Here is a 57671-nt window from a genome sequence, read left to right as displayed (position 1 = left end):
CGATGAAGCGCGGATTGCGCCGCCGCGAGGGATCGCTGTCGACCCAGATGTTGCCGGCGTGCGCATCGGCGTGGAAGAAGTTGTCGCGGAACACCTGGGTGTAGAACACCCGCACGCCCTTGGCCGCGAGCGCGCTGCGGTCGATGCCGGCGGCATCCAATGCGGCGATGTCGTCGGAGGGAATGCCGTAGACGCGCTCCAGGGTCAGCGCGCGTTCGCTGGTATGCGACCAGATCACCTCGGGCACGTACATGTCGTCGCTGTCGGCCCAGAACCGGCGCAGCACGCTGGCGTTGGCGCCTTCGCGCTGCAGGTCCAGTTCGGCGGCCAGCGTGCTTTCGATTTCGGCGACGATCGCGCGCGGGCGGATCTTGTCGGCGCTGGGATGGGCGCGGTCGACCAGCGCGGCCAGGGCGTTCAACAGCGCGATATCGCCGGCGATCTTGCCCTCGATGTCCGGACGCAGCACCTTGACCACCACCTCGCGCGCCGGCTTGCCGTTTTCCGGCGCCAGCCGCGCGGCATGCACCTGCGCGATCGAGGCCGAGGCCAGCGGCTCGATATCGAACGATTCGAACGCGTCCTCGATGCTGCGCTCGAGCGTGCCCTCGACGATGCGGCGCGCGGTTTCGCCATCGAACGGCGCGACCCGGTCTTGCAGCAGGGCCAGCTCGATCGCGATGTCCGGCGGCACCAGGTCGCGGCGGGTCGACAGGATCTGCCCGAACTTGACGAAGATCGGCCCGAGTTCCTGCAGCACCAGGCGCAGGCGCGCGCCGCGCGACATCGCGGCGATCTCGGCCGAGGCGCGCGGCACGAACGGTCGCGCGAGCTTGAGCCAGCGCTCGACCGGAGTGCCGTCGAGCAGATCGTCGAGCCGGTAGCGCAGCAGCACGCGGCCGATGCGCCAGGCGCGGATGGCGGACCTCATGCGCCGTCCCCGCAATCGCTGCACCACTGCGAGGTCTTTGGTGGGAGGGGCTTCGGCCCCGACGCTCTTGATTCAGATCGCATCGAAACGTCACCACCGCTGGCCGAAAAGCGTCGGGCCTGAAGGCCCTCCCACAAAAGACCTCGGGCCATCGAAGGGGGAAGCCTCGATGATTGAAGCGCCGCGAGGCTCATGCGCCGCGCCTCGCGCGATCGCGCAGGCGCGCCACGTGCGCGGCGGCGCGTTCGACATCGTCGCGCAGCACATCGACATCGTCGTGGAAGGCATTGAGTTCGTCGCGCGGGACCACGTCGCGCGATTCCTCGGTGACGTACTCGGCGACATTGCTGGCCAGCGCGCCGGCGGCGTCGCGGGCATGGCGCAGGGTGCCGGCCACCGCGTGCGCGATCTGCACGCCGGCCACCTCGCCGAACACGGTGGTGAACGGTTGCTGCCAATCCGGATCGAAACGCTCGGCCAGGCGCTGCAGGCGGCGGGCCAGGTCCGCGTCGCCTTCGATGCGCAACTTGCCGACCGGCGCGGCCTGCTCGTTGCGCGCGGCGCCGAGCAGGTTGGGCAGTTGCGAGAAGATCGCGCCGAGGGTGCTGCGCACCGACAGATCGGGTTCGTCGCTGTCGCGCACCGGCCCGACTTCGAGCCGCTCGCCGGCCACCAGGATGCGCAGCGCCAGCGGCGGCGAGGCCAGGTGCAGGGCGACGCTGCGGCCGTCGAGCGTGCGCAGGCTGTCGCGGGTGTCGGGATCGAGCGCCAGCGCGCGGTTGAGCGCGGCTTCCAGCGCGCGTCCGGCCAGTGGCTTGAGCGAAGACAGGAACGAGGGATCTGGGGCGGTCATGGCGCCATTGTAGCCCTGTGCTCCGCTGCATCCATGCATCGATCCGGGCGGCAGCGCCGGCGCCCGATGCACGCCGGCCCGCGCAATGCGCGGGCCGGCGGCGGAACGGTCGAGCGTTGTCGGTGTCTGACCGGGGTCAGGCGACCTTGCGGCCGCGGAACAGCGAGATGATCGCCAGGATCACGAACACGACGAACAAGATCCAGGCGATGTTGCTGGCGGCGCCGGCGATGCCGGTGAAGCCCAGGACCGCGGCGATGATCGCGATGACGAAGAAGACGGCGGCATAGTGAAGCATGGGGGAACCTCCTGGCATGAGAGAAAGCCACCATCGGGACAGGTTCCCGATGGCACGGTTCGATCCTGTGCCAGCGAAGGTTGTCAGCCGGTGACGATGGGCGCTTGCGTGCAGGCGGCCTTCAGCCGGGTGAGTCCTTCGTGAAAACTGACCTTCGGCACGTAACCGAAGTCGCGCGTCGCCGGCGCCATGTCGTACCAGTGCGTGGTCGACAATTGCTCGGCGAGAAACCGCGTCATCGGCGGCTCGCCCTTGAGCGGCAGCACATGCCACAACGCCTCGCACACCGCGCCGATCGCGTAGGCGGCGCCGAACGGCAAGGTCTTGTCGACCTGCGGCGCGCCGACCGCGCCGAGCAGGCCGTTGAGGGTTTCGCGCAAGGTCTTGGGCTCGCCGTTGCTGATGAAGTAGGCGCGGCCGGCGCAGGCAGCGCCCGGAGCGAGATGATCGAACGCATCGAAGTGCGCCTGCGCGGCGTTGTCGATGTAGGTCGTGTCGATGCGGTTGTTGCCGTCGCCGACGAAGCGCAGGCGGCCGGCGTTGGCGCGCTGGACCAGGCGCGGCAGCAGTTGATTGTCGCCCACGCCCCAGATCAGGCGCGGACGCAGCGCGACGGTGGCGAGTTGCGCGTCGTTGGCGGCGAGCACGGCTTTTTCGGCGATGGTCTTGGTGGTCGCGTACGCGGCCTTGAAGCCTTCGCCGTAGGGCACGGTGTCGGCGGTGCCGCCTTCGACCGGATGGGTCGCGCGGTGGGTCACGCTGGGCGTGGAGGTGTAGACGAGTTTGCCGATCCGGTGTTCGCGGCAGGCCGCGAGGACGTTGTCGGTGCCGACCACGTTGGCCTGGTGGTAGCTGTCGTAGCTGCCCCAGGCGCCGGCCTTGGCGGCGTTGTGGAAGATCGCCTCGCAGCCTTGCGCGGCGGCGATCACCGCGGCGCGATCGGCGAGGTCGCCTTGCACCTGGGTCACGCCGAGCGCATCGAGCGCGGGGTAATGGCCGCGGTTGAAGCTGACGACGTCATGGCCGCGCGCGACCAGGCCGCGGCACAGCGCCTGGCCGAGAAATCCGCCGCCGCCGGTGACCAAAATCTTCATAGCATCAGTCCCGAAGTCATAGAGATAAAAGTGATCACGCGAAGTCGCCCAAAACCAGATCGATGCAAAACCACCAGGCTCCCATTGTAGGAGCGGCGCAAGCCGCGACCGCGACATCGCAGTTGCGACGTATGTGCGGTTTCGCGGTCGCGGCTCGCGCCGCTCCTACAAGGGCTTACCGGCTTTCGGTGGCCTGGGCCTGCAACGTGAGTTTTTCGCGGCCGATCTTCGCGTTATGGCGAATATCGACCGGGAACCCCGGATGGAAACGGAACCGCTCGATGCCGGCGGTATGCGCATGCGCCGCGCCGATCGCGCGCAATTCCTCGACGATGCGCTCGCGCTCGGTGTTGCCGATGCGCGGCTTGTGCAGTTCCACCCACAGCAGCGGCACCTGCGCGCCTTTCGTGCCGGTGCCGACCAGCGCGGTGCGGCGCACCTTGGGATGGGTGTTGAACACCGGTTCGACCTGCTCGGTGTACAGCGGGCCGTTCGCGGTCTCGACCCGGTGGCTCTTGCGTCCGCAGAACCACAGCCGGCCCTGTTCGTCGAGATACCCCACATCGCCCATGCGATGGACGATGCGCTCGGCGCCGTCGATGCTTTCGCGAATCTTCGCCAGCTTGGTCATCGCGTCGCGATTGAAATAACTGTCGGTGGCGGTCGGCCCGGCGACGGTGATTTCGCCGACCACGCCGGCCTCGACGATCAAATCGTCCGACCAGCGCTCGATCGGCGCATCGTCGATGCGGATGATGCGCACGTCGTTGCGCGCCACCGCGCGGCCGACGCAGGTGCCGGCGCCGGCCTCGGTGGCGGCGCGGGTGGATTGCAGTTCGCGGCCTTCGATCACCGCCACCGGCAGGCATTCGGTGGCGCCGTACGGGGTCCAGAACTGGGCGTCGTCGGGCAGCAGTTCGCGCAGGCGCGCGACCGTGTCCGGCGGCACCGGCGCGCCGGCCGAGGTGACCCGCTTGATCGTCGGCATCGGCTGGCCGTGCCGCGCGAGCACCGCCATCAGCGCCGGCGAGCCGAACAGCTGATCGCAACCGAAGCGGCTGATCGAATCGAGCAGCTTGACCGGATCGGCCTGCGCCGGCCGGGTCGGGTCCATGTCGGGAATGATCGAGGTCAGGCCCAGCGCCGGGTCGAACAGGGCGAACGGCGGGAACGTCGGCAGGTCGACGCCGCCGGGCACGATGCCGAAGGCCTCGCCCATCATCTCGATCTGGGCGACGAAGTGGCGATGGCGGAACACCACGCCCTTGGGCACGCCGGTCGAGCCGCTGGTGAACACGATCGCGGCGACTTCGTCGGGCCGGGTGTCGGCCAGTTGCGAACCCACGCCGGCGCCGGCGCGCTCGACCCGTTCGAGCGTGTCGTCGGCCAGGAACGCGCGCTGGCCGGTGGTGATGCGGATGCGCGCCGACTTCGCCCAGCCCAGCACCACCCGGGCGACGTGCGCCAGCGGAATGCCGATGAAGGCTTCCGGCGCGGCCTCGTCCAGGCATTGGCGCAGCGCGCGCTTGTCGATGCCCGGGTCGATCAGCACCGGCACCGCACCGGCCTTGAACAGGGCGAACATCAGCAGGAAGAACTCCGGCGACGGCCGCACCATGATCGCCGCGCGGGTGCCGCGCACGATCCCGCGCTTCGCCAGGCCGGCGGCGATCGCGTCGCTGCGGCGGTCGAGTTCGCCGTAGGTCAGCTCGACGTCGTAACGGGCCAGGCCGTCGGCGCGACGCGTGCCGGGGCAGCGCATCGCCACGCGCTGCGGCGATTGCGCGGCCAGCCGCGGCAAGGCCGAGGCGATGTTGCAGATCGCGATCTCAGGCGCTGCGGGTTCGGTCGAAACGGATACGTCGGCGTCCATGCGGGCCTCAGCTCAGCGGGTGGCGATCGAGGAAGGCGCGGATCTCCGGCACGAGCAGCTCGGCCTTGTCTTCCAGCACGTAATGCCCGGCGTCCTTGAACGCATGCACCTGCGCCTGCGGCAGCGCGTCGGTGAAGCCCTTGAGGAAATGATGGTCGAACACGAAATCGGCCAGGCCCCAGCCGATGAACGCCGGTCGGTCGGCGTATTCGGGCAGCTTGCGGCCCATCGCCTGCACCAGCGACCAGGCCTTGTCGCCCTCGCCCAGCGGAATGTCCTGGACGAAGCGCGAGGTGGCGATGCGGTTGGCCCAGCTGTCGTACGGCGCGACATAGGCGCGGCGCACCTCGGCCGGCATCGGCTTGACCACGCCCAGGCGCGAGGCGCCGCCGGCGAAGGCGTTGAAGCCGCGGATCAGGCCGGTGCCGATCGACGAATCGCGGCCCAGGCGCAGGCGCTTGGGCAGCGGCTTGGCCGCCGGCAGCGGGAACGCGCCGGTGTTGGTGATCACCAGCCGCTTGATCTGATCGGAATGGGTGAGCCCCCAGCCAAAGCCGATGCCGCCGCCCCAGTCGTGGACGGCCAGGGTCATCGGGCCGCTGATGCCCAGGTGGCGCAACAAGGTTTCCACGTCGTCGACGCGCGATTGCAGGGTGTACTCGTAGCCGGCGTCGTCGGGCTTGTCGGACAGGCCCATGCCGACGTGGTCGGGGACGATGCAGCGGTAGCGATCGCTGAGCCCGGCGACCAGCTTGCGCCAGTAAAAGCTCCACGACGGGTTACCGTGCAGCATCACCACGACTTCGCCGTCGCGCGGGCCCTCGTCGAGATAGCTCATGCCGATGCCCGGGCGGACCTCGAAACGCTGCGGCTGGAAGGGATAGTCGGGGAAGCGGGAGCTGGACGTCATCGGCGACTCGGTAAGCGGCGCGCGCGGGGGGCGGGCCTGGCGGACAGGGCGACATTATCGGTTGTTTGGGGACCGGGAATCGGGAATTGGGAATCGAGAATCGGCCGTGGTGATCCGCGATTCGAACACTGCCGCCGGCGGATGTGGCCGTGCGACTTCGGGTGTAGGGGCTAAAACCACCTCCCAAGGAAACTGCGCACCCTCCCAATCGCCGCGCCCCCGCCCTTCCGATTCCCCATTCCCGATTCCCAGCCCCACTCAATACAAAACCTATCGTTTGAACATGCGACCCCTGTGCGATTGCCACTGTTTGCTTGACGCACACTCCGGGGCCATGAGTGATCTCGATCCGCCGCGGTGGCCGTATGCGTAGCAAGCTGTTCGTGCCCGGGGTACGGCCGGAGCTGTTCGACAAGGCCCTGGCCGGCGACGCCGACGCGCTGTCGCTGGACCTGGAAGACGCCGTGGCCGAGGAGCGCAAGGCCGCCGCGCGCATCGCGGTCGCCGCCTTCGTCGGCTCCGAGGCGGTCGCCGCATCGCGCAAAGTCATCATCGTGCGGGTCAACGATCCGGACTCGGCGCATTTCGCCGCCGACCTGGCCGCGGTCGCGCGCGACGGCGTGGCCCTGATCAACCTGCCCAAGATCGAATCGGCCGATGCGCTGCGCGAGGCCATCGCCGCGATCGAGCGCGCCGAAGCGCTCAACGGCGCGAGCCGGCCGATCCGGCTGCTGGTCAATATCGAAACCCCGCGCGCGCTGCTGCATGCGGCCGACATCGCCGCCGCGCATCCGCGCGTGGCCGGGTTGCAGCTCGGCCTGGCCGATCTGTTCGAAGGCGCGGGCATCGAGCGCTACGACTTGGCCAACGTCCACTCGGCGATGTTCGCCGTGCGCATGGCCGCGGCCGCCGCCGACGTGTTCGCGCTCGACAGCGCCTACGCCGACCTGCACGACGAAGCCGGTTACGTGGCCGAGGCGCGGGCCGCGCGCCGGCTCGGTTTTCTCGGCAAGACCTGCCTGCATCCGCGTCAGGTCGCGCTGGCCAACAGCGCCTTCGCCGCGACCCCGGCCGAGCTGGACGCGGCGCGGCGCATCGTCGACGCCGCGCAGGCCGCGCCCGACGGCGGCCGCGGCGTGTTCGTGGTCGACGGGCGCATGATCGACCTGCCGTTCCTCAAGCGGGCGCAGGCGCTGCTGGCCTCGGCGCGGCGGACGTGAGCGGCGCATTGGCGCGCGGCATCGAGGCTGACATGGCAATACCGCGGGCCGGACGTTCCGGTTCGCGTCGATGATGGGGCGTAATTCGATGTCGCAATTTTCCTCGGCGTTCGCGCTTGTTTGTCGCGGCGTGCGCGCCAAAGCGGTGGCGCTGGGCTTGTGCGCGGGCCTGGCCCTGGCCGCGCCGCTGCAGGCCGAACCGTTGACGCCGCTGCTCGCCGGCACCTTGCCGGCGCTGGACACGTCCGCGCCGCTGGTCGGCATGGCGACCGTCGACGGGCGCACGGTTGCGTTGACCCGCGATCAGGCCTGGCGCCTGGACGCCGAGCGCAAGCACTGGCTGCCGTTGCAATGGACCGGCGCGGCGCGGGCCGGCGCGGTGATCGGAGACGGAACCCGCGCCTACCTGTTGCCCGCCGATGCGCAGGCGAACGCCGCTACTTCTGAATCGGCTCCTTCCGAAGCGGTGCCTTCCGAAGCCGCCGCTTCCAAAACCGAACCGTCCAGCGCACCCGCAACCGCGCCGGTCATCGCCCGCCTGACTCCCAGCGACGCCCGCCTCGACCTGAAACCGCTGCCGCCATTGCCGATCGCGCTGTCGTCGTTGCGCGCGACCCTGTCGGGCGACAGCCTGTTTGTTGCCGGCCTCGCCGCCGACGGCAGCGCGCACCTGCTGCAGCGGCCGCTCGCCGACGAAGCCGCGGCCTGGACCTCGCTGCCGGGCTGGCCCGGCGCCGCCGCGCCGCGCTCGCTGGTCGCGCAGACCCGCGCGTTGTTCGTGATCGTCGCCGATCCGCACGGCGGCGCCGACCGCATGCTGCGCCGGTCGCCGGAAAACCAGTGGAGCGAAGTCAGCCGCGTCCCCGGTCAGGTCCTGCCCGGCGCCGGCCGCGCGACCGGCCAGGCCCACGTGCTGTACCCGATCATCGACCCGGCCAACGCCCAGGCCGCGGCGAAACTGATGATCTACCAGACCATCACCGGCTCCTGGGCGACCTTGCCCGGCGCGCAGGTCGCCGCCGGCGCAACCGCCACCGCGAGCTGGCCCGATGGTCTGATGTGGGCGCGCGCGTCCGCCGACGGCCAGCGCGTCGAATTCGCCACCGCCCAGGTGCAGGCGCGCAAGCTCGGCCTGCACTGGCTGGACTGGGTGGTGATCGTGGTCTACCTGGGCGGCATGATCGGCATCGGCCTGTTCTTCTACCTACGCGAGAAGCGCGGCTCGACCAGCAGCTTCTTCGTCGGCGGCCGCAGCATCCCGTTCTGGGCCGCGGGCGTGAGCCTGTACGCGGCCAACACCAGCTCGATCAGCTTCATCGCCATTCCGGCCAAGGCGTTCGAAACCAACTGGCAGTACCTGGCCAACAACGTCATCGGCGTGCTCGGGCTGATGTTCGTGGCGGTGTGGATCGTGCCGCTGCTGCGCCGGCTCGACCTGATGTCGGTGTTCTCGTACCTGGAAACGCGCTTCCATCCGGCGATCCGCATGCTCGCCAGCGCGCTTTGCATCGTGGTCCAGATCGGCAGCCGCATGAGCGTGATCTTGTTCCTGCCCGCGCTCGGCATCGCCACCATCACCGGCATCAGCGTGTTCTGGAGCGTGATCCTGATGGGCGGCTTCACCATCGTCTACACCGCGATGGGCGGGATGAAGGCGGTGATCTGGACCGACTTCGTCCAGGTCATCGTCAAGATGGGCGGCGCGCTGTTCGCGATCGGCTTCATGATCTGGCACCTGCCCGGCGGCTTCGACCAGTACTGGTCCACCGCGATGTCGCTCGACAAGATGCACACCTTCGACTTCAGCTTCGACATGACCAAGGCCACGGTCTGGGGCTTCTTGTTCCTGGTGGTGTTCGAAGTGGTGCTGACCTTCCCCAAGGACCAGGTGCTGATGCAGCGCACCTTGTCGACCAAGTCCGACAAGGAAGCCGGGCGTTCGATCTGGGCCTTCGCCGCGATCACCATCCCCGGCGGGATCATCTTCTACACCATCGGCACCTCGCTGTTCGTCTACTACAAGAACAACCCGGAGCGGATGAACCCGCTGCTGCCGATCGATGCGACCTTCCCGATGTTCATCGCCGCCGAACTCCCCGTAGGCGTGACCGGGCTGATCATCGCCGGCATCTTCGCCGCGGCGATGGCCACGTTGTCGGGGATCATGAATTCGGTGGCGACGCTGATTTCGGTGGACTTCTACGACAAGCTGGCGAAGAACCGCACGCCAAAGCAGAGCGTGTTCTTCGCCGAGGTCATGACCGTGGTGGTCGGCCTGATCGGCATCGGCACCGCGCTGCTGCTGTCGAAGTTCGACATCCACTCGTTGTTCGACCTGTCGATCGAACTGGCCGGCCTGCTCGGCGGCGGCTTCGCCGGCGCCTACACGCTGGGCATGTTCACCCGCCGCGCCAACTGGCAGGGCGTGGCGATCGGCATCGCCGCGAGCATCGCGCTGACCCTGGGCATCTGGACCTTGCAGATGGTCCATCCGTACTACTACCTGGCGATCTCGATCCTGCTGTGCATCGTGATCGGCTATGTCGCCAGCCTGTTCTTCCCGGCGCCGCGGCAGTCGTTGAACGGGTTGACGATTTTTCGCGATCGGGCGGTGGAGACGGGAATCGGGAATCGGGAGTAGGGAATCGGAAGATCAAAAGCCGGCGCGGCTGGCACTGCGTGGAGCCGGGAATGGGGAATCGGGAGTAGGGAATCGGAAGATCAAAGGCCGGCGCGGCTGGCACTGCGTGGAGACGGGAATCGGGAATCGGGAGTAGGGAATCGGAAGATCAAAAGCCAGCGCGGCTGGTATTGCGTGGAGCCGGGAATAGTGAATCGGGAATAGGGAATCGGAAGATCAAAGGCCAGCGCGGCTGGCACTGCGGCCAGGGTTGATGTATTGAGTTGAACCAACGTAGCTGGCGAGTCATCAACCGCCAGCGTAAGTGCTTTACCGATTCCCGACTCTCGATTCCCGATTCCCGTTCCCCCACTGGTGCCCCGTGGAAACCCAGTTCCTCAATACCTTCGTGACCGTGGTCGATCAGGGCTCGATGGCCGCCGCCGCGCGCGTGCTCAACATCACCCCGGCCGCGGTCGCGCAGCAGATCCGCACGCTCGAACGCGAGATCGGCGCGCCGCTGATCGCGCGCGTGGGCCGCACCGTCAGCGTCACCGAGGAAGGCGCGCGGATCCTGCCGCGCACACGCGAACTGCTGCGCAACGTCGCCGACCTGCGCAGCGTCGCCAACGACAGCGAAATCTCCGGCGAGCTGCGCCTAGGCGCCTGCCCGACCGCGCTGGCCGGGATGCTGCCGGACGTGCTCGCGCGCATGGTCGAATCGTTTCCGGGCATCAACGTGTTCATCCAGCCCGGCTATTCGGCCGATCTGTACCATTCAGTCGAAAAGGGCGACATCGATGCCGCGGTGGTGCTGCAGGCGCCGTTCCCGCTGCCCAAGACCTGCGAGTGGCAGCTGCTGCGCGAAGAGCCGCTGATCGTGCTCGCGCCGCGCAGCATGGCCGGGCGCGATCCGCGCGAACTGCTGTCGACCCAGCCGCTGATCCGCTACGACCGCCACCACTGGGGCGGCCGCCAGGCCGACGAATACCTGCGCGCGGCCAACATCGTGCCGCGCGAGCGCTTCGAACTGAATGCGCTCAACGCGATCGCGGTGATGGTCGATCGCGGCCTGGGCGTGTCGCTGGTGCCCGACTGGGCGCCGCCGTGGCCCGAAGGCCTGCAACTGGCGCGCATCCCGCTGACCGATTCGACCGCCAAACGCTGCATCGGCATCGTCTGGTCGCGCTCCAGCGTGCGCGTGCGCCTGGTCACCGCGTTCCTGCGCGAAAGCCGCAAGGCGATGACCTCGCAAGCACGTTGAGACCTGGGTTGAGCATCGCTGGTGACGCCATGCCACCTTGCCGATTGACTCACGCGCAAGCATCGGCGCAGCGTGGTCACACCGAGGGATGACGTTGCGCACATGCAACTAGAACCTTGGTCGTACTCGCGCATTTTCGGGTTCCAACACGCCGATACGGCGGTTAGGCTGCTCGCGAACACGACGGTCGATGCGCTCGCACCGCCTTGTTTCGCCCGCTGTCGATCAATCCTCGGACCTCCCCAAAGACCGCCGTCGGCAGGACGCCCGCGGCGGTCTTGCCGTTTTTACCGCGACGTCGTGCATCGCGCGGACCGATGCTGCAATGCGACAAAACTTTTGCTATCGACCCGCAGCGCTTAAGACAACAAAACCTAGTCTGTGAACATACTCCGCGTCGGTTCCAACTGTGACAGCGAGCGCATAGGCTCGCCTCGAACCTGCAAAGACATCGGCGCGACAGGGAGAGGTCGCGAGCAGCGACAGCGCCGCCGTTCTTTGCACGCCACCACGGGCACGCGTCCCCCTCACGCGCAGGCTCGATCACCGGCACTCAACGAGACCGACATGCTCAAGCCACTTACCGCCGCGATCAGCAGCGTCCTGCTGCTCTCCACCTTCGCGGGCACCAGCTACGCGCAAGACACCGACCCCGCCGCCACGCCCGCCAGCGACAAAGCCGCCGTCGACCTCGACAACGTCGTCGTCACCGGCACCCGCAGCCCCAAGGCGGTCGACAAGATTCCCGGCGCGATCACCCTGGTGTCCAAGGCCGAACTCGCCCGCAGCCTGGTGCTGACCGAGGACGCCACCGCGGTGCTCGCGCGCACCGTGCCCGGCTACGCCGAGTCCTCGCAGGCGATGAGCAACACCGGCGAAAACCTGCGCGGCCGCGTCGCCCTGCGCCTGTTCGACGGCGTGCCGCAGGGCTCGCCGCTGCGCGAAGGCACCCGCAACGGCACCTTCACCGACATGGGCGTCGTCGGCCGGATCGAAGTCATCAACGGCCCGTCGGCCTCCGAAGGCATCGGCGCGGCCGGCGGCATCATCAACTACCTGTCCGCGGCGCCGACCAAGGAAGGCAACGAGTTCACCATCACCTCGCGCTACACCACCCAGTTCAAGGACGACAGCGCCGGCTGGAAGCTCGGCGCGACCTTCGCGCGCAAGGCCGGCAACTTCGACATGATCACCGCCGCCTCGTTCCTCGACCGCGGCATCACCTACGACGGCAACGGCCGCCGCATCGGCATGAACACCAGCGGCTCGTTGTCCGATACCGAAGCGCGCAACCTGTTCATCAAGGCCGGCTACAACTTCGGCGAAGACGGCGTGCAGCGCATCGAAGGCTCGGTCAGCCACTTCAGCATCGAAGGCAAGGCCAACTACGTGCAGGTGCTGGGCTGCCGCCCGGACGAAGCCGCGCTGTGCGGCGAAACCCGCACCAACACCTCCGAGCGCGGCTCGATCTTCGGCTCCAAGGCCGCGATCAACGACTTCAAGCAATACCAGCTCAGCTACATCCATTCGGATTTCTTCGGCGGCACCCTGACCGTCAACGCCTACAAGGCCGATCAGGAAATGCGCTACCTGCCGGAAAACACGATCGACAAGCAGGACCCGTTGATCGCGCCGATGGACACGATCTACGACCAGTCCGAAATCGTCACCAACAAGAAGGGCCTGCGCACCTCGTGGGCGCGGCCGTCGCTGTTCTCGGTCAGCGGCCTGGAACTGCGGGTCGGCCTGGACCTGGTCAAGGATACCGCGCAGCAACGCCTGGCGCTGACCAACCGGCTGTGGGTGCCGCCGATGGAATACAGCAGCAAGGCGCCGTGGGCGCAGCTGTCGTGGGACATCGGCCCGGTCACGCTGTCGGGCGGCCTGCGCCGCGAAGACGGCGAACTGCACGTCGACAGCTACACCACCACCTGGTACCGCGATCGCCGCCACGTCGACGGCGGCACGCTCGAATACCAGGAAACCTTGAAGAACCTCGGCGCGGTGTGGCGCATCAACGACGCCTGGTCGGTGTTCGGTTCCTACGGCGAAGGCTTCACCCTGGCCAACGTCGGCATCCCGCTGCGCAACATCCAGTGCTCCAACGATCCGGGCGACACCCAGCCCGACGGCTGCCCGAACGATCCGCGCATCGGCGTGGGCGATCTGCTCGACCTCAACGCGATCGTGGTCAAGAACACCGAGTTCGGCTTCAACTGGCGCGGCGAGCGCGGCGCGCTGAGCGCTTCGCATTACGACTCCAAGTCCGACTACGGCCAATCGCTGGCGATCGACCCGGCCACCAACGACTTCGTCCTGCTGCGCGCGCCGGTGCGGATCAAGGGCTACGAATTGTCGGGCGACTGGCGCTTCAACGAGGACTGGCGGTTCAGCGCGGTGTACTCGCACACCGCCGGCAAGACCTCGTTCTGGGCCGCCGACGCGGCCGGACGCTATCCCGCCGGCGCCACCAACAAGCCGATGGGCGTGCTCGACATCAACCCCGACAAGTTCGCCTGGACCCTGACCTGGAACTTTCTGCCGCACGCCGACATGAGCCTGGGCGCGACCACGCTGTTCTCGCGCAACCTGTCGGGCAGCGACGTGCGCGCCTTCGACGGCCAGCGTTTCAGCTTCAAGGAAAGCACCCACGGCTACACCTTGTTCGACCTGGGCATGAACTTCGAAACCGAGCGTTACGGCAAGTTCTCGCTCGGCATCGAGAACCTGTTCGACAAGCAATACATCCTGAGCTGGTCGCAGCCGCCGGGCGGCTTCCAGAACTACTGGGCCGGACGCGGCCGCACCGTGTCGCTCACCCATACCTTCAAGTTCTGACCACCCGCCCAGGCCGTACCCGACACCGCCGCCGAGCCCGATCGCTCGCGGCGGTCGCTTTCGCTACGCAGGACCGCATGCCTTGCCCGTTTCCGCCGCCCTTCGCTGTTGCCTGCTGATCCTGGGTGCGGGCTGCGCGGGGTTGGCGTGCGCTCAAAGCCTTGCGAACGAAGCCCATGCGGTTCAAGCCCATGCGGTCCAGGCCAGCGTCCAGCCCGACTTCAGCGCGCTGCACCGCTTCATGCGCGACGCGACCGATGCCGAAGGCTACCTCGGCGCCGTGGTACTGATCGCGCACGAAGGCCGCATCGTCGACTTCCACGCTTACGGCCACCGCGACCTGGCCCGTCGCGAACCGATGCGCAAGGACGCGATCTTCCGCCTCTATTCGATGAGCAAGACCATCGCCTCGGCCGCGGTGATGCTGCTGGTCGAACAGGGTCGCATCGGCCTGGACGATCCGGTCTCGCGCTATCTGCCCGAACTCGGCCATCGCCAGGTGTTGATCGGCGGCAGCGCCGACGCGCCGCGACTGCGCCCGGCCAACAGCGAGATCACCATTCGCCAACTGCTGACCCACACCGCCGGGTTCGCCGCGGGCCTGAAAGGCGATGAAGCCGCGACCGAGCTCATGGAACGCAACGACCCGCACGCGGCGAGCGACCTGCGCGGGTTCGTCGAGCGATTGAGCCACGCGCCGCTCGCGGCCGATCCCGGCACCCGTTTCGGTTACGACGGCGCCGCGATCGAAGTGCTCGGCCGGGTGGTCGAAGTGGTCGCGCGGCAACCGTTCGATGCGTTCCTGCGCGAACGCATCTTCGTTCCGCTAGGTATGCGCGACACGGGCTTCAGCGTGCCGGCGTCGCAACGTGGTCGCGTGGTCGACATCACCACGATGGGCGACGACGGGCGGCTGCGGATCGCCGACGGCCCGAGCGCGCGCGAACCGGGCGCGGCGTTGAATGCGTATGCCAGCGGCGCGGGCGGGTTGTATTCGACCGCTTGCGACTATGCGCGGTTTGCGCAGGTGTTGTTGGATGGCGGGGCGATTGCGGCAAAGGATTCGGGTTTTGCTTTGGCTTCGAGCACGGGTACGGGTACGGGTACGGGTACGGCTTCGAATTGTCCGCATGAAGCAACGAACCTTTCGGACCGACATCCTTTCAATTCGTCATTCCCGCGAAGGCGGGAATCCAGAGACTTTCGTGCAGCCACGTTAAAGTCTCTGGATTCCCGCCTTCGCGGGAATGACGGTAGGAAAGAGCGCGGCGAACCCGAGACGACCGTCGAACCCACTCGACGCCTCCTCCGAGCCGAAACCGTCGCCCTGATGCTGCGCAACCAACTCAACATGCTCGATCCGCCCGTGCATCAATTCAACCCGGGTGAAGGCTTCGGCTTCGGCGGCTCGGTCGTCATCGATCCGGTCAAGCGCGGCCAGCCCGGGTCGGTCGGCCGCTTCGGCTGGCCCGGCGCGGCGTCGACCACCTATGCGATCGATCCGGCGCGTCGATGGGTCGCGATCGCGTTGTTGCAGCACCTGCCGCGCGGCGATGTACCGCGCGATCTGCCGAGGATCAGCAAGGACTTCTATCGCCTGGTGGACGAAGCGATGGCGGACGCAAACAAAAGCAACACTCGCGACACTACGAACCCGGACACACCGAAATGAGCGTAACCCACAACCTTCCCGTCTTGATCGCCGGCTCGGCGAACCTCGACTTCGTCGTCCGCGCCAGCCACGTCCCCGCTCCCGGCGAAACCGTGCTCGGCCGCGAACTGTCCACGTTTCCCGGCGGCAAGGGCGCCAATCAGGCGATCGCCTGCGCGCGCGCCGGCGGCGCGGCCACGCGCATGCTGCTCGCGCTCGGCGACGACGCCCATGCCGCGCCGATCGAAGCCTCGCTGCGCGACGCCGGGGTCGAGCTGCAGCTGATCCGCTGTCCCGACCACGCCACCGGCACCGCCTTCATCTGCGTATCCGACGACGGCGAGAACGCGATCACCGTCGCGCCCGGCGCCAACGCCGCCTTGCGCGCCGACGACCTGCCCGCGCTCGACGGCGTCGGTCATCTGTTGCTGCAACTCGAAACCCCGCTGCCCGCGATCGAAGCCTGGGCGCGACGCGCGCGCGACGTGGGCGTCACGGTCGTGCTCAACGGCGCGCCCGCGCGCGCCTTGCCCGCTTCGCTGCTGGACTGCGTCGACCTGTTGATCGTCAACGAAGGCGAGCTCGCCGCGCTCAGCGGCATCGCCGGCGACATCGACGCCGCGCTGGCGCGCATTCCCACCGCGCAGGTCGTGGTCACGCTCGGCGCGCTCGGCTGCCGCGCGCGCGTCGACGGCCGCGTTCTGACCCAGGCCGCGTTCCCGATTCAGGCGCTCGACACCACCGCCGCCGGCGACACGTTCTGCGGCACACTGGTCGCGGCGCTCGCTCAGGGCGATGACTTCGCCGCGGCGTTGCGCCGCGCCAGCGCCGCCTCGGCCCTAGCCTGCACGCGCGCAGGCGCGCAGGCCAGCGTGCCGACGCGCTTTGAGGTCGAACGATTGCTCGCCACAACGCCCTGATCGCCGGCCCTCCATTCCCCGCCTCGCTCCCCACCGACGCCCCCATGACCCAGCCTTACCGACCCGCCGCCGACGATGACGCTTCGCACGAAGACGAACGTCGCGCCGTGCGCACCGAATACAAGTTCTCCCACGTCACCACCCAGCGCTATCTGCCGCTGCCGGGCAAGGCGCCCGGCTGGCCGTTCGCCGAGATCGGTCACTGGAAGGTCGATGTCGACGCGACCCTGGACGACTGGATCGCCGAGTTGGTCGACTGGCGCCGCGAACACCTGATCCGCATCGGCTACGACGACGCGCATTACCGCCGCCCGGAACTGCAATGGGCGCAGCGCAATTTCGTCCACGCGCAGATGATGGCCGAGGACCGCTACTTCTACGATCCGGTCGCCGGCCGCTACACCGTCGATCGTTACCTCGACGATCTCGAACGCCGCTACGGCGGCATCGACAGCGTGCTGATCTGGCATGTGTACCCGAACATCGGCGTCGACGACCGCAACCAGTTCGACCTGGCCGGCGATCTGCCCGGCGGGCTCGACGGCCTGCGCGGCGCGATCGAGGATTTCCATCGCCGCGGCGTGCGCGTGTTCCTGCCGACCATGCCCTGGGATCACGGCACCCGCGACAGCGGAGTCAAGGACTGGGACGCGGTGGCCGAACTGGTCAAGGCGGTCGGCGCCGACGGCGTCAACGGCGACACCTACAACGGCGTGCCGCGCGCATTCTTCGACGCCTGCGACGCGCTCGGCCATCCGGTGGTGCTGCAACCCGAATCCACCATCAGCGCCGAGGAAGCCTTGATCTGGAACGTGCAGAGCTGGGGCAAGAAAGCGCCGAACGAGCTGATCCCGCCGGTGGCCAAGTTCAAGTGGCTCGAACCGCGCCACATGATCAACTACGAGAACCGTTGGGGCCGCGATCGCAACCACGACCTGCAATACATCTTCTTCAACGGCGTGGGCTACAACGCCTGGGAGAACATCTGGGGCTTGTGGAACCAGCTCACCGACCGCGACGCCGAAACCCTGCGCCGCATCGCCACGATCGAACGCGAGTTCGCCGCGTGCATGACCAGCGCGCACTGGCGGCCGTACGTGCATACCCGCCAGGCCGGCGTATTCGCCAGCCGCTTCCCGCACGCGGGCACCACCGTGTGGCACCTGGTCAATCGCAACGAATACGAGATCGACGGCGAACAGATCGCGGTCGCGCACGAGCCGGGCACGCGCTATTTCGACGCCTGGAACGGGGTCACGCTGGAGCCGCGCATCGACGGCGAGCAGGCGGTGTTCGAATTCGTTCTCGAAGGCCGCGGCTTCGGCGCGCTGCTGGCGTTGGCGCCGGGGGTCGAACACGCCGGCCTGGACACCTTCCTCGACGGCATGCGCCAGTTGTCGGACATCCCGCTGCATCGCTATTCGAAGCAGTGGCATTCCCTGCAGCAGCGTCTGCTGCCGATCGCGCCAGTGACCCCGGTCGCGACCGCGCCGGACGGCATGGTCGAGATTCCGGCCGGCGAATTCGACTTCGTCGTAGGCGGCATCGAGATCGAAGGCCAGACCTGGGAAGGCGTCGACGTGCAGTACCCGTGGGAGGACAGCGCGCGGCGCAATCACCGCAAGCGCATGTCGATGCAACGCTTCTTCATCGACCGCACGCCGGTCACCAACGCGCAGTACCTGCGCTTCGTCCAGGCCAGCGGTTACGCGCCGCGCGATGCGCACAACTATCTGCGCGATTGGCTCGACGGTGCGCCGCGGCCGGGTTGGGAGAATCGTCCGGTCACGTGGGTTTCCATCGAGGACGCCCGCGCTTACGCGCACTGGGCCGGCAAGCGCCTGCCGCGCGAGTGGGAGTGGCAGTACGCCGCGCAAGGCGGCGACGGCCGCCGTTATCCGTGGGGCAACGACTGGCGCGAAGACGCCGTGCCCGCGCCGAATCGCGGCCGCCGCCTGCACGCACCCGACGAAGTCGATGCGCATCCGGCCGGCGCCAGCGCGTTCGGCGTGCTCGACCTGGTCGGCAACGTCTGGCAATGGACCGACGAATACCACGACGAACACACCCGCGGCGCGGTGCTGCGCGGCGGTAGTTCGTACCAGCCGCAGACCTCGCACTGGTATTTTCCGCAGGCCTACCGGCTCGACCAGCACGGCAAGTACCTGTTGATGGCGCCGAGCAAGGATCGCTCGGGCTGCATCGGTTTTCGCTGCGTGGTCGATGCGAGCGCATGAACCGCGACCCTGAGCCTTCAGCCCACGCCATGAGCCACAACGACTACAGCGCCAAGACCGCGCGCGTCGAGGTCCGTCTCGACGGCCTGCTCGGCGACGCGCTCGAGGCCAATCGCCGCGGCCGCCTGTCGCATTTCATCGTCGACGAAACCAGCCCGGCGATCGCGATCTTCGCCCCAAGCCATCGCCAGCAGAATATCGAAGGCGACTGGTACGGCGAACATGCCGGCAAGTGGCTGGTCGCCGCGGCCAAGGCCGCCGCGCGCAGCGGCGATGAGGCGTTGCTGGCGCGCGTGCGCCGCGTCGCCGACTTCCTGGTCGCGCATCAGGAAGCCGACGGCTACATGGGCACCTACGCGCCCGAGCACCGCTTCATGCGCAAGCAGGCGCCCAAGCCCGGCACCTGGGACGGCGCGCCGAGCGTGCGCACCTGGGACATCTGGACCCATGCGTACCTGATCCTGGGATTGCTGGAAATCCACAGGCATTTTCCCGAGCCGCGGTATCTCGACGCGGCGCGCGCGATCGGTGCGCTGTGCCTGGAGACCTTGACCCGCGGCGGTATCGACATCACCGAGTTGGGCAATCACCACGGCATGTCGGCCACGGTGTTGCTGGACCCGGCGGTCGAGTTGTACTTCGCCACCGGCGAGCGCGCGTTTCTCGATCTGGCGCTGACCGTGCTCGGCCAGGCCGACGCCCATCCCGACCTCGCCCTGCTCACGCGTGCGCTGGCCGGCGTGGATGCGGCGCAGATCGCCACCGGCAAGGCGTATCAACTCGCGTGGAATCTGGTCGGCCTGGCGAAGCTGCATCGCGCCACCGGCCGCGTCGAGTATCTGAGCGCGGTCGAGTCGCTGTGGCGCAGCATTCGCGATCATCACCTCAGCCTCGGCGGCGGCCCCTGGGGCGGCGTCGCCCATCGTTCGCGCGAAGTGTTCAACCCGGCCGGCGTGTTCAGTCCGCAGGGCTATGTCGAAACCTGCTCGACCCTGGCCTGGATCCAGCTCAATCGCGAACTGCTGAGCATCACCGGCCAGGCGTGTTACGCGCAGGAGATCGAGCGCTCGGCCTATAACGATCTGCTCGGCGCGCAGGCGCCCAACGGCGAGGACTGGTGCTACTACGTGTTTCCCAACGGGCGACGCGTGCATACGACCTACTGGCGCTGCTGCAAATCGAGCGGCGCGATGGCGATCGAGGAACTGCCGGCCATCGCCTACACCCGCAGCGGCGACGATGCGCTGGCGATCAATCTCTACGGACCGGGCGCGGCGCGGGTCGAATTGGCGCGGGCGGGCACGGTGCGGATCGAGCAGAACACGGCTTATCCGTTCGATGGCCGCATCGGTCTGCATGTGAGCCCCGAGCGCGCGGCGCGATTCGCGCTGAAGCTGCGAATTCCTTCATGGGCGAACGACGCGTCGGTATCGATCAATGGCGAATCCGTGTCGACCGCAATCGCAGTTGGCGATTACCTCGTGCTCGATCGCGAGTGGAGCGACGGCGACCGTATCTCCATCGACTTCCCGATGACTCCGCACCTGCACACCGCAGTCAATCGCAACGTGCAGGAGTCGCGCGCGCCCGACGGCAGCCCGGTCGCGCAGGAGGTGTTGCACAACGAGTATCTGGCGCTGACCTGCGGCCCGCTGGTGTATGCGACCGGCCTCATCGACGGCTTCAAGACCGAGGAAACGCTCAGGCCGCCCACCGCGCCCGCATCGGATTGGCTGCACTGGCACGCCGCCGATGCGCAGCATGCGACGCCGCGGATCGAGCTGGACCCGGGCTATCGCGAGCCGCTGGTGTTTCAGCCGTATTACTGCGCCGGCGGCCGCGTCGACGGCGCGTGGCGGCTGACCTGGCTGTCGTTGCCGCCGGTGTCGCCGGTGTCTCCGCAGTGAACGATGCGTGCACGGCGTGCGAGAACGCCCAAGTAATAATTTGTGCTCGCAGAACATACCTAACTTGCCTTTTTATCGGCTCGCCCCCGGCGCACAGTGGGTCGAGCATCACGCATCGTCCGGACAGCACGGCATGACCCCCACTTCCTCCGATCCGATCGCGGAACCCGTCGCGGCGTCCGGCCCTCTGGCCGGCGTGCGGGTCCTCGATCTGAGCGCTTACATCGCCGGGCCCTACGGTTGCAGCCTGCTCGCCGACCAAGGCGCGGACGTGATCAAGATCGAGCCGCCCGACGGCGACAATCTGCGCCAATACCCTTCGACCCTGGCCAGCGAAAGCCGCGCCTTTCTCGGGGTCAATCGCAGCAAGCGCGGCATCGTGCTCGACCTCAAGCGCGCCGACGACCACGCGGTGCTGCTGCGCCTGGTGCGCGAGGCCGACGTGCTGGTGCATAACTTCCGGCCGAGCGTGCCCAAGCGCCTGGGCATCGATTTCGAACAACTGCAACTCATCAACCCGCGGCTGATCTATTGCGCGGTCACCGGCTACGGCGAAACCGGGCCGATGAAGGACAAGGCCGGTTACGACCAAGTGCTGCAGACCATGACCGGCATGTGCAACCTGCAAGGTCGCCGCGGCGGGCCGCCGGAAATCATCTACGGCTCGGTGGTCGACTACTACGCCGCCGCATTGCTCGCGGCCGGCGTGTCTTCGGCGCTGTTCGAACGCGAGCGCAGCGGCCTGGGCCAGTTCGTCGGCGTGTCGCTGCTGCGCAGCGCGCTGACCATGCAGTCGGCGCGGATGATCTGGGCCGACGGCGAAGGCCTCGACATCGGCCGCGACATGCGTTCGGGCGGCGTCACCGGCATCCATCCGACCCGCGACGGCCATATCTACATCTCGGCCAACACCGCGCGCTTCTGGAAAGCGCTGTGCGAGAAGACCGGCCTGCGCGAACTGGCCGACGACCCGCGCTACGACAGCGTGCGCAAGCGCGCGCAGGCGGTGGCCGAGATCGTGCCGCGCCTGCAGCAGGCGCTCGCCGCGCGCAGCGCGATGGAGTGGGAAGCGATCTTCGGCGACGAGGTGCCGTGCGCGGCCGCGCGCCGGATCGAGGACATGTTCGATCATCCGCAGGTGCTGGCCGAAGGCATCGTCGATGCGATCGACCACCCGCAGGTCGGCCGCTACCGCGGCGTCGCCCAGTCGATCAAGTTCGGCCGCACCCCGGGGCCGGCCGCGTTCGCGGCGCCGATGCTGGGGCAGGATACACAGGCGGTGAAGGCGGAGTTGGGGGAGACTGGGGTGGTGGGGCGCAAGCGGCGGGGGTGAGGGTTTCGGGCGCTGTTGAGCCGTTGCGCTGAGCTTGAGTGGGTTTGATTCATATCGCTGGCAGTCTTAGTGCCCTTTCAGGAACGTCATTCCCGCGAACGCGGGAATCCAGTGTCTTTGGCGAGTCCGTACGAAAGTCGCTGGATTCCCGCGTTCGCGGGAATGACGGCGATGAGAGTGGCGAGGAATCCGTGGGAGCGCCGATGTGCGTTCAACCCTGACGCAATCCGATCCGATCGCGACGCAACCCAGCCTCAATACCGCGCTGCATCCGCTCCCGGCACAAACTTCTCCCACAACTCCTCGAACTGCCCCGCGAAACACCGCACCAGATTCGCATCGTCGGTCACCACCAGGTTCTCCTCATTGCTGGTGGTCGCGCTGCGGGTCCAGTTGAAGCTGCCGTTGGCCAACACCCGGCCGTCGAACAGCGCGAACTTGTGATGCATGTGGAACGGGCTGTCGTCGATCCGCAACGGCACGCCGAGTTCGCGCAATCGAAGCACATCGCTGCCCTCGTCGAATTTCTTGTCGTTGTCGCTGATCACTCGCACCGTGATGCCGCGCTTGTGGCAGGCCAAAATCTCCTCGGTCAGGCGATCGTCGGAGATCGTGTACACGCAGATATCGACGCTGCGCTTGGCCCCGCGGCACAGCTCGCGCAACTTGCGCAGACACGCATCGCCGGGGGCGAAATAGGCGCTGGACACCACCGCCGGCGCGGCGGCGACGATGTCCAGGGTCTTGACCACCTGCTCGAGCCAACGCAAGGCATCGAGCGTGCGCGGCGGCTGCGCCAGCATCAACTCGCGGGTCATGTCGAAGGCGCGATTGCGCAGGTAACGCACACGGTCGGCGCCGACGTTGCCGCCGAGCTCGCGCAGTTCGAACTTTTCCCCGTTGTCGAGGGTGTAGTCGGCGATGCTCTCGCGCAGGGTCTGGTCGAGTTTGGTGAAATCCATATCGGGACGATCCTCAGCGCTGCACGCGCCCGTTGAGCCGGTCGGCGAAATCGTTGAGCGCGCGTTGCAGTTCGCGCTGCTGCTCGGTCATCTCCGCACGGGTCGGCGCGTCATGCACGTCGCGTTCGCCGAGTTGCCTGAAGATCTCCACCAGCGCTTCGTTGATCCGGGTCTGGCGCTCGCCGCTGTCGTGCAGACGACCAACCAGCGGATCGAGCGCGTGCTGCAAGGACGGCCCCAATTGCTCCAGCAACGCGTCGTAATCGGGCGCGGGCGCAGTCGGCGCGAGCGGCGGCGGCGCGGCCTGGGCCGCGGCGACGCGTTCGAGCAGACCGAGGATTTCGACCCACGGCGCGGGATTCTCCGGCGCGACCGGCGCCGGCGCCGCGGCCGCCTTGCTCGCGGACGAATCCAGCGAGCGCACGCTTTCGACCAGATCGTTGAGCTGCGCCACGACCCGGCCGCCGACATCGGCCTCGCCCGCGCCCATGGCCTTGTTGCGCTGGAAATCGCGCTTGATCTGGGCCCAGCGCGCGGCCTGTTCCGGCGTCAGCACGCCGCGCAGTTCGGCGAGCTTGAGCAGGTTCTCCTCGGCGCCGGAGGTCAGCAACTGCGCTTCGCCCTGGTAGTGGTCGCCGATCAACTGCTGCAACTCGGCCTGGTTCATTACCGGCGAAATCTTCTCGGCCAGTTTGTTCATGTTGCGATAGCTGCCTTGCAGCTTGAACGGCGGCTCGGTGCGATAGGTCTCGGCCTGCGCGGCGCTGGCGATGTACTGCTGATTGACCTTGTAGACCACTTCGCGCACCTGGATCAGGCGCTCCAGGGTGGCGACGATCTCGTTGATCTCCGCGCCGCTGTAGGCGTGGCTGAGTTCGTTGGCCGAGAACGGCTTGCCCTCGGCCTTGGCGACGAAGCGGTACAGGTCGGCCATTTCGCGCGTGGCCAGCGGCGCCAGCACCGGGTTCGAGGTCAGGCTGTTTTCGATATAGCTCAGCACGAACGAGGCTTCCATGCCGCCGAGCACATCGCCGAGGTTGTAGATGTCGGCGCGGTTGGCGAGCATGTCGGGAATCTTGAACACCTCGCCGGATTCGGTGTACGGGTTGCCGGCCATCACCACGCAGAACTTCTTGCCGCGCATGTCGTAAGTGCGGGTGCGCCCCTTCCACACGCCTTCGATGCGGCGGGTGCCGTCGCACAGCGAGATGAATTTCTGCAGGAACTCGGGATGGGTGTGCTGGATGTCGTCGACGTACAGCATCACGTTGTTGCCCATCTCCAGGGCGAGATTGAGCTTTTCCAGCTCCTGGCGCGAAGTCGCGTCGGGCGCCTGCTCCGGATCGAGCGAACGCACCTCGTGACCCAACGCGGGGCCGTTGATCTTCATGAAGATCAGGCCCAGCCGGTGCGCCACGTATTCCATCAACGTGGTTTTGCCGTAACCCGGCGGCGAGATCATCATCAGCAGGCCCATCAGGTCGCTGCGCTTGCTCTCGCCGACCGTGCCCATCTGCTTGGCGAGGTTGTCGCCGATCACCGACAGGTACACGTCGTTGATCAGCTTGTTGCGCACGAACGAACTCAGCGGGCGCGGCTTGAATTCGTCCAGCCGCAGCGCATGGCGTTCGCGCCCGACGATCTCCTGGCGCAGCGCCTGATAGCGCTGGAAGCCGGGCACGAAGCTTTCGCGATGGTGACGCAGGCGCGCCGACCAGTCGTCGATCGCCAGGCTCATGCGGCCGTCCTTCACCCGCGGATGCTCGCCGAGCAGGCCTTGCACCGATGCGCTCAGGTCGGTCTCGGTGATCTTTTTCGGGAAGCGCTGATCGAGCAGCAGCAAGGTCGCCGCCTCGGCGGCATAACCGGCCAGCGGCGCGAGTTCCGGCGCGCGCGCCAGCGCTTCGATCCAGTTCATCGCCAGCGCCCAACGCGCCGCGATGCGATCGCCGAGCCCGTCCAGCGCCGCGGCGAAACCGTCCCACATCCGCGCCGCGCTGAGCTTCTCGCGCAGCGCCTGCAGCAGTTGCTGCGCGTATTTGCTGAACACGAATTGCGGACGCTCGTCGGACAGCTCCTGCACCAGGTATTCGGCCGCGCGCGGGGTCAGCGCCGGATCGATCGCCAGCGTGTGCTGCTGCGCGTAGGCGCTCATCGCCTCGGCGATCTCGCCGCGCAACGCATCCAGGCCCGAGGCGCTGCCGAACAGGCGCTGGATATCGGCGGACGTGCGCGCGCGTTCCGGCCATTGCTTGTGCGGCTCGTGCTGGGCGACCTGCGACCAGTACAAGGCCGCCCACGCACGCGCCGCCGGTTCGAACGCCAACCGGCCCGCGCTCGCGCGCAGCGGCAGCAGCGCCTGCAGGATCAAGGTCGCGTCGTGGTCGTGGATGCCCTTCTCGTAGCCTTCGCGATAACGCGGCGCGGCGAAGTCGCGGACCGTGCGGCCCAGCGCCTCGGGTTGCGCGAGCTGCTGATGCAGTAGGTCCAGGCTCAGACCCTCGCGATTGCCGGCCGCCGCTTCGATCACCAATCCGGCCAGGTACTCGCCGCGGTACAACTGCGGCGATTCGGAATCCATCGACACGCCCCAATAGGCGCGCGCGGCGTCCAGATCGGGGTTGTTCAAAGGCTCGAAGAAATCGGTACCGGTCAGATGCAGGTTCAACACGTCGCCGCGCGGCAGCAGGGTCAGGTCGAGTTCCTGGGTGTTGACGCTGAAACGATGGCGCGGCCCGAGCTTGATGACGTTGCCGCCTTCCTCGAACAGCTCGCTGCGATCGCGCAGCGCGCGCACGGCCTGATCGCGCGCGCCCTTCATGCGCGCCTCGACGTCGTCGGCCTTGACGCTGTCCTTGAGCGCACGCAGGCGCTCGGCCAGCTCACGTAGCTTGAGGATCAGCGCATCGCCAGCAAAGAAGGCATTGAGCTCGTCCGCGCTGGCGAAACGCGCGGTACGCCGGCCCAGGCCGTCGAGGATGCGCGTGGCCGCGTCCATCACCGCCTGCGCCTTGCGCTGGCGGTCGTCCATCAAGGTCTGCTTGTGCGCCTCGAAGGTTTCCAGCAACTCCTCGCGCTTGGTCAGGATGTCGCCGAGGAAGGCCTCGTGTTCGCCGAACTGGCTTTCCAGTTCCTCCAGCTGCACCATCAGCCGCGACAGTTGTTCGTCGGCTTTTTCCGGGTCCTGGGCCAGCGACAGCGCGCTGGCGATGCTCTGCCCGAACAGGCTGAACTGGGCGCCGAACTGCGCCACCGATTCGGCCGAACCCAAACCCTTGCGACGCTGGTCGGCGCGCGCCTTGGCTTGGTTGAGCCTGGAATAGATTTCCGAGATCGCCTCGACGATGCGGGTGCGCTGAGTCGCGTCGTCGACCTTGAGCGTGGCCATCAGCGCCGACAGCATGTCCAGGTCGCCGGACATCGCACGCATCTGTTCCAGCGGCTCGACCAGTTGCGCGACCGTGGTCGCCTGCTGCGCCTGCGCATCGAGCGCGGCCAGGCGTTCGGCCAGCGGCGCCAGCGCCTTGTCGCCGGCCAGGAACTCGCCGGTAGCCGCACCGATGCGCTCATGCTCGGCGACCAGCGCCTGCTCCATCGCATCGATCGCGGCCACATCGATATAGCGGTATTCGCGGATCGTCAGCAGATGCCCGCGCTGCGCGGTCAGGCCGTTGAGCGCATCGACGAAGTCCTGGACCTTCTCCCAGTTCTCCGGCTGCAAGCTGTCGAGCAAGGCTTTCTGCTTGCTCTGCGCCTCGCGCATCGCGCGGTCGGACTGGTTGCGGATGCCTTCGACTTTCTCGTATTCGTCCAGCACCGACTCGGCGGTCGCGGCGATCTCGCGCAACAGCGGCGCGGTCTCGCCGCAGTTCGGATCCGACAGCCAGTGGTGCGCGTCGAACAGGCGCCGGGTGTTCTGCGCGAGCAGGCCGTAGCGCTTGGCCGAGACCTCGGTGGCCTCGATCTCGCGCGACAGGCTCATCAGCTCGGACACGCCGCGGACCAGCTCGGCGTTGCCGATCTTGCCCATGAAGCTGTTGCCGGCCGGCTGCTTGGCCGCGTATTCATCGCTGAAGTACGGCGTCTGCCAGACCTGCATCGGATGCACGCGGGTCGGCTCGTCGCTTTCGGTGGCGAAGATCACCATGCGCCCGTCGTCCAGGCGCGCATAGCCGTGACCGAAGATCGGCGTCTGCAGGCGCCGTTCGATCATGTTGTAGGTGAACATCGCGGTGCGGCCCTGTTCGGGCTCGTAGAACAGGTACAGCACGTCCTCGCCGTTGGGCGAACGGATGCTGCGCTTGTAGCGCATGCCGTCCATCGACTGGTCGAAGCTCTTGTGCTCGCCGTTTTGCAGGTAATACCCGCCCGGGAAGATGATGCCGTGGTCCTCGGGCAACTGGATGCAGGCCAGGCCGATCGCATCCTGGCGCAGCACCTTGCGGGTCAGCGTGTTGAACACGAGGTAGCGCCACTGCTCCTCGCGGTACGGCAGGATCTTGAGCAGGATCAGGCTGCCGACCTTGGCGAAATCCACCTGCGCGTCGTCCAGCGACTGGGTCTTGTCCTCGACCGGTTCGCGGTAGATGCCCTTGCCGTCCTCGGTGTTGTTCTCGACCTTGATGGTGAGATCGCCGTTGACGGTCTCGACGAACACGCTGTCGAGAATGTTCAGATGCGGATGGCGGCCGTTGACCACCATCTCGCGGGTCGCGCGGGTCCATTCGAAATCGAACGGCGCCGGCAGCGCGATGTCGCGCTCGCCGCGGTTGTCGATGTAGCGCACCTCGCCGTTGGGCGAGACCGACCAGCGGAACACGCGCAGGTCGGTGATGCGCTCGCCGATCTGGAACGCGGCCAGCAACTTGCCGTCGCGCACGATCAGCTGGATCAGGCGGGTGTGCTTGTAGTACGCGTACAGCTCGCGGAAATCCTGGGCGAAACTGTCGATGCCGAGGAAGCTGCCCTTCAGCTCGACCGGGGTGACGTCGTAGCCTTCCGGCCCTTGCACCAGCTTGTACAGCGAGAATACGTCGGCGACCGTGGTCTCTTTCTTCAGCCCCATGAACACGTTGTAGCCGAACACCAAATGCTCGCCGACCTGCACGATGTCGCGCGCGACGCAGTTGTTCTCGGTGCGGATGCGGAACCGCCCGATCACCTCCATCTGGCTGCTGCCGAACTCGCTCAGGCGCTGCTGGTTCAAACCCTGCGCGATCCCGCGCAGACGCAGCCCCTGTTCGCTCAGCCGCTTGCTCAGCACCTCGTACGCGCCGCCCTGGGCGACGGCCTGATCGACCGCCGCGTGAGCGGCCGCCTTCGCGCTGTCGTTGGAAATGTCGCCCGCGGCGGTGCTGCGCGCGGAAGCGGTCGGCTTGGTATCGGCCATCAGTGGTTCGTCCTACCGGTCCTGCCCGCGGCGCGAAACGCTTGCGCCGCGGACGTCAATCCGATGCGCCGCCGCGAGCGGCGGCGCATTCCCTGGGTCAGGCGCGCGCTCAGGAATCCAGCGCGGTCTCGCCGGCGGGCGTGCCGTCGGACTTGGCTTCGAGCTTGGCGATGCTCTTGTCGTCGCCCTTGTTGAGCAGGCGCTGCAGCACGTCCTGCACGATCGGGCTCTTGCCGGCCACGCCTTCGATCGCCTTGCCGACCGACAGCGCCTTGGCGAAGGAATCGAAGAACGCGCCTTCGCCGCCGACGATGTCGATGTTGGCCTTGCTGAGCGCGGCGGCCAGCACGTCGGCCTGTTCCTTCGCCACTTCCTTGTTGGCGTCGATGCCGGCGATGGCCTGTTCGAAGTTCTTCTCCAGCTGCATGCGGAATTCTTCGTGCGCACGCGACTGGTCACTGAGCGAATCGAGCGCGCCGAACTTCTGCGACAGGCCCTCGGCTTCGGACTTGAGCTTCTGCAGCAGCACGTCGGCTTCGGACATGCCCAGGTCGCGATTGGCCTTGGCCTTGGCCGAACCCAGCTGCTCTTCGCCGCGCGCCTGCGCGAACAGGTTCTCTTCCAGCACCTTGGCGTCGGACAGGCCGAGCTTTTGCTTGGCGTCGGCCTGCGCTTCCATCACCCGCGCCTGCGCCATGCCCTTTTCCTGCTCGCCCTTGGCTTCCGCGCCCATGGTCTCGGCGACCACGCGGGCCTTGGCCATGCCTTCCTTCTCGATCGCCGCGGCGGTGATCTCGCGCACCCGCGCATCGGCCAGGCCCGGCGCCGCGCGCTCGGCCTCGATGCCTTCGGCCATCTTCTTCTTGGCTTCCGACTGCTTGCCGGCCGATTCCAGTTCGGCCTGCGCCAAGGTGGTGATCTCCACCGCCTTGTGCTTGGACGAGGTCTCGTCGGCCTCGGCCTGCTTGACCTGGCGCACCATCTCTTCCTCGGCCTTGGCCTGCGCGTGCAGCACCATGACCTGCTTGGCGCGGTCGGCCTCGGACACCTGGCGCACTTCCTTGATCCGCTCTTCTTCCTGCGCCACGGTCTTCTCGACCGCGATCCGGTCGCGGATCACGTTGGCGATTTCCTTGCGCTGTTCTTCCAGCGCCTTTTCCTTCTCGATCCGGTTCAACTCGACCTCGCGTTCGCGCGCGACGATTTCCAGATCCTTGGCGCGGGTGACCTTTTCGACCTCGATCACCACCGCGCGCTGGCGGTTCTGCTGCGCCACTTCGACTTCGCGCTGACGGTTCTCCTCGCGGATGTCGAGCTGCTCCTGCACCGATATGCGCGCGTTCTCCGACTTGAGCCGCTCTTCTTCCTGGACCTTGGCGGTCTCGGCCTGCTCGCGCGCCTGGATGGTCTGGATCTCGCGCTTCTGCCGCGCCTCGGCGTCGGCCTGCTGGCGTTCGAGCGCGAGCATGGCTTCGCGGGTCTCGACGTTCTTCTTGGTGATCGCCAGCTGCTCGTTGCGCTCGAGCTCGTTGGTGATCACGTTCTGCGCCGCGGTCAGCTCGGTGATCTTGCGGATGCCTTCGGCGTCGAGGATGTTGGTCGGGTCCAGCGAGGACTTGGGCGTCTGCTCCAGGTAGTCGATCGCGACGTCCTCGAGGATGTAGCCGTTGAGGTCGTTGCCGATCACCTCGATGATGCGGTCGCGGAATTCCTGGCGGTTCTCGAACAGCTTGACGAAGTCGATCTGCTTGCCGACGGTCTTGAGCGCTTCGGAGAACTTGGCGTTGAACAGCTCATTGACCGCGGTGCGGTCGGAGGCGCGGTCCACGCCGATCGCCTTGGCGACCTTGAGCACGTCCTGCTGGGTCTCGTTGACCCGCAGGTAGAACGCGACGGTGATGTCGGCGCGCATGTTGTCCTTGCAGATCAATCCGTCCTTGGCCCGCCGGTCGATCTTCCACTGATCATGAGATCATGTCAATGTGAAATGCACCTTAGCACCACACATGTTGACGCATGTGGCGGGACGACCCGATGACGTGCCCGCGGGATAGAACGCCTTGAACAGGACGAACACGATCAGGACGCCCAACCCGACCAGGGTGAGGATCGTAAAAGCACTCGAAGGGCAACTACGTTGCTCGAAGGCGGACGCGTCGCCCTCCCTATAACGTTGCGGATACGGCTCAGCCCGCCGTCGAACTTCGCTCGGTACCGGTTCGTCGCGAAATTCGTCGCGTCGCCGCGTTGTACCCGGTCGCGGCGGCGCGGTGATCGGCCGGCGCGCCGGTCGCGCGTGCGGCGACCGTCGCGGTTGCGGCATCAGCTCGGCGCCGCCGTCTTCCAGCGCGGCGCACTGGTTGACCGACCGAATGCGGACGATGGCGCGACGCACGACGCTGGCGACGGTGCGCAATGGCCCTTCGGGCAGCAGCCGCAGCAACAGCAGGTCGGCGAAGAAACTCAGCGCCCAGCCGCTGGCGATCAGGGTGCTGAGCACCACCGTCACCGGAATGCCGCCCAGGCCCAGGCGCATCAGCGGATCGAACACGCTTTGATTGATGATCGCGCGCCAGCATGGGCCGTGGCCGAGCGCATGGCCGTCGCCGGCGCATGGCCGTGCCCGTGGCCGTGCCGTGGCCGCCGACGTGGCCGTGCGATGGCCCTTCGCCGACGCGAACAGCCATCGGCCGCGTCCATGCCGACCAGCCGCCGACGCCGACCACCACCGTCACCATCCGCCCAGCCCAGGCGCATCGCGTCCGCAAACACGATCTGCAGAAATTCGATCATCGCACCCCTCCCTTCCCCGCTCGCCGCCGTCCGGGCGGCACTGCCATCGCGCCGGTCAGTCCGGCAATTTTTGTCGCAATCGCGTCAGCACCGCATCGGTGCCGACCAGCCCCGCGTCGCGCAGTTTTCGTTCCACGCCGCACGGTGTCGCCGTCGCGCCAGTTGCTCGCGCTCCCTTGCTCGCCGCCGTCCCGCACTGCATCGCGCCGGTCTCGGTTTTTGTCGCAATCGCGTCAGCACCGCATCGGTGCCGGCGACGTCGGCCATGATCCCGGCGTCGCGCAGTTTTCGTTCCAGCGCATCGCCGCGATCGGTGCGCGCCAGTTGCTCGGCCGCCTCCACCCGCGCGCCGCGCTCGGCCTGTTTTTGCTTGATCCGCGCCAGCGAGTCGATCGCGGTCGGCATCTTGTTGTGCGGCCCGACGTAGCGCTGCGCGACCGCGGCCTGCGCGCGCTGCACGCTTTCGGTCGCCTTGACCGTGTCGAGTTGTTGTTTCAAGCGGCGGATGTTGCCCTCGGCCATCGCCACGGTCTTGCGCAGTTCGGCCACGCTGGCGGCCAGCGCTTGGACATGGCGTTGATCGTCGCTTCGGTTGGATTCGAGCTGCACGATCTTGTCGGCGACTTCGCGCGCCAGCGCTTCCTCGCCCGAGGCCAGGGCCTTGATCGCGTAGGTTTCGTACTCGGCGATCTTCTCGCCCGATTCGCTCAGCGCGCGCTCGGCCAGGGTGTGGCGCGCGAGCAGGTGCGCCAGCGATTCGCGCGACTGCCGCAGTTCGATGTCGCAGTCGCGGATTTCCTGATCGAGGATGCGCAGCGCGCGACTGTCGAGCCAGTCTTCGCCGAGCTCGTGCGCGCCGCCGCGCAGCGAGCCGAGCAACTTGCTCCAGATATTGCCACCGTCGGACTTGGGCATGTCAGGCCGCCTCCAGCAGCAGTTGCTCGTAGGCCTCGGTGGCCTTGATCACGTTGTCGGCCAGGGTTTCGATCTCGTACAGCACGTTCGACAGCGAGGACGCCGCGCTGAGCGATCCGAACATCATGTACACCGACTCGCCGTCGGCCAGGGTCTCGATGCCGATGGTCGACAACGGGAAGATCACCTTGTGGGTGCGCAGCACTTCTTCGTTGAACGCGGCCGGGTCGCGCACGTGCGAGACCGGCCACAGCAGCGCCTCGACCACGATCTGTTCGCCGACCACGGCCAGGAACAACGGCAGGTCGCCGTATTCGCCCATCACCAGATGCAGGCTGGCCTGCGCGCCGTCGATCAGCTCGATATGCGATTCGCCGTAGACGAATTCGTCGGCCTGCGCCAATGCGTCGAACAGCCCTTCGGCCGTCCATACCTTTGCGTCGCTCATCGCCCTCTCCACGCGTCCACGCCCCGGCGCCGCACCACGCGGCTGCCGCATCCGCTTTTCCACCACCAGTAGTTCGTCCGCGAACTCGGGCAGCACCCACAGCTCTTTCTTCACCAGGCCCTTGTCGCGAAGACGTTCGCGATGGCGGCGCTGGTAGTAGGCGGAGGATCGGCGTTCCATGGCGGTCACGTTAGTTCATCACATGTGACATTGGCAAGACGTGACATGTAAGAGCCGACGGACGGTGATGCCGGCCACGGAATGCGGTGGGCGGGGTAATAAATTCAAGGGCTTGGGGAAGCGAGGGATTGGAGGCTGGCGCGGTCGTCGTGAATTCGCGGTCGCGGCTTGCGCGGCTCCTACATGGGCTAGCTGTAGGAGCGGCGCAAGCCGCGACCGCGCCACTACGACCACGGGGAAAGCCAACGGCAGCCGCGAACGACCGCCGCCGGGCGATCAGGCCGGAATGTCGTGCTGCTTGCGCGCTTCGTCGATGCGCCGCTTCACTTCGGCATCGAGTTCGCCGAGTTCGGCCTGCTTGAAGATGTTGCCGAGCACGCGCTTTTCGTCTTCGTCGACCAGTTTGTCGCGCAAGGCAAGGTCGAGCAGTTTCTGCAGTTCGGCGACGTCGAGCGTGCCGTCGTTGGTGAACACCGGGATCGAGGCCAGGGCGATCTCGAGGTGGCTCTTGGGCTGGGCCATGTCGGCAACTCCGTTGCGGGTGAGGAATCGGTCCTTGGCGCGGCGGCGATGGCGACGCGCGCGCAGTAGACCTCGACTATAGCAAGCGTGAGCGCATGCACGTATCGCGCGGGCCGTGGGGCGCGAGCCGCGACGACCGGGCAAGGGAATAATTCGCCAAACAAGGTCTTTCGAGGTCTTTTGTGGGAGGGGCTGAAGCCCATACGCTGTTCGCTCCGATCACTCAACTGTTCCACCACGAAAGTGCCGCAGCACTTATCGAAAAGCGTCGGGGCTGAAGCCACTCCCACAAAAGAGGCTGAAGCCGCGTGGTCGCTCGGTCGTTCGTTCGGCCATTCAGTTGTTCAGCACCATAAAAACAAACAGGCCCGATGCATTCGCACCGGGCCTGTCGTTGTTTCGATGACCGATCGTCGCAGCGCCATCGCGCCGCGCGGATTACCCGGGAGTTACCAGACCACTTCGGCCATCGAGCAGTTCAGACCCGAGCCGATCCCCAGCAGGGCGACGCGGCTGCCCTTCTTCAGGCGGCCCATCTCGCGCAGCTTGCTCAGCACGATCGGCACCGAGGCCGGACCGATGTTGCCGTGCTCGCCGAAGATGGTCATGACCTTCTTCGGATCGATGCCGAAGGCCTTGAGGAAGGCCTGGGTGTGGGCGCGGCTGACCTGATGGATCACGAACTCGTCGAGCTCCTCGACCGCCCAGCCCAGCGCGGCCTTGGCCGCGGCAAAGGTCTTGTGGCCGAGCTTGAGCCCTTCGATCATCAGCATGCGGCCGTCGGCCACCATTCGGTCGTGGTGCAGATCGCCCACGCACAGGTGATTCCACTCGGTCGCCGAACGGGTCACGCCGCCGCGGTACTTCGGCGCGCCGGGCACCAGTTCCGAACGCGCCAGCACCATCGCCGCCGCGCCGCAGCCCAGGGTCAGCGTCGCCATCTCGTCGCGCAGTTGCGCTTCGGTGACTTCGGCGTGGCTCAGGCGTTCGAGGGTCTTCTCGTAGGCGAGGTTGGCGGTTTCGCCGTCGACGATCAGGGCGTAGTCGATCTCGCCGCGCTCGATCATGCGGCCGGCGATGTCCATGCCGTTGATGAAGGCCAGGCAGGCGTTGGCGACGTCGAAGTTCTGGCAGTTCTCGCCCAGGCGCAGATTGCCCGAGACGATGCTGGCCGTGGACGGCTCCAGGTAATCGCGGCTGACCGAGGTGTTGACCAGCAGACCGATGCGGTCGGCGTCGATGCCGGCGTCGGCCAGCGCCTTGACGCCGGCCAGGGTGGCGGCGTCGGAAGGCTTCATGTCGCCGTCCCAAAGACGGCGCTCGCGCACACCGGCGACGTCCTGCAGTACATCCACTTTGATGCCGAGGCGATCGAGCGTCGGCTTGAGCCGGGCGTTGATCTCATCGGACGTCAGCTTTCGCGGCGCATCGACATGAGCGAGGCCGGCGATGGCGACATGTTGGAACAGCATGGGCGTTAAACCCTTGGGGCAGAAAAGTGCGACAGCGTAGCGTCTTCCCGCCCCCCGCGCATTAGCTCCGGTCACACCGCGACCGGGGTACCGGCCGGCATTACCGGCCTAAAACCCTTGCCAAACAATCGATTACAGGCGTTACCGGCACGCAAAAAACCCGTACGCGGCCGTTTGGAAACCCGCTCAGCCACCCACCGGGTAGGTCTGGGCGGCGCCGGAAGCCGGTTTTTGCGCAGCCGGGGCCGCGCCGGGGCCGCAGCGGTAGGCGGCGAAACGCTGCGAACCCTGCGACGGATCGGCCAGCGGCTGGATGGTGTCGGCCTGCAGGCCGGGGGCCTCGTTGCGGGCCAGGGTTTCCAGTTCCTCGCGCACGCGCAGCGCGTTGCGCTCGTAGAAGGCGACGTTGTGCTTGACCGACACCACGACTTCGCCGCGCTTCTCGCAACCCGGCGCCGCGCCCGCGGACAACACCCGCACCGCCTGCGCGCCGGGCGCCATGTTGACCCAGGTGCAGGCCGACGCGCTCACAGCCAGAACGATCGCGGACAGGGACAGCAGTGCCGGTGTGCGCATGGGGACCTCGGGTAGGGATTGGACCGAGCGCATTGTCGCTGGAATCGGCTGAGTGCGGTAGGAATGGTGGGATTCGGGATTCGGGATTCGGGATTCGGGATTCGGGATTCGGGATTCGGGAATTGGGAATTGGGAATTGGGAATTGGGAATTGGTGAAAGCGTAACGTTCCACCGTTGCCGGATACGCAGGTCATCCGAAGCACCGTGCTTCCACGCCCAACGCACCTCCCTACCGTCATTCCCGCGAAGGCGGGAATCCAGTGACTTCAAGCGTTCTCGCACGAAAGTCACTGGATTCCCGCCTTCGCGGGAATGACGTTGTGGAGAGATAGCGCTAAAGGCTTTGGATATTCGGCTGCGCCAAAGCAAAGCGGAGCCCGCCTTCGGGGATGACGACCTGGAGTGTTCTGCAGTTGACGATGCATGCGCAGCAAGCCGATAAACGCAACGGGCCGCATCGTCGATGCGGCCCGCTGCAATCACCTCATCACTTCACGACCGCGGCCGACCCAGCCCGCGATCGCACGGCCACGATCACCGCACCGGCTTGCCATCGTTGTCGATCACCTGCACCTGACCGATCTTCAAGTCGCGGATCGGCTGCTCGATCTTGGACAGGTCGCCGACCACCACCCAGGTCAACGCCTGCGGGTCGAGCGCCTTGGCCGCGGCCTGGGTCAGCGCCGGCGTCATCGCGTCGTTGCGCGCCTTGTACTGCAGGATGTAGTCGGCCGGTCGGCCGTAACGCTGGTCGGAGCTGACCTGCAGCATCACCGCGCTGTTGGTCTCATAAGCGCCGGGCAGGCTCAGGGTATTGGCGGCGCGGACCTTGGCGACTTCCGCCGCGGTCACCGGCGTCGCGCCGCTGGCGAAGGCGCCGATCTCGCGCTTGAGTTCGCCCAGCGATTCGACCGTCTTGTCCGACTGCACCGCGGCCTGGGCGATCCACGGGCGCTGGCCCTTGGCGTTGCCGGCGCCGCTGTAGGAGCCGTAGGCCCAGTGCTTGTCCTCGCGCAGGTTCATGTTGAGGCGCGAGCTGAATTCGCCGCCCAGCACGCCGTTGGCGAAATCGAAATCGATCGTGCCCGCGTCGCCGGTCGGCGCGATCAGTTCGCCGACATAGATGTTGGACTGGATCGCGCCGGGCTGGTCGACCAGGAACACCCGCGGCGCCTTCGGCCGCGCGACCTGGGCCAGATCCGGCAACGCCGGGGCGCCGGCCTTGGCCTTCCAGTCGCCGAAGCGGCGTTCGAGCAGCGGCACGATCTGCTTGAGCGTGGTGTCGCCGGCCACGATCACGCGCACCCGGTCGGGCTGCAACCAGTCGTCGTGGAACGCGACCAGATCCTCGCGCGTGAGCGAGGCGATCGAGGCCTCCGTACCGGTGCCGGTGAACGGAATCGCGTAGGGATGGTCGGCGCCGTAGAGCAGCGGCGGCAGCACCCGCAGCGCGGCGGTCTGCGGACGCGCCTTCTCCTGCTTGATCCCGGCCAGCCACTGCGCGCGCACACGCTCGATTTCCGAGGCGTCGAAGCGCGGACGCAGGACCACGTCGGCAAGCAGGTCCAGCGAGGGATCGAGCTTGTCGGTCAACGCCGACAGCGACACGCTGGCGGTGTCGAGGCTGGCGTTGCTGCCCAGCTCGGCGCCGAGCGCTTCCTTGCGTCCGGACAATTGCAGCGCGCCGTACTCGCCGGCGCCTTCGTCGAGCATGGCCATGGCGAAGTTGGCGGTGCCCAGTTTGCGGCCCTGGTCGGCGCTGAAACCGCCGGGGAATTCCATCGACAGCTGCACCACCGGGGTTTCGTGGCGTTCGACCAGCACCACCTGCATGCCGTTGCTCAGGCGCGCGGTCTGCGGGGTGGGGAAATGCAGTGCGGGGAAACTCGTGGTAGTGGGCACGCCGGTGCTGCGGTCGAGGTCGGAGGCGACTGTCTTGAAGCGCGGGTCGGCGGCCGGAATCGCGGCCGGCTTGGTCGCCGGCGCGGCGCGCACGGTTTCCGGGAGCGACGAGGCCGGCTTGTCGCCGGGCTGCACCAGCAGCGTATGCGAGCCCACTCCGAGCCACTTGCGCCCGGCCGCCTGCACGCTGGCGATGCTGGCCTTATCGAGTTCCTTGAGCTCATCGCGGTAGCAATCGGGCTTGCCGAGCAGCACCGCGCAACGCGCGAGCACGTCGGACTTGCCGCCGAAACCGCCGATGCGCTCGATGCCGCGGACGAATTCGGCGCGGGTCGAGGTCTTGGCCTGTTCGAGTTCTTCCGCGCTCGGACCGTCGGCGATCAACCGCTTGACCTCCTCGTCGATCGCCGCGCGCACCTTGGCCGGGTCCACGCCCTGCTTGACCGTGGCCATGATCACCAGGGTGCCGCTGATCTCGGCGTCGTTGATCGACACGCTCGCGCCGTCGGCGAGGCGATCCTTGTGCACCAGCCGCGCGTCCAGGCGCGAGGCCGCGCTGCCGCCGAGCACTTGGGCGAACAATTGCAGATCGATGCCGTCGGCCGCGCCGAACTGGGCGACCGGCCAGGCGCGGTAGATGCGCGCCTGCGGCACGCGGTCGGGCACGACTTCCTCGGTGTCGCGCTCGCGCTTGGGAATGCGCGTGGCCATGTCGGCCAGGGTCGCGCTGGCCGGGATGTCGCCGAAGTAACGCAGCGCCTTTTGCTTGGCGGTGGCCAGGTCGATGTCGCCGGCCAGCACCAGCACCGCGTTGTTGGGGCCGTACCAGCTGCGGAACCAGGTCTTCACGTCGTCCAGCGAAGCGGCGTCGAGGTCGGCCATCGAACCGATGGTCTGCCAGCTGTAGGGATGATCGGCCGGGTACAGCGCTTCGTACAGCTTGGCGCTGATGCGGCGGCCGTAGGGCTGGTTTTCGCCCTGGCGCTTTTCGTTCTGGACCACGCCGCGCTGTTCGTCGAGGGTCTTCTGGTCGATCGCGCCGAGCAGGTGGCCCATGCGGTCGGATTCCATCCACAGCGCCATGTCGAGCGCGGTGGTCGGCACGTTCTGGAAATAATTGGTGCGATCGACGTTGGTAGTGCCGTTCTGATCGGTGACGCCGACCAGTTCGAACGGGGTGAAGAATTCGCCCTTGTAGTTTTCCGAGCCCTGGAACATCAGGTGTTCGAACAGATGCGCGAAGCCGGTGCGCCCGGGCTGCTCGTTCTTGCTGCCGACGTGGTACCAGACATTGACCGCGACGATCGGCGCCTTGCGGTCGGTGTGGACGATCACCCGCAGGCCGTTGGGCAGGGTGAACTCCTGGTACGGGATCGAGACCTCGGCCTTGGGCGCGGCCAGCGCGGGCGCGGCGACGCCGCCGGCCAGGGCGAGGCCCAGCGCCAGGGCGAGCGCGCCGGTGCGCGGACGAAGGGACAGCAAGCGGGACGAGGGCATGGAAACTCCTTGGAAAGGCAAACGTCCGCGGGCGGACCAAGGCTCCCATCCTAGGCGGGCGGGGTGCGGCCGGCATAGGCCGCCGGTCACAGGGGGTGGGGCCGCGCTTTTGCGTTCGCCGGCGCACTCCGCTCGCCGACGACCGGGCCGCATAATGCGCGCATGTTCGACGTCATCCTCTACCAACCCGAAATTCCGCCCAACACCGGCAACGTCATCCGCCTGTGCGCGAACACCGGCGCGCGCCTGCACCTGATCGCGCCGCTGGGCTTCACCCTGGAAGACAAGCAACTGCGCCGGGCCGGCCTGGACTACCACGAGTACGCCAGCCTGCGCGTCCACGACAGCCTCGACGCCGCGCTGGCGACGATCGCGCAGGCCCAGTCCGCCACGCCGCGATTGTTCGCCCTGAGCACGCGCGGCCGGACCCGCCACGACAGCCCGCAGTACCGCGCCGGCGACGCCTTCGTGTTCGGCCCGGAAACCCGCGGCCTGCCGCAGGACGTGCTCGACGCAGTGCCGGAGCCGCAGCGCCTGCGCGTGCCGATGCGGCCGGACAATCGCAGCCTGAATCTGTCGAACTCGGTCGCGGTGGTGGTGTTCGAGGCGTGGCGGCAACACGGGTTCGTGGGCGGGGAGTGAGCGGTCCGAACCGGTAGTACGACGTTCGAAGCGCCCGCGCACCAGCGCAAAAAAAGCCCTCTCCGCCCGGATTGCGGAGAGGGCAATTGCAGCACGAGGGGAAATCAGGATTCAGCGACGACCGGCGCGCGCTCGCGACGTACCCGCGTCGACTGATGCAGGCCGAACGCGCTAACCAGGCCGACCGCGCAGAACGCCGCCCACGGCAACCACGGCCATTGCTTCGCGGCCGCCAGATCGACCATCCAGCCGCCGGCGATGTTGCCGATGCCGCCGCCGACCGCGAGGCTGAGCGAACTCACGCCAAGAAAGGTGCCCAGCGCGCGCGGATCGGCGAGACCGGCGATCAAGGTCTGTTGGGTGGGCCGGGTCATCAGCGCGCCGATCGAGAACGCGCCCACGCAGACCAGCAGGCCGGCGAAGTCGCGCACCAGGCCGATCGCGCCGGCCGCGAGCGACATCACCACCACCCCGGCCACCAGCACCTGCGCGCTGCTCCAGCGCCGCTCCAGCCAGCGCACCAGGCCGTATTGCAGCGCCACCGTCAGTCCGGCGCTGAGTGCGAACATCACACCGACGCTGTCGACCGTGCCGGTCAAACGCTGCGCCAGCAACGGGAAGCTGATGTTGATCTGCACGGCGACGAACCAGTACAGCATCATCAAGCCGACCAATACGACGAAGGCGCGGTTGCCGCGCACCAGATCCAGTCCGTGCCGCAGCGGCGGCGGCTGTTCGGGCATGCGCACCTGCGGCAGCAGGCGCAACGCGACCAGGAAGTTCGCCGCAAAGCAGGCCGCCGCCGCCAGGCACACCACGCGAAAGTCGTAATGCAGCAGGGCCACGCCCAGCAACGGCCCCAACGTGGTCGCCACGCCGCTGATCCAGTTGCTGATCGCGTAGTAACGCGGCCGCGTTTTTTCGTCGGTCAGCGCGGCGATCGAGGCCTGGTACGGCGCTTCGAACATGGCGCCGCCCAGGGCCGACAGCACCATCGCGCACAACAGCATCGGCAGCGCATCGGCGAACGCGAGACTGGCGAAACCCGCGGCGCGCAGCAACACGCCCAGGCAGATCATCCGCCGTGCGCCGTAGCGGTCTGACAACACGCCGCCCACCAGCGCCAAGCCCTGCTGGGTCAGTTGCCGCACCGCCAGCGCCAACCCGACCGCGGCGGCGGCCATGCCGAGGTCGTTGACGAAATGCACCGCGACCAGCGGCATCAGCATGGCGAAGCCGGTCACCATGAGAAAGGTATAAACCAACAAGCCATGCAAACCGCGACGCCGCACGGCCTCGCTCAGCGTCGCACCCTCATCGATCACCCGCGGCTTCACCTCCACCTCGCCTCCTCAAGCCGCCACGCGCGCATCGCCGGCCGCGAAGCCCTCGGCGCGATACAGATGGATAGGCGTGGGATCGGCGCTGAACTGCGAGAACGGAAACGGCTCGGCCGACACCGCGGCCACGCCGTCGCCGAGAAAACGCGGCACGATCGCGCTGCCGGTCTGGGCGTAGACGATCAACGGAATATTGCGCAGACGGGTGGCGGCGAGAATTTCATCGAACGAGCCGTTGCTCAGGGTCATGCCGGTAGCGATGACTAAATCGGCCTGCGCCAACACGGGCGCCATGTCCTTGGCTACTTCAGTCCCGTCGGCCGTACGCTGCATATTGAAATCACACGGCAGGCAGACCCCGCCATGCGCGCGAATCGCATCGACCAGCGGATTGACCACGCCGATCAACCCCACCCGCATGCCCGGCTCGATCCTGAGCAAGCTGGCGATGGCTTGGTCGCGCGCTTTCGCGCGTTGCAGCGGCGTACCGTGCGGCAGCATGAACACCTGCGCCTGCGCGGCCTCGCGATGCGGACGCACCAGCGACAGATAGGCATCGAGCGCGGCGATCCGCACCGGCGTGCGCTCATCGCGCAGCAGTTCGGCGACGCTGCGGCCGGACAGTTCCTCGGCGATCACCGAATCGAGCTGATCGCGCTCGACGCAACAGCCGCCGAACCCCGATTCCACCCGCAGCACCAGATAGTAGTTGCGGTACTTGGTGTCCGTGCCGGGGAACTGGGTGCTCTGGCGGACCCAGAACGCGCCCACCGCATGCAGCTGCGCCGGGTCGTGGCCGTAATCGCCGCGCAGTACGGAGGCGGTGAGGTCGGCGACGGAGGTGTGGGAGAGATTCGGGGTGGCGGTGAGCATGGTGGGTCTCGGAGTTGGGCGGTTGGGGCGGTGGCTGCGGGTTAGCCTTGACGGTCAGGGAGCCATTGATCCGGCGCGTTTCTTTCGCTGTTGCTGTAGCTGTTGCTGTTGCAGCCGCCGTTGCCTTTCCCCCCTTTGAAAAAGGGGGGCAGGGGGGATTTGCTTTTTGCTGTTGCTGTTGCTGTTGCTTTCAATGCAAGGGCAAAAGCAAATCCCCCCCGCCCCCCTTTTTCAAAGGGGGGAAAAGCGGTTCGCCGCGGCTCGCTGATCGTGCGATAAGCCTCAAGCCGCAGCCGCCTCGGCGTAATGCAACACCACCCGCCCCAACGCACGCTCGGCATACGCGCGCGCTTCCAATCCCGAAGCATCCACCGCGACCACATGCCCCAGATAACAAGCGTTATCGATCGGCGCGGCGACCTCGCTGCCCGCGATCGGCGACAAACTCCATCGCTGCACCGCCGGATCGCTCTCCAACGACGCCACCCCATCGACCGTGGCGACATACCCCCCGCGCGGCGGCACCAGGAACTTGATCGCCGCGCTCGCCACGCCGGTGGGCTTGCGCGCCAGATCCGGTTCGCGCCCCAACGCCAGTTCGATCTGCGCGTCGAGCAGATCGATGCCGGTCACCCGCTGGATCAGTTCGGCGATGTAGTTGCCGCCCGGGCGCGGATTGATCTCGACGATGCGCGGCCCGTCCGCGGTGAGTTTCACCTCGGTGTGGCTGATGCCGTGATCGTGCCCGACCGCCTCCAGCGCGCCGCACACCAGCGCTTCGATCGCGGTGGCCTGGGCCGGATCGAGCTTGGCCGGAAACATATGCCCGTCCTCGATGAAGTACGGAAACCCGGTCACGCTCTTGTCGGTGATGCCGATGACGGTGGTGCGGCCGCGATAGGTGCAGGCTTCCACGCTGACCTCCTCGCCGACCATGTACTCCTCCAGCAACAGCAGCGGCACCCGCGCCTGGTCGCGGAAGTTGCGTGGGAATTGTTCCAGCGCATCGAACGATTGGCGCAACTCGCCTTCGTCGTGGATCAGGCGCACGAATGCGCTCGACGCAAGATCGGTCGGCTTGACGATCAGCGGATAGCCGATCCGGCTCGCTTCGCCCTGGGTCTGCTCCCACGACTGAGTCACCGCGAATTTCGGATTCGGCAGGCCCGCGCGCTCTATCGCCTCGCGCACCTGGTCCTTGCGCCGCTCCATCACCACATTGGCCGAGAACGCCTGCGGCAGACCAAGCGCCTGCGCGACCTGGGCCACGGTGTCGATGTAGTAATCGCAGATCGTCACCACCCCGTCGAACTTCAGGATCGCGTGCTGCGCGCGCAGGAATTCGATCAGCGCCGGCACGTCGTTGGTCTCGGTGGTCAGCACGTGCTCGGCGTGTTCGATCACCGGATGGATCTCGCGCGAACGCGCGTCGAGGTAGTGGCCGCGGTTGCGGGTCACGAAGGTGTAGCGATGGCCGAGCCGGCCGATCGCGGGCGGAAAGATCCGGCCGGTGCCGCCGATCCAGCTTTCGATCATCAACAAATGCGCCATGGCGAGAATGCTCCAGGAAGGAATCAGGAAGCGGCGGCGAGCGCCGACGCCGGAAGAGGAAGGGCCTGCGGCGCGACCGCCTGATCGTCGAAATCGGCGCGCCGCCAGGCCATTGCCGACCACGGCAGCACCAGGCCATCGAGCGAATCGATGCGCGTGGGCCGCAGATCGGTCAAATCCAGCGCCTGTTCGTGCTGGGCGAACACGCCATCGACATAGCGATGGCCGGTATCGGCGGCGAGGAACACGATGTTGCGCTCGGGCCGCAGCGCGGCCTCGCGTTGCGCGACCAGATAGCAGCAACCGGTCGACAGGCCGGCGAACACCGCGTGCTCGCGCAGCAGCGCAATCGAACCCGACAGACCGTAGTCGAACGATACCCAGTGGATCTCGTCGTACAGCCCGTGGCGCACGTTGCGGAACGGAATCGAGCTGCCGATGCCGGCGATGATGATGCCGGGGTCTTCGATGTGCTGGCAGCCGAAGGTCATGCTGCCGAACGGCTGCACGCCGACCAGTTCGACCGCGGGATCGTGCGCGCGCAGTGCGCGCGCCAGGCCACCGGTCGAACAGCCCGAGCCCACGCCGCCGACCACGCTCAGCGCCGCGCCGCCGATCGAATCGAGCAGCAGTCGCGCCACCGGCTCGTAGCCGTCGTAGTGGATGTCGTCGTGGTATTGCTGCATCCAGTGCACCGACGGATCGGCCTCCAGCAGCTCGCGGATGCGCGCCACCCGCAGGCTCTGATCCATCTTCATGGTCGCCTGCGGCTCGACCTGCTCGATGGTCGCGCCGAGGATGCGCAGCTGCAGCATCAAGGTCTTGTCGACGGTCTTGGAGCCGACGATGTGGCACTTGAGTCCGAACTTGTGACAGGCCAGCGCCAGCGCGTAGGCGTAGATGCCGCTGGAACTGTCCATCAAGGTCGCGCCGGGCTGGATGCGGCCTTGCGCGAGCAGGCGCTCGACCGCGACCAGGGTCGAGTACACCTTCATGGTTTCGAAGCGGGCCACGTACAGGTTCGGCCCGAGCCGCACCAGATCGGGCACCTTGATCGCGTCGGCGATATGCGCATGCATTGTCATCACAACCCCGTTTCGGCGAAGCGGCACTGATGACCCAGGCCGCGGAAGAACGACGACAGCTCGCCCATGCGCGCCGGATCGGGGCGGGCGATGAACAGATAGCCGAGCAGGCTGCCGGTGTGGGCGACGACGATGCCGTCGGCGGCGAAATCGCGCTGGCGTTCGAGCAACACCTCGAGATGGCGCTTGGCGATCACGCCCTGCGCGAGTTCCGCGCTGCGCGTGGAGCACTCGCAGATGCGGCGCAGATCGTGGCGGGCAAAGGCGTCGATCGCGCGATCGAGGTTGTGCCGATACGCCGGCAGGTTGCGCTGGTAGTGAGCGAGCAAGGGATGGGCGACCTTTTCGGTCTCGACCGTGCCGCCTTCGTCGATGTAGCACGCGTGCAGCCGCACCGGCGCGTCGAACGCGCGCACGATTTCCTGGCGGCCGCTGAGGTACAGCGCATGCGTATCGAGGAACACGCTGTCGGAGCGCTCTATTTCGCGCAGCAACGCCGCGATCACCGGCGCCGGCGAATGCAGGCCGAAGATGCGGTCCAGGCAGCGGATCGTCGCGACCAAGTCGGCGGTGGAACTGGCCATGCCCTTTCCCAGCAGCAATTCCGAATCGTGACTCCATCGCCCCGCCGGCAATCGCTTGCCGTAATGCTGCAAGTACAACTCGATCGCACGCCGGCATTTGTCTTTGCCGGCCAGCTCGATGTCGATATCGCCCGCCTCGCCCGGCGTGAAATGCACCCAGCTGTACTTGCGCACCGGCAACGAGATCAGACCGATGTGCAACTCGCCGTCGTGTTCGTACGGCCCCTGCAGCAGTTCGCCCAGGGTGCCGTGACATACGCCGCTGCAGATCGCGGGCGAGGCATGACGCGACGCCGCGGCCGCTGATTCGGCATGACCGGCGTCGCTGTTTGCCGAACCCGCGCATGTCCCGTCCGGCGCCGCCGGCATGCCGCGTTGAAAGCCACCTATGTGTTGCTGCCGCAGCATCGCCACGTCTCCGAGTTGTGGATCGATCAGCCGTCGAAATCCACCGCCAGCTGCGCCACGTAGCGCCGCCCGTCGGTCAGGCCGAAACTGTTGTTGCCGTAGATGGTCCAGGTGTAGGTGTCGCCCGCGTTGGCGACCAGCAGGCGCAAGGTCGCGGGCGCGGAACCGAGCTTGAAGCGATAGCGCGCGCCGACATCGACCAGGGTGTAGGCCGGCACCCGGTTGAAGCCGTCGCGCGAGGCGACGCGTTCGCCGTAGTGGCTCATCGCCAGATCGAACGACCAGCCCGGCAGCATCGGCGGGCGGTACTCCAGATCGCTGCGCAGCACCCGTTCGGTCTGGCCGATCGGACGATCGCCGACGCGCCCCAGCCGCACCGCTTCGCCGCTCACGCGCGGACGCATCAGCACCGCGCCGGCGACCAGGCTCAAGCTGTCAGTCGGCCGTCCGCTCAGGCTCAGCTCGACCCCGCGATGGCGCACTTCGCCGATCGCGCCATAGACGTTGTTCTCGTCGGTGGTGAAGTACGGCTTGCGCACGTCGAACGCGCCGGCCACCAGCTTCATGCGGTCGGCGAAGGCCCAGCGCAGGCCGGCGTCGGTCTGGCGGGTGCGGATCGCGGCCAGGGCCTGATTGCGGTTGGCCGCGTCGTCCGGCGCGATCCCGCTTTCCTCCAGCCCGCGCGTGTGGCCGGCGTACAACGCCAGCGACTTGTTCAAGTACACCGATGCGGTCGCGTTCGGCAGCCACGGATCGTCGCGCGAGGACGTACGCGGCAACCCGGGTTGATCGACGCTCTTGCGATAGCGGCTGCGCTGCACGCCCAGGCTCAACTCGCCGACATCGCGCCAACGACCTTCGTAGGCCAGTCCGCCGGTCCACTGTTCGACGTGGTCGCGGGTGCGCGGGCCGAATTCGAAACCATCGGGTTCGGGCATCGGCCGCGGTTCGCCCAGCCGGCGCCAGCCGTAATCGATCGCGTCGGCCGAGCCGCCGTAGTCGCTGTCGAGACTTCGCCCGCGCAGCGCCACATGCAGCACGTGCAGGCGCGGGCCTTCGCTGAAGCTGCGGCTCAGGCGCAGTTCGCCGCTGGTCGAGGCGTAGCGCTGGCGCGGATCGGCGATGACTTTCTCGCGGGTCATGCCATCGGCGGTGGTGTCGACGAACAATTCGGCGAACCCGCTGGGCTGGTTGTTGATCGAACGGAACACGCCTCCGGCCAGCGCCCAGTTGTTGCCGAAGCGCGCCTTGCCGAGCACGCCGTAGTTGCGGCTGTCGTATTCGTTGTCCGACCAGGTCTGGCCGAAATGCCGACGCCGCGCGATCTTCGGCGGCAGGTGATTGCCCGAGGTGATGATGGTCGGCGCGACCTCCTCGTCGCGGCCGCGCGAGATGCTCCAAAACGGCAGGATCTCGATGTTCTCGGTCGGCCGCCAGCGCGGCACGAGGCCGGCGCGCAGATAGCGCGCATCGGCACCGTCGTAATACTCCTCGCGTGCGAACGAGATGTTGCCGGCCAGGCCGAAACGCTGATCGACGATCGGCAGTTTCGCATCCAGTTCCAGCGCCGGCGCACCGTAGGCATTGAGCGCGGCGAGCACGCTGATCACGCGTTCGTCGCCGGCCTTCTTCAATCGATAGTCGACGATGCCGGTCGGCGCAGGGAACGGATAGTTCAATGCCGACAAGCCGACCCGGATGGTCGAACCTTCGACCAAGGCCGGCGGCACCGTGCCCTGGCGATCGAAGTAGACCCCGTCCATGCGCACGTTGCCGGCGTCCACCGGCGAGAACCCGCGCACCTGCTTGCTGCTGTACAGGCCGATGGTTTCATTGCCGAGGGTCGCGCCGAACGCGTCCTCGGCCGCGGTCACCGCGTTGTCGCCGGCGCGTTGCGCGTGCGCGCTGCCGGCCAGGGCCAGCGCGCCGCTCAGACTCCAGATCCATCCTTGATTTCGTTTCATCGATCAAAGCTCCGACGGCCAGCGGCGCAACCGTCGCAACGCCACGCCGGTCAGCAACGCGGCCAGCAACAGCAGCCAGGCCGCGAACGGCAGCGTCGCGGCGACCCGCGCCGACGCCGGCAGTTCGGCGCCGAGGTAGACCGGGATCGCGTCGTACTGCGCGAAGTTCATCCGCCCGTAGCTGTTGGGCGGACGCGGCGTCGGCGTGGCGATCTCGCGTTGGATGCGCGGATAGAACCAATCGCGCAAGCGCAACTGGTAAGCGCGGGTTTGTTCCTCGAAACGCCGGTGACGATCGCTGTCGGTACCGGCGAGCACCGACAGCGCCTGCTCCAGGCCGAGCGACGGCGACACATAGCCGGCCCAGTCCGAAACGCGTTCGCGCGCCGCGCGCGCCGCCAGCTGACGTTCGCGCAACGGCGCCAGCCGTCGCTCCAGCTCGGGCGCCAGGAAGGTCATGCGGGTCGCGTAGTCGATCTTCGCGACGTGATCGGTCGCCCCGGCCAGATCGGCGCGCGCGCGAAACATCGCGGTCACGATCGCGTCGCGCTCGCTGCCGATCGCATCGTTGGCGCGGCGTTGCGCATCGACATAGGCCACCGGCGTGGGCGCATCGCCCAGGCGCTCGGCCCAGGCGCTGCCGAGCAGCGGCAGGCCGATCACCAGCGCCGCCCACAGCGCGCCCATCAGGCTGATCGCGCCGGCGGCGCTGGGCCACGCCGAAACCACGACGAATCCCAGCGCGGCCCAGAACGACAGGTAGGCCACCACCAGTGCCGCCGACGCGAACAGTTCGGGCATCGCCACGGTCGCATCGACCCCGGCGAACAACAGACTCACCACCAGCAACATCAGCGTCGCCGGCGCGAGCCAGGCGAAAATCGCGGCGACGCGCGCGCCGAGCCACGCCCGCGGCCCGACCCGCTGCGCGGCGATCAACCGCAACATGCCGTGGTCGCGTTCGAAGGTGGACAACAAGCCGATCAACAGGATCGTCGCCACCGGCAGCAGATAGATCAGCACGAAACCCAGATCGAACCGCCCCAGCCCGAGCCCGCGCGGATTTTCGAAGTCGTATGCCGGTTCCGCGCCGAACGGCGTTTCCAGCTTGACCGGCAGGCGGCTGGGCATCAGATCGCTGACCCCGACCGCGAGCGGCGACAACGGCAGATGCGGCTTGTCGCTCTGCGCGCGCAGGAAATAGCGGCTGAAACCGGCCACGTCGGTCGGGTCCTGCCAATACGGCACCGGGCTGTCCGCAGGCTCGGCGTAGCGGCGCGCGCGATCGCGGATCTGCGCGGTCCAGGCCGCATCGGCGGCGTGACTGCGCGCGATCGCGGCGGTCTGCGCGCGGTGCAGGCTCGCGCCGCTGTACGCGCCCCACAGCATCGCCAAGCCGAGCAGCGCCAACACCATCCACAGCAGGCGCTGGCGACCGATATGGCGCAGTTCCCAGGCGAGCAGCGTAGTGAAACCCACCGTCACCGTCGCGGTATCGGCCGCGCGCAGGCGACCGGCGTCGTGCGCAATCGCGCTCATGGCTTCATCCTCCGCGCCGTCCACAGCAACCCGGCCAGCGCGAGCACGCTCCAGCCGAGCAGCGCGAACAGCGCCGCGGCGGCGTTGCCCCACGCCGCGCCCAGACGCGGCGGCTGGTGACGGAACTCGGGAATCTGCGCCCACAACGATTCGCCGGCGGTGTGTCGCGCCTGCTCGCCGTTGAGCGGATGCGCCATCACGTCCTGGTTCATGCGATTGACCAGCGCGCGGCGGTAGCGCTCGGCGCCGTCGATGAAACTGCGGTGATGGACGAAGTCGCTGCCGGCCAGCAGCGGCGACAGACTCTGCATCGCCGCCATCGGCGACAGCCAGCCCATCGCGGCATAGGCGCGGTCCTGCGCTTCGACCTTGTCGTAGAAACCGCCGAGTACGCGATCGAAGACTTCGTGCGAATGACGTTCGCTCAGGTCCAGCTCGGCGCCGCGCAGGTCCACGCTGAGGTCCTGCTTGCTGCTGGCACCGTATTTGGCCAGCAAGGCGGCCTGATGTTTCTTCGCGTCCTCGGCGGTCCAGAACGACGGCGCCTCATCGATCAACTGTTGCTTGACCGCCTGCGAGGACGGCAGCGGCTGCACGCGTTCGACCGCGCTGTTGGCCCAGCGCGGCAAGGCCAGGCCGAACACGATCCACAGCCCGAACAGCAGCGCGAGCGCGCCGCGCACGCTGCCGGCCAGCATCGACACCGTCACCCCGACCGCGGTCAGCAGCGCCAGATACAACGACATCGCGCCGGCCCACAGCAACAGCCGCGCCGCGACATCGCCATCGAACGCGTCCAGCGCCGCCGACGCGATCGCGGCGGCGAGCGTCACCGGCGCGACCAAGATCGCCACCAGCGCGAACCAGATCGCCAGCGCCTTGCTCGCCACGATCGCGCGCGGCCGCAGCGCCGCGCCGAGCGCCAGCCGCAAGGTGCCGCGTTCGCGATCCATCGCCACCGCGGTGAACGCGAGCAGGAACGCGACCAGCGGCGCGAACCCGATCAATAGTCCAGCCGGGCTGGTCAGGCCGGCGCGCTGCAAGGCCGAGGCGTCGCCTTGCGGCCGATACAGCATGTCGTTCTGCACGTGCGCTTCCAGCCACACGGTCTGGCCGACGAAGGGCTCCACACCGAGGTCGAGCGCGGCCAGCACCGGCGTGGGCTTGAACGCGAAGATGCTGTAGTGCGCGGCCGAATGCGGGTCTTTCTCGCCCTGACCTAGCCAGCGCGCGCGTTCGGCGTGGGCGACCTCGGCCTTGGCGGCGTTGGCGCCGGCGATCGCCGACAGATCGACCGCGAACGCGATCAGCACCAGCGCGCCCAGACACAGCAACGCCCACCACGCGCGCCGGTCGCGGCGCAGCAGGGTCCACTCGAAGCGGGTCAACGACGCGCTCATGCGGCCTGCCCGTCCACCGCCAGCAATTCCAGATACAGCGCCTCGATCTGCGCGGCCGACAGTTCGGCGGTGTGGCGCTCGGTCAGCAAGCGGCCGGCGCGCAGGATGCCGAGCCGATGCGCGACGTCCTTGACCCGATACAGATCGTGGGTCGCCATCAGCACCGCGATGCCACGCCGCGACGCCGCGCGCACGCCTTGCGACAGATCGTTGGCCGCGCTCGCGTCCAGGCCCGAGGTCGGCTCGTCCAGCAGCAGCAGCTGCGCGTTCTTGGCCAGCGCGATCGCCAGGCCGACTTTCTGCCGCATGCCCTTGGAAAAACCGGAGGCGCGACGCGCATGCGCTTCGTCCTGCAAGCCCGCTTCGCTGAGCAGCGCGCGCGCCTGCGCCTCGTCGAGCCGGCGTCCGCCGAGCAGGGCGAAGTAGCTCAGGTTCTCGATCGCGCTCAGGGTCGGATGCAGCATCACCGTTTCCGGCAAGTACGCGATCTTGGCGCGCGCGCCGAGCGGATCGCGGTCCACGCGCACGTCGGCGACCTCGATATGCCCCGATTCGGGCGTCAGGAAACCGAGGATCAGATTGAGCGTGGTGGTCTTGCCGGCGCCGTTCGGACCGAGCAAGGCATACACCTCGCCTGGCGCGATCGCGATCGACAGTGCTTCCAGTGCGTGCCGGTCGCCGAAGTCCTTGCGCACCGCATGGATCTGCAAGGTCGGGATTGGCCGCGGACTCGACGGCGCTTGCAACATGCTCATAGGTTCACCTTGAAAGTCAGCTCGACGCTGCGCGGCGCGCCGATCACGATCTGGTCGGCCGCGCCGCCGGACCAGTCGGCGTAGAACGCATCGGTCAGATTGCGGCCGAACAGCGCAATCTCACCGAACGGCAAGCGGTACGCGATCGACGCGTCCCACACCGTGTGCGCGGCGACCCGGATGCTGTTGGCGTTGTTGGTGTAGAACGCGCCGACATGGCGCGCGCCGCCGCCGAGGGTGATCGGCACGCTTTCGAAGCGATAGCTCGCGAACACGTTGGCGACGCGTTCGGGCACGTTCGTCGGGACATTGCCGGCGCGATCCGCACCGCCGGCTTCGCGCAACTCGTCGAAGCGCGCATCCAGCACCGCCACGCTCGCGTCCACATGCAGCGCGCGGGTCAGCGCGGCCGAAGCCGACAGTTCGATCCCGCGCGAGGATTGCCGGCCGCCCTGGATCGACACATTGGCGTTGGCCGGGTCGCGGGTGACGATATCGTCCTGTTCGATCCAGTAACCGCCCACGCTCAGATCGACGCGGTCTTGCCAGAACGAACTCTTGATTCCGACATCGACCGCGCGGCCGTGAGTCAACTCGAACCGCGAGTTCGCCAGCGACAGCAGCGGCAGGCTGCCGACCGGCGCGACCGCTTCGCTGTACTGGGCGAACAACTGGGTCTTGGGCGTCAGATCGAACACCGTGCCCAATCGCCACGACAACGGCTCGTAGCGGCGTTCGAAGCGGCTCACGGCGCCGGTATTGAAATCGCGGATGCTGCGTTCGAGTTCGATCCGGTCGTAGCGCAGCCCGGCCAGCAGCAACCAGCGTGGGGTCAGGTTGAGCGCGTCTTCGAGGAACAACGACGCCACCCGCGTGCTCGAATCGAAATCGACCCGATTGCCGGCGCCGGGGAAGTTGATCGCGTTGTCGTCGAACGAGACCTGGCCGCGCGCCGGCGCGAACGGATCGACCGCGGTGGTCGTGCCGAAGCGGCGCATCACCGCGAAGTCGCCGTCGGTGAATTCGACCCCAACCGAAGCCCGGTTGCGACGCCCGCCGATGAGCGTGTCCGAAAACAGCGTCGCCCGCTCGTTCCAGAACTGATGATCGTGCTCGATCCGGGTAGTGCCGCGATCAAGTAACCCGCTGCGCCGGTTGTAGGTATACGTCTCCGAATTCAACCAACGCCGGTGCGCGTCGTAATAGCTGAATTCGTTGGTGAAGCGTAGGCCGTCGCCGAGTTGCCAGTTGACCCGCGTGCGCAGCCAGTCGCTGTGCGAGTCCTGCACGCCGTTGCCGACGTTGTAGTTGCGATCGGCAATCGCCTTGTCCAGCACCAGTCCGTTGCCGGTGCGGACCAGGCCGCTGGGATCGCGCGCGATCGCCGCCGGGATCAGCGGCGTGCCCCAGTACGCGGTGTCGTAGTCGTCCTCGAAGTGATCCAGGGCGATGTCGATGTCGAGCGTGTCGCTCGGCCGCCAGCGCGCGGCCAGGGTGGCCGAGGTCGAATCGCTGGCGGTGCCGTCGACATAGCCGTCGCCGCTGCGGCGGCTGACGACCGCGCGCAGGGCCAGGTCGTCGCCGACCGGCAGGTTCGCGTCGAGCGCATAACGCTGGCTGCCGAAGCTGCCCCAGCCGGCCAGCGTGGAAAACGCCTGGCCGTCGAAGTTCGGCCGCTTGGGCACCAGATTGATCGCGCCGGCCAGCGCGCCTTCGCCGTACAGCACCGAGGCCGGGCCCTTGAGCACTTCGATGCGCTCGAAACTCCAACTGTCGAAGTCGCGGGTGATCAAGGGCGCCGCGGTCTGGCGCACGCCGTCGATCAGTAGCGCGATCGCGCCGCCGCTGAAGCCGCGCATCGAGGTCATGCCCGGCGAAGACGGCAGTTGCCCGGCCAGCACCCCGGGCGCGGCGTTGAGCGCTTCCACGCTGCCGCGCAGGCCGCGCGCCTGGATCTGGTCCTGGGTCAGCACCTCGACCATCGCCGGGGTCTCGCGCGCGCTCAGGCCCAGCCGCGAGCCGGTGCTGTTGGGGCTGTCCAGCGAAGCCGCCGGGGTGGCGACGCCTTCGACCGTGATCCGGTCGAGCAGCTTGGGCGAGGCGCCGCCGGCGGATGCGCCGGCCGTGCCATTGGCCGGCGCGTCGGATGGACGACCGGGCGTCGTGGCGTCCTGCGCATAGGCCGGCAAGGCCACCACGACCGCACACGCGAGCACCGCCCGCGCTATGTAGACCGCCCGCGGGCGGTCGCCCTGACTGCATTTGCTCACTGTGATCTGCGCCCCGAAGAAGATGTGAATTGAAACGTTATATTATTTCAATTCAACCGCAATGTAAGTCGGAGCGCGGGGCACGTCAATACGCATCAACAAGATTTCGTCTGGCCGAACGGTCCTGCCGCAGCAACGCGAACGGCCCGCGCTCCTGGCGCAGGCGCGGGCCGCAGGGGCGAGACTTGACCGTTGCGTCACCGGACAAAGCCAGGCACGCGGCCGGAACAGGCTCAGCGACAGGGGCGAGTCAAACGCGCCCGATCACAAGCGGGCTCAGCCGAGCCGGATGAAATCGTTCGAAGCGCAGCGGCGGGTGCGCTTGGCCACTTCGAAGCCGTTGGCCGACCCCTTGTGGTCGGTGTTGCCTTCGATACTCAGGAAGCTCTCGCCGTCGCCGTCGAAGGCGAACCCGGTGTGGACCCAGTCGCTCGCGGTCTTGCGCACCAGGAAGATGCCGCAGGCGCCGAGCGCGGCGAAGCCCGGACTGCCGCCGACCACCGATTTGCCGGGAACGAAGCGGCCGGCGTCCTTGGCCTGGCGCGCGAGTTCGTCGCAGCCGAAGCTGCCGGCGATCGGCGCGCTGCGCCCGGCCTTGTCGGCCGCCTGCTGCAGCACGGTGCTGACGAAGCCCGCGCACCACAGCATGGCGTCGCCCTCGCTGCCCTTCATGTACAGTCGCACCCACGGGCCGCGATTGGCGCCGCCCAGTTCGACCGGATGCGCGGCCAGATGCTGCTCGGCGAACCAGCGCACCAGTTGCGGATAGGGTTTGCTCGGCGCGCTCGCCGGAAGGGCGACCACGCGCGCCATCGGTTCGACCAGCGCGTTCCACACCTGCTGATTCAGGCTGCCGCCGTAAGCCAATTTCTTGCGCGCGGCGAACGCTTCGATCGAGCGGTTCGTGGCCGGGCCGAACTTGCCGTCGATCGGCGTGCCGTTGCCGTGAAAGCCCAGCCATTCCTGGATGCGCCGGGTTCCCGCTCCGCTGGCACCGTTGGTCAACGCGCCCGGAAACTCCAGTTCGCGGCGCACATAAGTCTGATCCTGCAAAGGCATGTCCTTACTCCCTGTCGGCTACTGCGTCCATGAACACGACGAACCGGCGCATGCACGCGCCGCACGGGCGCGCGCCGCGCATCGATGGTCGTCGCGGTGTCGGCGACGACGCCGCAGGTTTGCGTGCGGGGCCGCGACCTCATAGCCAACGCCAAGGGCTTGCGCGGTCGGTCAGCACGAAAGTGTTCGGATTTGCATCATCCGGCGCGCGGCCGCATCGGTCGCGCCGCGAGCGCTCGCAGTCGGCGACGCTCAGGTCGCGTCGTGGAAGATCACCCCGAGGGTATGCCGCTCGCCCGAGCGCAGGCGGCTCACGCCATGCCGCATCGCCACCCGGTAATAGCCGCGCGCGCCGCGCACCGGGCGTTGGTTGACCGCGAACACCACCGCATCGCCCTGGCGCAGCGGCACGACCTCGACCCGCGACTGCATGCGCGGCCGTTGTTCGGTCAACACGAATTCGCCGCCTTCGAAATCGCGTCCCGGCTCGGACAGAAGGATCGCCAGTTGCAACGGGAACACGTGTTCGCCGTACAGATCCTGATGCAGGCAGTTGTAATCGCCGGCGCGGTAGCGCAACAGCAAGGGTGTCGGCCGGGTCTGGCCCGCGGCGTGGCAACGATCGAGGAAGGCCTGCAGCGTCGGCGGATAGTCCAGCGGAATACCGAGTTTTTCGTTCCAACCCCGGGCGATGCGCGCCAGGTGCGGATAGAACGCTTCGCGCAGGCCTTGCACCGGCGAGGGCAAGGGATAGCGGAAGTATCGGTATTCGCCGCGGCCGAAACCGTGCCGCGCCATCACCACCCGGCTGCGATAACGACCCTCGTCCTCGTAGCCGCGCGCCAGCGCTGCGCACTGCGCCGGATTCAACACGCCGGGCAACAGCGCATGACCATCGGCATCGAGCATCGACGCCAGCGCGGTCCAGTCGCGCTGATCGATTGGCTGGATCGGTACTTCGCTTGACTGCGGCGACGCGATGTCGGCTTCGGTTTGGTCAGCGTTCATACGGCTCTCATGCATGACGAATGTCATCGATGATTTGCGCATTCGCGCGCGCTGTATATCCGCCGCTTGCGCTGTAGCGCGGGTTTTATCGCCGACCTTGCCGAATGTGCCGTGTGCATATTCAGCCGCGAGCAAGAATGCCGCGCAAATACATTTCGAAACTCGAAAAAACCCATGACCAATGGGCTAGGAAATGTCCAAGTACCGTAAGCAGAACGTTTAGTTCCTGTAAAAAACCCCGGAAAATTCAGCTTCGATTGAAGCGCGATGACGATACTGCGCACACCGAATCCATTGGATGCCTCGCACGAGGCGCGAGATTCGGAATAAAACCAATAAAGAGGCTATGACCTTTATGAAGCGCGCATTGCTTGCCCTCACCCTCGCCGCCGCCATTCCGTTCGCCGCTTCGGCAGCCGAAGGCGTTTCCTACAACTACGTCGAAGCCGGTTACGCCAAGATCGACGCCAAGTCGAGCTTCGCCGACTCCGACGGCTGGGCCGTCAACGGTTCCTATGCGTTCGCTCCGAACTTCCATGTGTTCGGCGGCTACAGCAAGCAGGAAACCGATTCGAAGAACATCGTCTTCGGCAACAGCGTGTTCCGCAGCCCGAGCATCGATGTCGACAACTGGAACGTGGGCGTGGGCTACAACCACGAACTGACCAAGCGCGTCGACTTGCTGACCCGCGTGGCTTACCAGCAGAGCAAGGCCGACGTGAACGGCCTGAGCATCAGCGACAAGATCAAGGGCGGCAGCGTCGAAGCCGGCGTTCGCGGCACCCTCACCCCGAATTGGGAAGGCTACGCACTGGCCGGTTACCAGGACTACGACAAGGGCTACGACGCCAAGTTCTACGGCCGCATCGGCACCCTGGTGAAGTTCAACCAGAGCTGGGGCATCACCGCCGACGCCAAGTTCCTCGACGGCGGCCAGAAAGAGTTCTTCGTCGGGCCGCGCTTCAGCTTCTAAGAAAGCGCTATCGACAAGTACTCCGCACCAATCGCGATTCTTCTCTCTCTCTCCCCCTGAATCGTCGCGATCGAGCCCGGCTGAAAAGCCGGGCTCTTTTTTTGCGCCGCGAAGTCGCGGTGGGCGATCGCAATGAGTCGCGAGCGCGAGCGACGCGGGCCGGCGAGCGCATGTGCGCGAACGCGAAGCGGCGATGGCCGCGACGGATCGAAGCGATTGTGTTCCGGCGCGGGTCGGCCGGCTGGCGCATCAGCGCCGCACGCGATGGCTCAACCGAACAGGTCGGTCGGGTACTCGGGCTTCTGCTCGCGCGACAGCAGCTTGCGCAGGCCGTCGGCCGGGGTGATTTCGCCGTGCAGCACCGCGCGCACCGCGTTGGAGATCGGCAGTTCGATGCCGTGACGTTCGGCCTGGCGCATGACTTCGTCGGCGGTCTGCACCGATTCGACCACCTGGCCGATCTCTCGCACCGCGTCTTCGATCGACTGGCCGCGGCCGAGGGCCAGGCCCAGGCGGCGGTTGCGCGACAGGTCGCCGGTGCAGGTCAGGACCAGATCGCCGAGACCGGCCAGACCCATCAGGGTTTCGGGCTGCCCGCCGATCGCCTGGTTCAGGCGCAGCATTTCGTTGAGGCCGCGGGTGATCAGGCCGGCGCGCGCGTTGAGGCCGAGCTGCATGCCGTCGGCGACGCCGGTGGCGACCGCGAGCACGTTCTTCATCGCGCCGCCGAGTTCGGCGCCGAGCATGTCGTCGCCGGTGTAGGCGCGAAACGCCGGGCCGTGCAGCGCATCGGCCACCGACTGGGCGAACGCCGCGTCGTCGGAATGCACGGTCAGCGCGGTCGGCAGGCCCTGCGCGACTTCCTTGGCGAACGAGGGGCCGGTGACCACCGCCAGCGGCACGTCCGCGCCGAGCACTTCGCCGGCGACTTCGTGCAGGAAGCGGCCGCTGCCGGGTTCGAAGCCCTTGGTCGCCCAGGCCACGCCGGCGTGCGGCGGCCGGTGCGGCGCCAGTTGGCGCAGGGTTTGCGCGAAGGCGTGCGAGGGCACCACCACGAGCACGAGGTCGGCGTCCTTGAGCGCGGCAGCAAGATCAGTGGTCGCGCGCAGCGATTCGGGCAGGGCGATGCCCGGCAGGTAACGCGGGTTTTCGTGTTGCGTGTCGATGGCCGCGGCGCCGTCGGCGTCGCGGCCCCACAGCACGGTCGGGTGACCGTGCCGGGCGATCAGGGCCGCGAGCGCGGTGCCCCAGGAACCGGCGCCGAGCACCGCGATGCGCGGTTTCGGGGACGGGGTGACCGAGGCGGGTGAATTCATGCGCGCAGGCAGGCCCTGAAAGTGGTCGGACTCAGGCGTTGCCGGCGGTTTCCGCGTCGGCGAGGTTGTCGCCGCCCTGGGCGCGCTGGCGCATGCCTTCGGCGTACAGCGCGTCGAAGTTGATCGGCTGCAGGAAGAACGGCGGGAAGCCGCCGGCCTGGATCAGGTCGCTGACCAGCTGGCGCGCGTACGGGTACAGCACGTTCGGGCAGTGGGTGCCGAGCATCGCGTCCAGGGTCTGGGCGTCGAAGCCGACCAGGCCGAACACGCCGGCCTGCTTCACTTCGGCCAGGTACAT

Annotated in this window: 40 protein-coding genes and 2 pseudogenes (2 of these 42 running past the window's edge); 12 read left to right on the top strand and 30 right to left on the bottom strand. The window is 67.3% G+C overall.

Annotated elements, in window-relative coordinates:
- On the bottom strand, positions 1–931 hold the 5' portion of the coding sequence (gene ubiB, locus KME82_RS01615; protein ID WP_215496985.1) for a ubiquinone biosynthesis regulatory protein kinase UbiB. Its footprint begins 758 nt before the window's first position; 931 of the gene's 1689 nt are visible here — the first part of the coding sequence; its start codon is at positions 929–931; its stop codon lies off the left edge, out of view.
- On the opposite strand from ubiB, the pseudogene KME82_RS26940 reads away from it, so the two are divergent.
- A pseudogene (locus KME82_RS26940) lies at positions 903–1058 on the top strand (DUF6053 domain-containing protein); the annotation flags it as partial. The gene ubiB and the pseudogene KME82_RS26940 overlap by 29 nt on opposite strands.
- 63 nt (positions 1059–1121) lie before the next feature.
- Here the strand turns inward: KME82_RS26940 and KME82_RS01610 are convergent.
- The 5 genes from KME82_RS01610 to KME82_RS01590 all read right to left on the bottom strand — a co-directional run bounded on the left by KME82_RS01610 (position 1122) and on the right by KME82_RS01590 (position 5959).
- Positions 1122–1784 (bottom strand): ubiquinone biosynthesis accessory factor UbiJ, encoded by a 663-nt coding sequence (locus KME82_RS01610; protein ID WP_215496984.1) that lies wholly within the window; start codon positions 1782–1784, stop codon positions 1122–1124.
- Between the two features lie 136 nt (positions 1785–1920).
- Complete coding sequence (locus tag KME82_RS01605; protein ID WP_036107675.1) at positions 1921–2082, bottom strand: DUF1328 domain-containing protein; 162 nt, start codon at positions 2080–2082, stop codon at positions 1921–1923.
- 83 nt (positions 2083–2165) lie between these two features.
- Entirely contained in the window at positions 2166–3176 is a 1011-nt protein-coding gene (gene oleD / locus KME82_RS01600) for a 2-alkyl-3-oxoalkanoate reductase (RefSeq protein WP_215496983.1), read from the bottom strand.
- A 175-nt stretch (positions 3177–3351) separates the two neighbouring features.
- Positions 3352–5049 (bottom strand): olefin beta-lactone synthetase, encoded by a 1698-nt coding sequence (gene oleC / locus KME82_RS01595; RefSeq protein ID WP_215496982.1) that lies wholly within the window; start codon positions 5047–5049, stop codon positions 3352–3354.
- Positions 5050–5056: 7 nt separating this feature from the next.
- Entirely contained in the window at positions 5057–5959 is a 903-nt protein-coding gene (locus KME82_RS01590) for an alpha/beta fold hydrolase (protein WP_215496981.1), read from the bottom strand.
- A 365-nt stretch (positions 5960–6324) separates the two neighbouring features.
- On the opposite strand from KME82_RS01590, the gene KME82_RS01585 reads away from it, so the two are divergent.
- From KME82_RS01585 to KME82_RS01545, 9 genes are all read left to right on the top strand, one after another.
- Positions 6325–7179, top strand: a complete 855-nt coding sequence (locus KME82_RS01585; protein WP_215496980.1) for an HpcH/HpaI aldolase/citrate lyase family protein — start codon at positions 6325–6327, stop codon at positions 7177–7179.
- 88 nt (positions 7180–7267) lie between these two features.
- Positions 7268–9820: a sodium:solute symporter family transporter gene (locus KME82_RS01580; protein WP_215496979.1), complete on the top strand. Its 2553-nt coding sequence runs from the start codon at positions 7268–7270 to the stop codon at positions 9818–9820.
- A gap of 361 nt (positions 9821–10181) precedes the next feature.
- Complete coding sequence (locus tag KME82_RS01575; RefSeq protein WP_036107659.1) at positions 10182–11063, top strand: LysR family transcriptional regulator; 882 nt, start codon at positions 10182–10184, stop codon at positions 11061–11063.
- A 567-nt stretch (positions 11064–11630) separates the two neighbouring features.
- Positions 11631–13901 carry a TonB-dependent receptor gene (locus tag KME82_RS01570; RefSeq protein ID WP_215496978.1) on the top strand — a complete coding sequence of 757 codons (2271 nt, stop codon included), beginning with the start codon at positions 11631–11633 and terminating at the stop codon, positions 13899–13901.
- 241 nt (positions 13902–14142) lie between these two features.
- Entirely contained in the window at positions 14143–15573 is a 1431-nt protein-coding gene (locus KME82_RS01565) for a serine hydrolase domain-containing protein (protein ID WP_252255881.1), read from the top strand.
- Positions 15570–16472 (top strand): ribokinase, encoded by a 903-nt coding sequence (locus tag KME82_RS01560; protein ID WP_215496976.1) that lies wholly within the window; start codon positions 15570–15572, stop codon positions 16470–16472. The genes KME82_RS01565 and KME82_RS01560 overlap by 4 nt, the downstream gene beginning before the upstream one ends.
- 44 nt (positions 16473–16516) lie before the next feature.
- Entirely contained in the window at positions 16517–18709 is a 2193-nt protein-coding gene (locus tag KME82_RS01555) for a formylglycine-generating enzyme family protein (RefSeq protein WP_215496975.1), read from the top strand.
- On the top strand, positions 18706–20616 hold the full coding sequence (locus tag KME82_RS01550) for a glycoside hydrolase family 127 protein (protein ID WP_252255582.1): 1911 nt from the start codon (positions 18706–18708) through the stop codon (positions 20614–20616). The genes KME82_RS01555 and KME82_RS01550 overlap by 4 nt, the downstream gene beginning before the upstream one ends.
- A 133-nt stretch (positions 20617–20749) precedes the next feature.
- Positions 20750–21949: a CaiB/BaiF CoA transferase family protein gene (locus KME82_RS01545; RefSeq protein ID WP_215496974.1), complete on the top strand. Its 1200-nt coding sequence runs from the start codon at positions 20750–20752 to the stop codon at positions 21947–21949.
- 254 nt (positions 21950–22203) lie between these two features.
- Here the strand turns inward: KME82_RS01545 and KME82_RS01540 are convergent, their stop codons facing one another.
- The 10 genes and pseudogenes from KME82_RS01540 to KME82_RS01495 all read right to left on the bottom strand — a co-directional run bounded on the left by KME82_RS01540 (position 22204) and on the right by KME82_RS01495 (position 38606).
- Positions 22204–22911 carry a phospholipase D-like domain-containing protein gene (locus KME82_RS01540; RefSeq protein ID WP_215496973.1) on the bottom strand — a complete coding sequence of 236 codons (708 nt, stop codon included), beginning with the start codon at positions 22909–22911 and terminating at the stop codon, positions 22204–22206.
- A 13-nt stretch (positions 22912–22924) separates the two neighbouring features.
- Positions 22925–28300, bottom strand: coding sequence for a DNA repair ATPase (locus KME82_RS01535; protein WP_215496972.1), 5376 nt, complete (start codon positions 28298–28300; stop codon positions 22925–22927).
- A 109-nt stretch (positions 28301–28409) separates the two neighbouring features.
- A complete protein-coding gene (locus KME82_RS01530) occupies positions 28410–30212 on the bottom strand; it encodes a hypothetical protein (protein ID WP_215496971.1) in 1803 nt (600 codons plus the stop codon).
- 60 nt (positions 30213–30272) lie between these two features.
- The gene (locus KME82_RS01525) at positions 30273–30851 is read right to left on the bottom strand and encodes a hypothetical protein (RefSeq protein ID WP_215496970.1); all 579 of its coding nucleotides are present in this window, start codon (positions 30849–30851) and stop codon (positions 30273–30275) included.
- 326 nt (positions 30852–31177) lie between these two features.
- Positions 31178–32008, bottom strand: a complete 831-nt coding sequence (locus tag KME82_RS01520) for a PspA/IM30 family protein (protein WP_215496969.1) — start codon at positions 32006–32008, stop codon at positions 31178–31180.
- 1 nt (position 32009) lies between these two features.
- Positions 32010–32636, bottom strand: a complete 627-nt coding sequence (locus KME82_RS01515) for a DUF2170 family protein (RefSeq protein ID WP_215496968.1) — start codon at positions 32634–32636, stop codon at positions 32010–32012.
- Between the two features lie 276 nt (positions 32637–32912).
- Positions 32913–33158, bottom strand: coding sequence for a hypothetical protein (locus KME82_RS01510; RefSeq protein ID WP_215496967.1), 246 nt, complete (start codon positions 33156–33158; stop codon positions 32913–32915).
- Between the two features lie 449 nt (positions 33159–33607).
- Positions 33608–34630, bottom strand: a complete 1023-nt coding sequence (locus KME82_RS01505) for a 3-oxoacyl-ACP synthase III (protein ID WP_036107633.1) — start codon at positions 34628–34630, stop codon at positions 33608–33610.
- Between the two features lie 252 nt (positions 34631–34882).
- Positions 34883–35206 (bottom strand): annotated as a pseudogene (locus KME82_RS01500) (DUF4156 domain-containing protein); the annotation flags it as partial.
- Positions 35207–35741: 535 nt separating this feature from the next.
- A complete protein-coding gene (locus tag KME82_RS01495; protein ID WP_215496965.1) occupies positions 35742–38606 on the bottom strand; it encodes a M16 family metallopeptidase in 2865 nt (954 codons plus the stop codon).
- A gap of 162 nt (positions 38607–38768) precedes the next feature.
- Here KME82_RS01495 and trmL point away from each other — a divergent pair, with 162 nt between their 5' ends.
- Positions 38769–39248: a tRNA (uridine(34)/cytosine(34)/5-carboxymethylaminomethyluridine(34)-2'-O)-methyltransferase TrmL gene (gene trmL, locus KME82_RS01490; protein WP_215496964.1), complete on the top strand. Its 480-nt coding sequence runs from the start codon at positions 38769–38771 to the stop codon at positions 39246–39248.
- Positions 39249–39352: 104 nt separating this feature from the next.
- Here trmL and KME82_RS01485 read toward each other — a convergent pair whose 3' ends face one another.
- The 12 genes from KME82_RS01485 to KME82_RS01430 form a co-directional block, all read right to left on the bottom strand.
- Entirely contained in the window at positions 39353–40591 is a 1239-nt protein-coding gene (locus tag KME82_RS01485) for an MFS transporter (protein WP_215496963.1), read from the bottom strand.
- A gap of 9 nt (positions 40592–40600) precedes the next feature.
- Positions 40601–41461 carry a Rossmann-like domain-containing protein gene (locus tag KME82_RS01480; protein WP_215496962.1) on the bottom strand — a complete coding sequence of 287 codons (861 nt, stop codon included), beginning with the start codon at positions 41459–41461 and terminating at the stop codon, positions 40601–40603.
- A gap of 282 nt (positions 41462–41743) precedes the next feature.
- Positions 41744–43012, bottom strand: coding sequence for an ATP-grasp domain-containing protein (locus tag KME82_RS01475; RefSeq protein ID WP_215496961.1), 1269 nt, complete (start codon positions 43010–43012; stop codon positions 41744–41746).
- A gap of 23 nt (positions 43013–43035) precedes the next feature.
- Entirely contained in the window at positions 43036–44097 is a 1062-nt protein-coding gene (locus KME82_RS01470) for a pyridoxal-phosphate dependent enzyme (protein ID WP_215496960.1), read from the bottom strand.
- The gene (locus tag KME82_RS01465; protein ID WP_215496959.1) at positions 44097–45089 is read right to left on the bottom strand and encodes a hypothetical protein; all 993 of its coding nucleotides are present in this window, start codon (positions 45087–45089) and stop codon (positions 44097–44099) included. The genes KME82_RS01470 and KME82_RS01465 overlap by 1 nt, the downstream gene beginning before the upstream one ends.
- A 26-nt stretch (positions 45090–45115) precedes the next feature.
- Positions 45116–47053, bottom strand: a complete 1938-nt coding sequence (locus KME82_RS01460) for a TonB-dependent receptor domain-containing protein (protein WP_215496958.1) — start codon at positions 47051–47053, stop codon at positions 45116–45118.
- A gap of 3 nt (positions 47054–47056) precedes the next feature.
- Positions 47057–48592 (bottom strand): DUF3526 domain-containing protein, encoded by a 1536-nt coding sequence (locus KME82_RS01455; protein ID WP_215496957.1) that lies wholly within the window; start codon positions 48590–48592, stop codon positions 47057–47059.
- A complete protein-coding gene (locus KME82_RS01450) occupies positions 48589–49992 on the bottom strand; it encodes a DUF3526 domain-containing protein (RefSeq protein WP_215496956.1) in 1404 nt (467 codons plus the stop codon). The genes KME82_RS01455 and KME82_RS01450 overlap by 4 nt, the downstream gene beginning before the upstream one ends.
- Entirely contained in the window at positions 49989–50747 is a 759-nt protein-coding gene (locus KME82_RS01445; RefSeq protein WP_215496955.1) for an ABC transporter ATP-binding protein, read from the bottom strand. Before KME82_RS01445 ends, KME82_RS01450 begins: the two co-directional genes overlap by 4 nt.
- Positions 50744–53017, bottom strand: coding sequence for a TonB-dependent receptor (locus tag KME82_RS01440; RefSeq protein WP_215496954.1), 2274 nt, complete (start codon positions 53015–53017; stop codon positions 50744–50746). The genes KME82_RS01445 and KME82_RS01440 overlap by 4 nt, the downstream gene beginning before the upstream one ends.
- A 276-nt stretch (positions 53018–53293) precedes the next feature.
- A complete protein-coding gene (locus KME82_RS01435) occupies positions 53294–54076 on the bottom strand; it encodes a peptidoglycan-binding domain-containing protein (protein WP_215496953.1) in 783 nt (260 codons plus the stop codon).
- A 252-nt stretch (positions 54077–54328) separates the two neighbouring features.
- The gene (locus KME82_RS01430; protein WP_215496952.1) at positions 54329–55084 is read right to left on the bottom strand and encodes a 2OG-Fe(II) oxygenase; all 756 of its coding nucleotides are present in this window, start codon (positions 55082–55084) and stop codon (positions 54329–54331) included.
- Positions 55085–55439: 355 nt separating this feature from the next.
- Between KME82_RS01430 and KME82_RS01425 the strand changes: the two genes are divergently transcribed.
- A complete protein-coding gene (locus KME82_RS01425) occupies positions 55440–56057 on the top strand; it encodes a diffusible signal factor-reguated Ax21 faimly protein (RefSeq protein WP_215496951.1) in 618 nt (205 codons plus the stop codon).
- A 269-nt stretch (positions 56058–56326) separates the two neighbouring features.
- Here the strand turns inward: KME82_RS01425 and KME82_RS01420 are convergent, their stop codons facing one another.
- Positions 56327–57373 carry an NAD(P)H-dependent glycerol-3-phosphate dehydrogenase gene (locus KME82_RS01420; protein ID WP_215496950.1) on the bottom strand — a complete coding sequence of 349 codons (1047 nt, stop codon included), beginning with the start codon at positions 57371–57373 and terminating at the stop codon, positions 56327–56329.
- A 31-nt stretch (positions 57374–57404) separates the two neighbouring features.
- On the bottom strand, positions 57405–57671 hold the 3' portion of the coding sequence (gene secB / locus KME82_RS01415; RefSeq protein WP_036107609.1) for a protein-export chaperone SecB. The gene runs 246 nt beyond the window's last position; 267 of the gene's 513 nt are visible here — the last part of the coding sequence; its start codon lies off the right edge, out of view — the gene reads right to left on this strand; the stop codon is at positions 57405–57407.

This window comes from Lysobacter capsici (assembly GCF_018732085.1).
In the GTDB taxonomy this organism is placed as follows: Bacteria; Pseudomonadota; Gammaproteobacteria; order Xanthomonadales; family Xanthomonadaceae; genus Lysobacter; species Lysobacter capsici_A.
Note: the sequence above shows the minus strand (reverse complement) of the source record. Positions and strands in the feature narration are given on the sequence as shown.

Coding starts and splice junctions, on each gene's coding strand:
- KME82_RS01610 (WP_215496984.1), bottom strand. CDS start 1,784: ATGACCGCCCCAGATCCCTCGTTCCTGTCTTCGCTCAAGCCACTGGCC.
- KME82_RS01465 (WP_215496959.1), bottom strand. CDS start 45,089: ATGCTGCGGCAGCAACACATAGGTGGCTTTCAACGCGGCATGCCGGCG.
- KME82_RS01450 (WP_215496956.1), bottom strand. CDS start 49,992: ATGAGCGCGTCGTTGACCCGCTTCGAGTGGACCCTGCTGCGCCGCGAC.
- KME82_RS01530 (WP_215496971.1), bottom strand. CDS start 30,212: ATGCGCGCCGACATCACCGTCGCGTTCTACCTGCGGGTCAACGAGACC.
- KME82_RS01480 (WP_215496962.1), bottom strand. CDS start 41,461: ATGCTCACCGCCACCCCGAATCTCTCCCACACCTCCGTCGCCGACCTC.
- KME82_RS01520 (WP_215496969.1), bottom strand. CDS start 32,008: ATGCCCAAGTCCGACGGTGGCAATATCTGGAGCAAGTTGCTCGGCTCG.
- KME82_RS01540 (WP_215496973.1), bottom strand. CDS start 22,911: ATGGATTTCACCAAACTCGACCAGACCCTGCGCGAGAGCATCGCCGAC.
- KME82_RS01545 (WP_215496974.1), top strand. CDS start 20,750: ATGACCCCCACTTCCTCCGATCCGATCGCGGAACCCGTCGCGGCGTCC.
- KME82_RS01565 (WP_252255881.1), top strand. CDS start 14,143: ATGCGCGACGCGACCGATGCCGAAGGCTACCTCGGCGCCGTGGTACTG.
- KME82_RS01515 (WP_215496968.1), bottom strand. CDS start 32,636: ATGGAACGCCGATCCTCCGCCTACTACCAGCGCCGCCATCGCGAACGT.
- KME82_RS01425 (WP_215496951.1), top strand. CDS start 55,440: ATGAAGCGCGCATTGCTTGCCCTCACCCTCGCCGCCGCCATTCCGTTC.
- KME82_RS01430 (WP_215496952.1), bottom strand. CDS start 55,084: ATGAACGCTGACCAAACCGAAGCCGACATCGCGTCGCCGCAGTCAAGC.
- KME82_RS01475 (WP_215496961.1), bottom strand. CDS start 43,012: ATGGCGCATTTGTTGATGATCGAAAGCTGGATCGGCGGCACCGGCCGG.
- KME82_RS01460 (WP_215496958.1), bottom strand. CDS start 47,053: ATGAAACGAAATCAAGGATGGATCTGGAGTCTGAGCGGCGCGCTGGCC.
- KME82_RS01470 (WP_215496960.1), bottom strand. CDS start 44,097: ATGACAATGCATGCGCATATCGCCGACGCGATCAAGGTGCCCGATCTG.
- KME82_RS01420 (WP_215496950.1), bottom strand. CDS start 57,373: ATGAATTCACCCGCCTCGGTCACCCCGTCCCCGAAACCGCGCATCGCG.
- trmL (WP_215496964.1), top strand. CDS start 38,769: ATGTTCGACGTCATCCTCTACCAACCCGAAATTCCGCCCAACACCGGC.
- KME82_RS01495 (WP_215496965.1), bottom strand. CDS start 38,606: ATGCCCTCGTCCCGCTTGCTGTCCCTTCGTCCGCGCACCGGCGCGCTC.
- KME82_RS01455 (WP_215496957.1), bottom strand. CDS start 48,592: ATGAGCGCGATTGCGCACGACGCCGGTCGCCTGCGCGCGGCCGATACC.
- KME82_RS01580 (WP_215496979.1), top strand. CDS start 7,268: ATGTCGCAATTTTCCTCGGCGTTCGCGCTTGTTTGTCGCGGCGTGCGC.
- KME82_RS01505 (WP_036107633.1), bottom strand. CDS start 34,630: ATGCTGTTCCAACATGTCGCCATCGCCGGCCTCGCTCATGTCGATGCG.
- KME82_RS01585 (WP_215496980.1), top strand. CDS start 6,325: ATGCGTAGCAAGCTGTTCGTGCCCGGGGTACGGCCGGAGCTGTTCGAC.
- KME82_RS01555 (WP_215496975.1), top strand. CDS start 16,517: ATGACCCAGCCTTACCGACCCGCCGCCGACGATGACGCTTCGCACGAA.
- KME82_RS01445 (WP_215496955.1), bottom strand. CDS start 50,747: ATGAGCATGTTGCAAGCGCCGTCGAGTCCGCGGCCAATCCCGACCTTG.
- oleC (WP_215496982.1), bottom strand. CDS start 5,049: ATGGACGCCGACGTATCCGTTTCGACCGAACCCGCAGCGCCTGAGATC.
- KME82_RS01560 (WP_215496976.1), top strand. CDS start 15,570: ATGAGCGTAACCCACAACCTTCCCGTCTTGATCGCCGGCTCGGCGAAC.
- oleD (WP_215496983.1), bottom strand. CDS start 3,176: ATGAAGATTTTGGTCACCGGCGGCGGCGGATTTCTCGGCCAGGCGCTG.
- KME82_RS01550 (WP_252255582.1), top strand. CDS start 18,706: ATGAACCGCGACCCTGAGCCTTCAGCCCACGCCATGAGCCACAACGAC.
- KME82_RS01435 (WP_215496953.1), bottom strand. CDS start 54,076: ATGCCTTTGCAGGATCAGACTTATGTGCGCCGCGAACTGGAGTTTCCG.
- KME82_RS01605 (WP_036107675.1), bottom strand. CDS start 2,082: ATGCTTCACTATGCCGCCGTCTTCTTCGTCATCGCGATCATCGCCGCG.
- KME82_RS01590 (WP_215496981.1), bottom strand. CDS start 5,959: ATGACGTCCAGCTCCCGCTTCCCCGACTATCCCTTCCAGCCGCAGCGT.
- KME82_RS01535 (WP_215496972.1), bottom strand. CDS start 28,300: ATGGCCGATACCAAGCCGACCGCTTCCGCGCGCAGCACCGCCGCGGGC.
- KME82_RS01570 (WP_215496978.1), top strand. CDS start 11,631: ATGCTCAAGCCACTTACCGCCGCGATCAGCAGCGTCCTGCTGCTCTCC.
- KME82_RS01510 (WP_215496967.1), bottom strand. CDS start 33,158: ATGGCCCAGCCCAAGAGCCACCTCGAGATCGCCCTGGCCTCGATCCCG.